Genomic DNA, 57671 nt, shown 5'->3' on the forward strand with positions numbered 1-57671 from the left:
TAATCTTTTTGGCTTTCTGGATTACTCTGGCATTCTTCGCGAAATTCATTACACCATTTGACAACGCTGGATTTAGAAACCCCATATTCTTCTGTGAGGCTCCTCATGGATCGGCCTTCCTCCAGGCGGAGACGGACAATCTTTTTCTTAAATGGTTCGTCGTAAGGTTGTGGCATGATAAAATCCTCCATTTGCTATTATATTTTATCAGCCATTTGTGTTACAACTTCAGTTTATCACTTCAGACTAAGCCCGATTTCCTCCATCACACGATACACGGTACGTTCGCCTGGAATAGCAACACCTTCCGGTTTCCTGAGTTTCAGAGCCTGGTACATGCGTATTCTTCCATACGTATCATTGCACTCATCCTCCGCATTTATATCGAGCACAGCATCTGCGAGAGGCTGATATTTCCACGGGCGATCTTTGGTCGCCAGATATTTATAGAACCCTTGACGGGTTACGTGGAGCATGCGGCAATAGAAACTAATTTCGCCCTTGATGGTGCCGTCTTCCGTTTTGATGGCAATAAACTTCATTCTTTCGTTTTTGCTGACTTCAGACGGCTCGCGGCGAAAAAAGCGCTTGCTTCCTCAAGGAACTCATTTTCTTTCTTTAAGCGGCGGATCTCCTTATCCTGCTCTTTAAGCTGCGCACGGAGTTTGATAAGCTCCTCATTAAGCGTCATAGCGCTTTGTGGTGTCTGTGTGCCGGCACCGAGATCGAGATTTCCCAGACGGTTTGCTTTCATCCAAGTATAGAGTGTATTCTTTGGGATACCGAGCTTCCTGGCAGCCTTAGCTTGACCAATTTCCTTGGCCAGCTTAACCGCCTGCACCTTAAATTCGTTATCGTATTGCCTGTTTTCTGCCATTTATTGACCTCCTTATCGTCTTGATTATATTAGAAATCCTTGAGGATAAGGTGTCAACTTTATTTATACAACATCAGATGGGCTTAACGGGTATTTCTACCACGAATTTTACCCACAGGTATGACCGAAGAGCCTTTCATTTTAGGCTGAATCTTGGGGAAGTATGAAAATGCTTTATTTTTGCCAGATAGTTGCATATAATGATACTAAGAGGTGAGAATATGATAAAGACAACGGCAATGTTTCTGGAAGAATTAAGAGAATACGGTTCTCCGAAGTCCAAGCTCTCCCGTATGGCGAAGCGCAGTGAGTGCTTCCCGATCACAAGGGGGCTTTATGAGACTAATCCGAATGTTCCGGCGCACCTGCTTGCGGGCAGTATTTATGGGCCGTCCTACATTTCTTTTGAATATGCCTTAAGCTGCTATGGCTTGATTCCTGAAGCGGTGTATACCGTTACCTGCGCTACATTTGAAAAGAAAAAGAAAAAGAAGTATGAAACGGCTTTCGGGACATTTACCTATCGCGATGTGCCTTCCAAAGCCTTTCCTCTGGGCATTCGTCTAGTTCAGGAGGGAGATTACTTCTATCGGATCGCCGAACCGGAAAAGGCGCTGTGCGATCAGCTTTATACGATGCCACCAGTACCGAATACGCAGGAACTTTTGCGGCTATTGACAGATGATCTGCGGGTCGAAGAGGCGGAGCTGAGAAAGTTGGATGCAAGTAAGGTCTGCGGGTACAGCGATGCGTTTCATGCAACGAACATCAAAAAGCTGTGTTCGCTTTTAAGAAGGATCTGACATGAGTGCCGTGATAGAACAAATGCTGAAAAGCTACCGTGTGGAAAACATATATGACAGAAAAAATGCTCAGGAGAATTAACTTCTACCCCATCCTTCGGAAGAATTAAAGTTCCACCTTTCAGATTTCCAGGTGGAACTTCGAATAGCAATTAACAGAATAGCAATTAACAAGCATTTCATTTTGACCCACGCGAATCCCCGCTTTGACAGTCCCTGGCTTTGATGATAGAATAAAGGGCCGCCGGATTTTCGGCGGCCTAGGCGGATATGGCGGAATTGGCAGACGCGCCAGATTTAGGTTCTGGTGGGAGACCGTGCAGGTTCAAGTCCTGTTATCCGCATGAAGAATCGGAAGGAAGGAACGTCTGTATATGAGTTCTGTAACCCGAAGGATCAGCGAAATAAAGCAGCCAAGAGGCGGGTTTATCAAGCCGTCTCAGTTTAAGTCCTGCACCTTTAATGATCAATGCACTTTGAATGAAAGCGAAAATATACATGCCTTTATCATTGGCCTTGTCGTTGATTATATGTTTTCTATGGAGCAGTGGGGAGAAATTATTTCATCTCAAACTCCTTCCTATAGTTAATAGATCGCTTTTTAGTCAAGAACCACCGATCCCAGAACATCCCCGATACTTTCCCGGATCACAAGGTCTGCTCGCCCGTCACAGGCGGTCTCGCTTTTATTGATTAAAACAAGTATGTGCGCGGAATCATCAAAATAACGAAGAAGACCCGCGGCGGGGTAGACCACGAGCGAGGTTCCTCCGACGATGAGAAGGTCCGCCTCCCGGATCGCTTCCGCCGCTCCCTGTAAAACCGCCTGATCCAGCCCCTCTTCATAGAGGACGACATCCGGCTTCACGATGCCGCCGCAGCTGCATCTCGGCACTCCGCTTCCGGAGAGAATGAAATCGAGAGGATAGGATTTCCCGCAGCGAAGGCAGTGATTTCTCCAGACTGAGCCGTGAAGCTCATATACCTTTTTGCTCCCTGCTCTTTGGTGAAGTCCGTCAATATTCTGTGTGATAACTGCCCGGAGCTTCCCTTCTTCCTCGAGCCTTGCAAGCGCAAGATGTGCCCGATTCGGCTTTGCCTCCGGAAAAAGCATCTTCTCCCGATAAAAACGGTAGAACTCTTCCGGATTTGCCTCAAAAAAGCTGTGGGAAATGATCTGTTCCGGCGGATAGGCATAGCTTTGCCGGTAAAGTCCGTCCTGGCTCCGAAAATCGGGGATCCCGCTCTCCGTGGAGACTCCGGCTCCCCCAAAAAATACGATATTCCGGGCCTCTTTGATCCATTTCCGAAGCTTCTCTCTCTTCTCCTCCATCTGCACCCTCCTCCCTCTGCCTAAAATATAGTCTTTTTTACTATCTTAGCCCAGATATCCCGGAAAAGCCACTCTATCCTTTCCCTCAATATGGACTCAGAAAAGCTCAGGAAGCAGCTTGCCCGCGGGCAGGCGCTTCCTGAGCTCGCGCGATGCATAGGATTACTTTACTTTTCCTCCGACTTCTCCTTCGGGAGCAAGAGATTCAAGAGAATCGCGCAGATCGTCGTAATGACGACCGGGGACTTTCCGAAGACCATCGTCACAGAGAGCGGAAACTGATTCAAGCTTCCGGCAGCCTGAGCAATGCCGACTCCGAGCGCCACGGAGAGACCCACGACCGTGGAGCTTCTCGCCGTGAGCGGCTTCGAGGTAATGAGCTTCATCCCCGTCATAGCAATCGTGGAAAAAACGGTGATCGTCGCCCCGCCGAGGACACACTGCGGAATCGTCGTGAGAATTGCGGAGAACTTTGGGCAAAGCCCGGACAAAAGGATCAAGGCCGCACAGGTCGCGAAGACCTTCCGATTTACGACCTTGTTATTCGTCACAATGCCGACATTCTGAGAGTAGGTCGCCGTGGGAAGTCCCCCAAAGAAGGCGGAGAGAAAATTCGTCGCGCCATAGGCGATGATCCCGCCCTGGAGCTCCCCGTCCGTCGGTTCCCGATCAAAGCCGCCTACGGTTGTAGCCGTGAAATCACCGATCGCCTGGACGGAATTGATCGCAAAGAGAAGGCCGATAGAGATGCAGGCCGCCGGATCAAAGCTCACGCCAAAGGGAAGGAAGTGCGGGAGAGCAAACCAGGATGCCTTTCCGATCTCCGAGAAGTTCACCATCCCGAAGCAGAGCGCCGCGAGATAGCCGGCCAGCATTCCTAGAAGAATGGATGCGAGCTTAAAAATCCCCTTGCCGAAGTTATTTAAGAGAAGCACGATAAGCAGTGTCACCGCAGCGACCGCCCAGTTCTGCCAGGAGCCGTAGATCAGAGCCTCTGTCAGATGCTTCTTCTCCACAACAAGCTCCCTTGTATTTGCGACGCCGCCGGCCATATAATTGACGGCTGTCGGATAGAGGGATACGCCGATCGTAAAAACCACGGTCCCGGTGATGAGCGGAGGAAAGAGCGGACGGATCTTCTTCACAAAGATACCGACAAAGACCGCGACGATTCCGCCGACGAGAAGAGCCCCCGTGATGGTGTGCACCCCCTCCCCCGCTTCGGCGATTGCCTGAAGGCTGGGAAGATAGGCAAAGCTGATCCCCAGGATGACGGGAAGGCCCGAGCCGAATTTCCCGCCGATCGGAAACAACTGAAAAAAGGTCGCGATCGCGGACATCGTAAGAGATGCCTGAATCAGAATAATTCGCTGCTCGATCGGCAGCTGCGCCACATTCGCGATGATAATCGCCGGCGTCACGCAGCCGATAATCATCGCCACCAGATGCTGGAGCGCGAGGGAAATCACGCTCCAGACCGGCGGATTTCCCTTCCAGCAAAACAACGCCTCCATTCCATCCTTCTTCCCCATCCTTTTCCTCCTGAAACTAAATTTTATTTTGAAACCTAAAAGTTTTTGCTATAGGCAATCATATACGGATGGAAAAAATAGCACAAGTAGAAATGAAAGGCAAATTTTTGTGAATTTAGCACAGGTGCATAAATGCAATGTGCAAAAACCCGCTCTTTTCCCGGGGAATCCGTTAGATTCTATGAAAAAATCTCCGAAGCTTCGATAGGAAGGACCCGGAATTCCCCACCTGCTTATCCTCTTCTGCGGCGGAAAAAGACGGATATACGCCATCTTCACTAAAAACCCGCTCCATCGGGATATCGTGATTATCCACAAAAATTTTATCAAGAAGCAGCTTCTCATAGCATAGACAAAAGCGATGCATCCTCTGTCCTTCCAGGAAGCGATCGTAATAGCCCGCCCCGTGACCGAGTCTCCTTCCGCTCCGATCCGCGGAAATACAGGGAATCAAGGCGAGATCGATCTCCTCCTTCTCCACCAGAGGAAGTCCCGGTTTCGGCTCCGGTATCCCGAGCACTCCGGCTCCGAGATCCTGAAAGGATCGGATCTCCACCGCCTCCATCCACCTCTCCCTTCCCGGAATACAGCGCGGAACGGAAACCCTCTTTCCCATCTGCCAGGCGCTCTCCAAAAGCAGCTTTGTGTCCGGCTCCTTCTCCACGCTGATATAGCAAAAAATCGTGTCCGCCTGCTGAAAATACGGATGCTGAAGGATCCGGGAGCTGATCTCCGCATCCGCGCTCCGGCAGTACTCTTCGCTGAGCCCCCTCCGAAGCTCCGCAACCTCCTCCCTCTCCCTCGCCTTTCTCTCTCTGATCTCGTCCCCCATAATCTCTTCTCTCCTTCCCCTTCCCTGCCTTCTGCTCGCTTTCTCCCTATCGGACAGCTCCCATTCCCGGCTCTGTCCCCATGTTCCATTCTTTCCCCCGCTTTGTCAAGAAAGAAAAAAGAAAACATAGCTCCCCCATTTCGAAACCAGAACTATTTTTGTATAATGATTCCAGCGTCGAAAGTCTCTCCTCCGCGGCGTGCTTGCACGGAAGCGGAGGAAAGACTTTATGACGCGCCCCCACTCATGAGCATGGAGAGGGACCTCGTCCCTCGGGAATGCGAATGAGGGGCGCAGGCCGCAAGACGCGAAGCGGCGGAGGCATGCGGGAATCATGGACTCCGCCCGGGCCGAAAGTCTCTCCTCCGCGGCGTGCTTGCACGGAAGCGGAGGAAGGACTTTATGACGCGCCCCCACTCATGAGCATGAAGAGGGACCTCGTCCCTCGAGAATGCGAATGAGGGGCGCAGGCCGCAAGGCGCGAAGCGGCGGAGGCATGCGGGAATCATGATCTCCACCAAGCCAAAAGTCTCTCCTCCGCGGTGTGCTTGCACGGAAGCGGAGGAAGGACTTTATGACGCGCCCCCACTCATGAGCATGGAGAGGGACCTCGTCCCTCGGGAATGCGAATGAGGGGCGCAGGCCACAAGGCGCGAAGCGGCGGAGGCATGCGGGAATCATGGACTCCGCCCGGACCGAAAGTCTCTCCTCCGCGGCGTGCTTGCACGAAAGCGGAGGTAAGACTTTATGACGCGCCCCCACTCATGAGCATGAAGAGGGACCTCGTCCCTCGGGAATGTGAATGAGGGGCGCAGGCCGCAAGACGCGAAGCGGCGGAGGCATGCGGGAATCATGCGTTTGATTGTGCCTCAGGCCGACGGAAACGCGAATGAAGGGAAGCGTGAAAAGAGACATCATCTCTCGGGAATGCGAGAGGGGGACGCATCGGGAGGGATATCTCCCCTCGGGAAGCAAAGAAAGGAAAAATCATGCCAATCCGGGTTCAAAACGATCTTCCGGCAAAACAAATGCTGGAATCGGAAAATATCTTTGTCATGGATGAGGACAGGGCGAGCGCGCAGGAGATCCGGCCGCTTCGCATCGCAATCCTGAACCTCATGCCGCTGAAGGAGGATACGGAGCTTGACCTTCTCCGGGTCCTGTCCAATTTTCCGATCCAGACGGAGATCAGCCTTATGAAGACGGAGAGCCACGAGGCAAAGCACACCAGCGCCTCTCACCTCAATAAATTCTATGTCGGCTTTAACGCTGTCCGCGAGGAGCGCTTTGACGGCCTCATCATCACCGGGGCGCCCGTCGAAAAGCTTGAGTACTCGGAGGTCGAATACTGGGATGAGCTCTGTGAAATTATGGATTGGTCAAAAACTCATGTTTTCTCAAGCTTTCACATCTGCTGGGGAGCGCAGGCCGCTCTCTACCATCACTACGGAATTCAGAAGCGCCTTCTCCCCAGAAAGCTGAGCGGCGTCTATCTGCACCGGGTACTGCACCGCCGCAAAATGCTTATGCGGGGCATGGATGACTTTTTTTATGTTCCTCAGTCCCGCTATACCGGAATCGATGAGGAGGCCGTGAAGAGAAATCCCGAGCTCTATGTCGTCGCGGAAGGAGAGGAGAGCGGGAGCTATCTGATCCTCGCCTGCTCCTCCAGGCAGATCTTCGTCACCGGACACTCCGAGTACGACCGCTACGACCTGGACAAGGAGTATCGGCGGGACCTCGCAAGGGGGCTCGCCCCCGACATCCCCGTGAACTACTATCCGGATGATGACCCCTCAAAGCCCCCCATCCTCTCCTGGCGTTCCAGCTCCAACTGCACCTATACGAACTGGCTGAACTTCGTATATCAGGAAACTCCCTATCGCCTGGAGGACCTGAAGCCGGTGGAATGCGACAGCTACCTTCGGGCAAGTCATGAAAGAGAGATTGACGATACGGGAAGCTGAGAGCGGAGGAGATACGAGAAGCTAAAAGCGGAAACGAAACGGACCGATGAAAAGCCATGCTCCCTGCGAACGATGTCAAAGGAGAGAGAACTGCCTTCTCACTGAGCAAGGGGAGAACGCTCCCCCTCAGCGAAAGACGAAATGAGAAAAAACAGAAAAACAACCGAAAGAAAACAGAAGGAAAACGGAAGGAGGAAACATGAAGGTATTGGATCGTCTGGTTTCTTATGTCAAAGTGGATACGCAGTCCTCAGAGGAGAGCGGCACGCACCCGTCCACGGAGAAGCAGTTCGTGCTGGCAAGGCAGCTCGAGCGGGAACTCCGGGAGCTCGGCGCGGATGATGTGCGTCTCTCCGAGCACTGCTATGTCTACGCCCGCATCCCCTCAAATCTCTCCGCAGAGGAGAACATGCACACGCCGACTCTAGGCCTGATCGCGCATATGGACACCTCTCCCTCCGCGAGCGGAAAGGATGTAAAGCCCCGGGTGATAAAGAGCTATGACGGCTCTCCGATCCCTCTCGGGCATGGAGCCATCCTCGATCCCGGGATCTTCCCGCAGCTTCTCTCCGCAAAGGGGGATGATCTCCTCGTCACAGACGGAAGCACCCTCCTCGGCGCCGATGATAAGGCGGGTGTCGCGGAAATTATGCAGTGTATCGAAGAGCTGCTCTCTCAGCCGGAGCGGCGCCACGGGGAAATCTGCATCGCATTTACGCCGGACGAAGAGATCGGCTCGGGCGCGGACTTCTTCGATCTCGCGGGCTTTGGCGCGGAGGTCGCCTATACCGTGGACGGCGGAACGCTGGGAGGCATCGAATATGAGAACTTCAATGCCGCCTCCGCCGTCCTCACAATTCACGGCGTCAATGTCCACCCCGGCTCCGCAAAGGATAAGATGCTGAACGCGCTTTTGATCGCGATGGAGTTCAATGCCCTGCTCCCGCCCTGCACTCCGGCAAATACCGAGGGCTACGAGGGCTTCTTTCATCTGATGTCCATGAAGGGAGATGAGAGCCTCGCGGAGCTTCGCTACATCATCCGGGATCATGACAGAGAGAAATTCGAGGAGAAAAAGAGACAGTTTCAGTCCGCGGCAGATCGTCTGAATGAGAAATACCGCTCCGGCGGCGCGGCTCTGGAGGCCAAGCTCACGGACAGCTATTACAATATGAAGGAGAAGCTGGAGCCCTATCCCTATCTCATCGACTGCGCGAAGGAAGCCTTCCGAAGCTGCGGTGTAAAGCCGGAGACCCTTCCGATCCGGGGCGGAACGGACGGCGCAAAGCTCTCCTTCATGGGGCTCCCCTGTCCGAACCTCTCCACCGGCGGGGAGAACTACCACGGCATTTACGAATACCTGAATATCAACTCCATGGAAAAAATGGTCGAGGTCCTGAAAAAGCTGACTGAGGAAATGATCGGAAGGAAATAAAGGATCAGGAGAAGAAGCAGCCGAAAGGAAAGGTACAGGGAAAGAGGGAAAGCGAATGAAACGCTTTCCCTCTCCCGAACCCAATATTCAATTTTCATGAAGAGTACATTGGTCTGATACCGTCACCTTGATATTTCAAAGATATGCGCTTTATCTTTGATTTTCCATATCGTTCCGTGTGCATCGATCGATGAAGCCAATCAGTTTCTCATCCCGTTCGTTTGATACTGAACCCGCGCAGTGCTTTCCGGAAATTTCGAAGAAACACTTCTTTTGTTGAATAACATGAGCGCCCGCTGCGCCGTTATCAAAATAAATTTACTTTCCGAAAGCTCCGGTGGCCGTATCAAATGTCTGTGCTGGAACCATTGCTTTGCACCTCTTGCTTTCTGCGGTATCGTTCGCAGACTCGCGGCCTGCACTTTGCCGGTTCGCTTCGGCCTTTCTCGTCAGCCGAGGCCCATCAGCCACTCTTCTCTCTGTGTCTATAGGATAGCAGAAAATTGTTTCTTTGTAAATACAATTACTCCTGAAATATCTACTAATATTCATTCCGAAAAATATATAATTTTGTCTAAAGAGGCCGGTGAACTCCCGGCACTTCATTTTCAGGCCGAATTAAAGTCTGAGTCTGAGATTCTGAGTCTGAAATGAAAAGCCGATTGGAAAATAAGCGGCGGAAGCCCGATGGATAAGCAGTCGATGAAAAAGTCCTTTTGAAAGCGACGTTTTGAATTTTGAAAGCGGAATCGAAATTTTCCAATCCCCTTGCGCTTCCCCGCCGCAGCGTGTTATACTTTGATTCCACAATTAAATATCTTATTCAGAGACGGTGGAGCTACATAGGAGCGAAGAAGCCGCAGCAACCCCGGAAACGGAAGGTGCTAACCTGAGCGAACAATTTGTTTCGAACAATAAGACGAACGGACAGAGGCTGTCGCTCAGTGCGGCGGCCTCTTTTCTCTGCCGCGGCAGTCCGGGCGGCAGTCTTCTGCGCCAGTCAGCAGGCATAGACAAGGCCGACAGCCCAGACACGAAGAACGGCAGAGCTTCGCATCGTCCGGCGCTTATGTCCGGAGTGCTTCACCATCCGGCGGATTCCATCCGTTTACAGTAATTATCCCGCACAGCGCGGCAGAAAGGAAAGTATATGCTATTTTCATCAGAACAGGTTTCAAACGGCCATCCCGACAAGATCTGCGACCAGATCTCGGATGCCATCGTCACCGACATCCTCGCCCACGATAAGAGGGCCCGGATCGCGGCGGAATGCTGCATCAAGGACTACAGCATCTGCATCCTCGGCGAAATCAGCACGGACTATGAGCCGAACTACCACGGCATCATCGCGGAGGTTCTCCGCCGGATCGGTCTCCCCGATGCCGAAAAATACGAGCTCAACCTTCTGATCTCCCGCCAGTCCCCGGACATCGCGCGCGGCGTCGATGTCGACGGTGCCGGCGATCAGGGCATGATGTTCGGCTATGCCACAAATGAGACGAAGGAGCTCCTCCCGATCCCCTATGTCCTCTCCACGAGGGCGCTCCTCAAGCTCCGGGAGCAAAACCTTGCTGAGGGCTTTTCCAGGCTTCTCCCGGACGCAAAGGCACAGGTGAGCTACGACTACAAGGCGGGGCGCATCGACACCTTCCTCCTCTCCAGCCAGCACAGGGAGTCCACCTCCCTGGAGGAGGTCAGGGAGATCATCAGCAAAATCATGAAGGAGAGCGCGGAGGAGATGAATCTGAACACCGACTTCCGGATCCTCGTGAATCCGACAGGCCGCTTCGTTCTCGGATCCTCCTTTGCGGACTCCGGCCTCACCGGGCGAAAGATCATCGCGGATACCTACGGCGGGGCCGCGCACCACGGCGGCGGAGCCTTCTCCGGAAAGGATCCCTCGAAGGTCGACCGCTCCGCGGCCTATATGGCGCGGAAGATCGCAAGAGATATCGTCCTCTCGGGGCGGGCCGAGCGCTGTGAGGTGCAGCTCGCCTACGCGATCGGCGTCGCGGAGCCGGTGTCCGTCTACCTGGACTGCTTCGGAAGCGCCCATGAGAATGTAGGGAATATCTGGAGCGATGTCGTACAAAACTATGAGCTCACACCAAAGGCGATCATCGAGCGTCTTCAGCTCCAGGAGGTCGACTACAATCTGGTCTCCTCCTACGGTCACTTCGGAAAGCCGGAGCTCCCCTGGGAGCAGTAAGACCTCTCTCCCCTATCCCCAAAAACAAAGGCCCGGAATCGGGATGCTGAGTCAAAGCGCAGAGCCGAGATGACTCTGCTTTATCTCAAAATGGAGACCGCGCGGCTCATAATAGAGCTGCGCGGTCTCCGCCTTATAAAAGGCAGTCTCTAGCGCATTTTTGATTTCTCTAAAATCCTAAGTTCGGACCTTATCCGGTAAAATTCAAATTTGAATCATAAAAACAGTATAAAAAATGACGATTTATTGATTCATATTGTTTTTTCCGCCGTGGATGATATAATCATATTGCGCAAACCCACAAGGAGGCAGCTGACATGAAGAATACCGTTGTTCGATTGGAAAGTCTCTCAATCGAGAATTTCAAGAATATAAAGGCCGGTCAGTTGAGTTTTGCAAACAGCAGAAAGGCCTATAAGACAAGCATTTTAGGATTATACGGTCAGAACGGATCAGGAAAAACGGCGTTGATTGATGCAATTGAGCTGCTGCAGCTTGCGCTGAAGGGGCAGACGGTTCCTGCGAAATTTGCTGACTATATCAATGTGGAATCTGGGAATGCGGTTCTTCGTTATGAGTTCTCCGTCGCTGATGATACGATAAAGTATCGGGCTTTCTATGATTTCAAACTAAGGTCCGAAGTAATCGAAGCTTCTCAAAATCTGGCGCTCAGTGATGGGGAGGAAGCTCACTACCGCCCTGTTATTGCGGAAGAGATTCTTAGCTATTCTTATGAAGGCAAGGAGTCAAAGGAACGTAAAAGTTCTCTGATCGATACCACCTCATCCAAGGTATTTGCTCCGCTCGGAAAATACAATTGCCTTATTGGAAAAGATAAAGATAAGGCAATGGATCTCTTAGTAGAGAAAAAGATGGCCGCCGGAACATCCAGATCGTTCATTTTCTCCAGGGAACTGCTTACGGCTATGAGAAGTAATCCTGCCGGAAAGGATGATTTGGAGTATCAGCGCCATATGCTGCTGATTGAAAGTCTGGTAAGATATGGCAACCTTGAGCTTTTTGTAATCAATACCGCAAATTCGGGTATCATCAGCATGAATATGCTTCCTCTTTCATTTAAATATGAAAGCGAAACTAACGGGGCAGCAGGTAATATCCTGATTCCGCTGGAGGAAGCTGTTCCGATCCCCGAAAAAGCCGTTGCAACGGTGCATCAGGTTATCACGAACATGAATATTGTACTGTCCCAAATCGTACCGGGGCTGACAATTCATATCAAGCATCTTGGCGAAATGGTATTTGCCAATGGAAAAAAAGGCGTCAAGATACAGCTGATGTCTTTAAAGAATAAAAAGGAAATCCCGCTGAAGTACGAATCGGAGGGCATCAAAAAGATTATCTCTATTCTTCAGCTGCTCATTGTTGTTTATAACCGCTCATCTATTACGGTAGCGATTGATGAATTGGATGCCGGAGTATTTGAATATCTGTTAGGTGAATTGCTTCGCGTCATATCCGAAAAAGGAAAAGGCCAGTTGATCTTTACCTCGCACAATCTGCGCCCTCTTGAGACGCTGGATCGTGGTTTTATCGCATTTACTACAACGAACCCGTCTCACAGATATATCCGGATGAGCAATATTAAGGACAGCAACAACCTGCGTGATTTCTACTTCAGGGACATCATTCTCGGTGAACAGAGTGAAGAGGTATACGATCCGACAAATAATGCGGAAATCGCAGTAGCTTTCCGAGAGGCAGGTGAGTTCAGTGGCACGTAAAAAGATCGTATTGGTGCTTGTCGAAGGGCCTTCTGACGATACAGCATTGGGCGTCATACTGAACAGACTCTTCGATAAGAACAAGGTCCACATTGAGATCCTGCACGGTGATATCAGCGCAGATTATTCCATTGACCCGAATGATATCGTCAGCGCGATTGGAGATATTGTTAAGAAATATGCAGGTTCGATGCATTTTTCTCAGATTCATTTCCAGCAGGTCATTCATATCGTTGACATGGATGGAGCTTATGTGCCTGAGTCCTCTGTCGTAGAAAACGCTTCTGTTCTGAAACCGCTGTATTCCCTGACAGAGATTCAGACAGCAAGACCGGATCAATTGATTCTCAGAAATAAGCATAAGCAGGATAAATTGAACCGTATCAGCAAGTTAAGCAAAGTCTGGGTATCCATTCCTTATCGGGCATACTATATGTCGAGCAATCTTGACCATGTTCTGCATGGCAAGATCAACAGTACGGATGAGGAAAAAGAGAATGATGCCTATGCATTTGCGAAAAAGTACAGAGATGATATAGACGGATTTTTAAGTTTTATTTCTGACTCGGACTTTTCAAAAATCGAGGATTACAAAGAATCCTGGGAATTCATTAAAAAAGATCTCCATTCTCTGGAAAGGTACTCCAACTTAGGAATTTGTTTCGCAGATATCCGGAAAAAACGCATCGAACAGCAAAACAATAAAGAACCAAAAGACTGATTAAAGCGATTCCCGATAATTGACTCAAAGTCCCCGTAGTAAAAATGAGCTTTGCACCCTGAAACCGCAGTGAATGTTGTCCCGTCAATAGCCAAATGCTTGTGCAGACGTGCCGGCCTCGTATTTGGCTTATTGACGGGAATTTACACAGCAAATCACTTACCGGCCGCTGTTTGCGATTTCTCCAAATTCTGCCTTCAGGGAGGCTCCCCCGATGAGGCCTCCGTCGATATTCGGCTTTCCGAGAAGCTCCCTGCAATTTCCGGCATTTATGGAGCCGCCGTACTGGATGCGGATGCGCTCCGCGGTCTTTGCTCCATAGAGCTCGGAGATCAGCTCCCGGATGGCGGCGCAGACCTCCTCCGCCTGATCGGCGCTCGCGGTCTTTCCGGTCCCGATCGCCCAGATCGGCTCATAGGCGATGACGACCTTCTCGGCGTCCTCCCTTGAGATACCGTCAAAGGCGATCTTCAGCTGCATCCGGATCCAGTCAAAGCAGATGCCCTGCTCTCTTTGCTCCAGGGATTCCCCGCAGCAGACGATCGGATTTAAGCCCTTCTCCAGCGCCTTTTTGAGCTTTCTGTTGATATCCGCATCGCTCTCGGCAAAATATCCTCTCCGCTCGGAATGACCGATGATGACATATTCCGCTCCGGCATCCTTCAGCATATCCGCGGAGATCTCTCCGGTATAGGCTCCCTTATCCTCAAAGTAGAGATTCTCTCCGCCGACTCGGATATTCGTGCCTCTCACGGCCTCTACCACAGGAACGATGTCGATCGCGGGCACGCAGAAAACGATATCCGCGGGGCTTCCCGCGACAAGGGGCTTGAGTGTCTCGCAGAGTGCCTTCGCCTCCGATGGCGTCATGTTCATCTTCCAGTTTCCGGCGATAATCTTTTTTCTCATTTTATTCTCTGTATTCCTTTCCATTTCGGGATATCCCCGATCGGGACGGACAAGAGCCCGCCCCTCCCCTTTATCGGCTTCGCCTCCTCGCTCTTCTTAACGGTCATCTGCCGCCGCGACACCCGGAAGCTCTTTCCCCTCCAGGAACTCGAGGGAGGCGCCGCCGCCCGTGGAGATATGAGTCATCTTCTTGCCGTATCCCAGGATATTTACCGCCGCCGCACTGTCGCCTCCGCCGATGATGGTCGTCGCTTCCGTCTCCGCCAGAGCCTTGGCCACCGCCTTTGTGCCCTCCGCGAGGATCGGATTCTCAAAGACCCCCATCGGGCCGTTCCAGACCGCGGTCTTCGCGGACTTCACAGCCTCCGCATAGAGCTCCCTCGTCTTCGGACCGATGTCCAGTCCCAGCTGATCGGCCGGGATGGCATTGATATCCACGGTGCTGACCGAAAGCTTCGGATCATCGATCGGGTCCGGGAAGGAGGGGGCGACGACCGCATCGAGCGGGAGCAGCAGCCTGCATCCGATCTTCTTCGCCTTTTCGATCATCTCCCGGCAGTAGTCGAGCTTGCTGTCGTCCACGAGGGATTTTCCGATTTCGTGTCCCTGCGCTTTGATAAAGGTAAAGGCCATGCCTCCGCCGATAATCAGGGTATCGCACTTTTCGAGCAGATTCGAGATGACATTCAGCTTATCGGAAATCTTCGCTCCGCCCAGGATCGCGACAAAGGGCCGGACCGGATTTTCCACGGCCTGACCGAGGAAGCGGATCTCCTTTTCCATGAGGTAGCCCACGACATGCGGCCCCTTCACAAATTTCGTCACGCCGACATTGGAGCAGTGCGCGCGGTGCGCCGTGCCGAAGGCGTCATCCACGAAGACATCCGCGAGCTCCGCGAGCTCCTTCGAGAAGGCATCCCCGTTCTTCGTCTCCTCCGGGCGGTAACGAGTATTCTCCAAAAGTACAATATCCCCGTCCTTCATCGCGGCGACCGCCTTCCGCGCATTCTCTCCGACCACATTCTCGTCCCTTGCAAATACGATCTCTTTGTGGAGGAGCTCGGAGAGGCGCTTTGCGACCGGAGCGAGACTAAGCTCCGGCTTCGGCTCCCCCTTCGGCTTTCCGAGGTGAGAGCAAAGGATCACTCTTCCTCCGTCCTTAAGCAGCTTTTCGATGGTGGGAAGCGCCGCGGTCAGGCGGCTCTCGTCCGTGATCCTCCCGTCCTTCAGGGGGACATTGAAGTCACAGCGGCAGAGCACTCCCTTCCCCTTCACATTGATATCATCCACCGTCTTTTTATTTAATGCAGCCATCCTTTTTCCTTTCCGCGATTTTCCGCAAATTGACGCAGCTTTCTTCCAGGGCTTCCTGTGCTTCCCGGTATAGGCTGTGCAGGGATTCCGCAGCCGTAGAAAAAGCCGCCGGTGCTTCTCGCTCCCGACGGCTTCCCCGCTGATCCCATGGATGCCGGGCGAACGCACTCGCAGGGCATGGAGAATTATTTCACGAATTTCTCGAAGTACTTGATGGTGCGGACCATCTGTGAGGTATAGGAATTCTCATTGTCATACCAAGACACAACCTGGACCTCATAGAGGCCGTCCGCGACCTTCGAAACCATGGTCTGTGTCGCATCAAAGAGAGAGCCGTAGCTCATCCCGATCACATCGGAGGACACGATCTCGTCCTCGTTGTAGCCGAAGGTCTCCGGATCGGAGGCCGCCTTCATCGCGGCATTCACAGACTCCGCCGTCAGCTCGCGGTCGCTCTTTACGACAGCGAAAAGGAGGGTGGTGGAGCCGGTCGGAACCGGAACTCTCTGTGCAGAGCCGATGAGCTTTCCGTTGAGCTCGGGGATGACGAGGCCGATCGCCTTCGCCGCGCCGGTGGAGTTCGGGACGATATTGATCGCCGCCGCTCTCGCTCTTCTCAGATCACCCTTTCTGTGCGGTCCGTCCAGGATCATCTGATCTCCGGTATAGGCGTGGATCGTCGCCATGATGCCGGACTGGATCGGTGCGAAATCATTCAGCGCCTTTGCCATCGGAGCCAGGCAGTTTGTGGTGCAGGAGGCTGCGGAGATGATATTGTCTTCGGCGGTCAGCTTCTCGTGATTGACATTGTAGACGATGGTCGGGATATCATTTCCGGCCGGAGCGGAGATCACGACCTTCTTCGCGCCCGCATTGATATGCGCCTGTGCCTTCTCCTTCTTCGTGTAGAATCCGGTGCACTCCAACACGACATCCACACCGAGCTTCCCCCAGGGAAGGTTCGCGGCATCCGGTTCCTTGTAGATCCGGATCGTCTTCCCCTTCACCGTGATGGAATCCTCGCCCGCCTTTACCGTATCCCCATACTTATACCTTCCCTGAGAGGAATCGTACTTCAGAAGCTGAGCCAGCATCTTGGGATCCGTCAGATCGTTGATCGCGACGATTTCCGTGCCTTCATGATCGAACATCTGGCGAAAAGCAAGACGACCGATCCGCCCAAATCCATTGATCGCAACCTTCACTGCCATACTTATACCCTCCTCTATAGCGTTCTGTCATCCGACATTTCTCTGCAACGCCTTTATTCTATGCCAAAGATTGTGCCTTTGCAAGTGCAAAAAACACATTTCCGCTCCGTATCCCTAGAGCATGCTCTTCACATAGCCCGCAATATTGTCCGCGTGATCGGAGATCCTCTCGAGGTCGGAGATCGCATCCAGGAAAATGACCCCCGCCGGAGGAGCGCACTCCCCCTTTGTGAGGCGCTGTATATGGCGCTCCCGCATCTCCTCCTCCAGATCGTCAACCTCATCCTCCAGATGCGCGGTCCTCACCACCGCATCCAGGGAGCTCTCCTCAAAAGCCTCGATGGAGGACTCAAAGCTCGCCATCGACTTCTCAGAGAGGCGGCGGAAATCACTCCGCCCGACCTCGGAGAACACGATCTCGTGCTCCCAGGCGTACTGGGCCGCCTCCGCGATATTTTCCGCGTGATCTCCCGCTCTCTCCATATCCGTCATGGTATTGAACATGTTCGTGACAAGGAGCTTCTGCGTCTCGTTCAGGGAGAGATTATCCACCTGGATCAGGTAGTCCGTGAGGATCTTCTGCATATTGTCGATAACCTTCTCCCTCGCAAAAACCTCCTCCAGCTTCTCCCGGTCCCGGTCCAGCATGACCATGACCGACTCCGCGACATTGAGCTCGACGATACGCCCCATATTGATGACCTCGCTGCGGGAGGCCTGGATCGCCATGGCCGGGGACTCCAGGAGACGGAGGTCGAGGTGCTGGATCAGATTCCTCTCGATCTCTGTATAGCCGTCCCTTGCGAGAAGCTCCTCTCTGTCCTTCTGGCTCTCCCGCACGAGCTTCCCGGAGAGACTCACCAGAAGATCCCCGAAGGGATAGAGGAGCAGGGTAGAGCTCACATTGAAGATCGTATGAAAGATCGAGATCTCCACCGGACTCAGGGCCCCGGAGAAGAAGCTCCGGAGCGGGATGGCACAAAGGGAGATAATGATGCAGAAGATCACCGCGCCAACGACGTTAAAAAGCAGGTGGATCACGGCCGCTCTCTTCGCTGTCCGGGAGGTCCCCGCGGAGGAAATGAGGGCTGTCACGCAGGTTCCGATGTTCTGACCGAGAGTAATGTAGAAGCCGGCGACTCTCGGAACAGCGCCGGAGAGGGAGAGGGTCTGAAGGATGGAGACGGAAGCCGCGGAGGACTGGATGAGTCCGGTCACGACCGCGCCGGCCAGGATGCCGAGCACCGGATTCCCCCCCATATAGGAAAAGGCCTCAGAAAAGATCGGGGAGTCCGCATAGGGCTTGACCGCATCCGCCATGAATTCCAGCCCGATGAAGATGAGCCCGACGCCGATGCAGAAGTCCGCGGCGAGATCGTCCGCCCCCTTCTTCCGAAAGAGAAGGCGGAAGGCGCCGATGCCGACGAGGAGCGGAGAGAAGAATTCGGGCTTGAATACTGTGAGAAGATCCCCGGAGACCTGTGTGAGGGAGACCATCCAGGCGGTGATCGTCGTTCCGATATTCGCGCCCATGATGATGCCGACCGCCTGAGAGAGATTCAGAAGTCCCGCGTTGACGAAGCCGACGACCATGACCGTCGTCGCAGAGGAGGACTGGACAAGAGCGGTGATGCCGGCCCCGAGGAGGACCGCCATATAGCGCTTTTCCGTGACGATGTTCAGAAAGCCGGACATTTTTGAGCTCGCCGCCTTCTGCATCCCGTCGCTCATGACCGTCATGCCGTACAAAAACATTCCCAGCCCGCCGAAAAGGCTGAAAAGATTGGAAATCAGCTGGATCGACATATCTCCTCCTCATAATGGCAGTCCTGCTGCCTCCCCCATAAAATGCCGGACCATGGCGAGTATAGCAGAGGGAAATTTCTATGTAAAGGAAATAAAAAAACCGGGCCCTAAGGCCCGGTGAGTTTTCCCGCGGAATGCTCTCCCTTATGAGAAGCCGTAATATTTATTGACGCCGTCCGTCAGTGCCTTCGCAAGCGTCTGAATACAGGCATCGGAGTGGTCAGAGATCCTATCCCCAAGCTCTATGTCCACAGAGGGGATGGTGGAGTAGGCTGTCTGCGTCAGATCCATCGGCATGGAGCCAGAGGAGTAGATCTTCACCCCGGATTTCCTGAGTCCGTAGAGCAGGCTCTCGCCCAGGTTCTCATGCTTCTTCCAGATCGAGGCCACCGGCTCCATCCCCTTAAGGCCGTCCGGAGTCGACATGTAGAAGGCGCCCTTGTTCTGACTGGTGGAGTCCCAGTGGAGCGCGATATGGCAGTTCGCCCGATTGTTCGCGATGACGGTCCGCGCGACATTATCCAGCTGCACGTCCTCCCCGTCCCGGAGCATCAGCACATCATAGCCCTCCGCGAGAAGCTGCTTCATAAAGGCGTGGGCGAGCTGTCTCGTGACGACGTGCTCCGGCGTCCCGTCCGAAAAGGTCATGCCGGAGGAGACCGCAAAGGACGTCACAGAGCCCGCGGCCGTTGTGCCGCCGCTCAGCTTCTTCGAGCCGTCGGGATGGCAGAGCGTCTGCACCGACTCCCCTCCCTTGGTGCCGTGCCCCGCATTGACCGCAATCGTGATGCCCTTCTTATGCGAAGCGTCCGTCGTATAGAGAACCGCCTTTCCCGTGTTGATCCTGGAGTTTGCAGCATAGCGCCAGTCCAGATTCAGTCCGATCTCCGTGGACGCAAAGGCCCTTAGCGCCATCAGCACACTCAGAATCACGCTCAATAAAAGTACGCGGAACTTCTTCATCCTGTCTCCCTCTGTTCTTTCCCGTCCCGATCTCCCGGACTGCGGAGGAAATCCCCCGCGCTCCGGGAGGGAAAGTTCGCTTCTTAGGAAGAGTCTAGCGCGAAATCACTCAAGATGCAATTCAGTTTTAATTACGTCCTCTTACGTTTCCTTTACTCTCTTTGCGCTTTTTGAAAGAGATGAGAGCCCCCCCTCGCCCCTCCTACAGAATCCTCGCGAGAAAGGTGAATACCGTTCCAAGGAGAACCAAAATTCCAAGGAGAATGCGATACCAGCCAAAGACCGCAAAGCTGTGCTTTCGGATGAATTCGAGAAGGAAGTTGATGCAGTAGAGGCTGACGACAAAGGCGACCAGCATGGCGAGGATCAGGTAAAAGCTCTGACTCCCCGTGAAGCTCCCTCCCTTTACGAAATATTTGATGAGCTTCACAGCGCTCGCGCCGAACATGATCGGTACACTCAGAAAGAAGGAGAATTCCGCTGCGCAGACTCTCGATACGCCGATCAGCATCGCCCCGAGTATCGTCACTCCGGAGCGGGAGGTCCCGGGAATCAGGGCGAGGCACTGGAAGAGACCGATCAAAAGAGCCGTGGAGAGCTCGATCTGATCGACCGAGCGAATCGGAAATTCGGCCTTTGCGTTCCGTCTCTCGATCCAGATGAAGAGGACGCCGTAGAGGATCAGAACGATCGCTATGACCGGGGCGTTGTTCAGATGCGCGTCCAGAAAATCGTCAAAGAGAATTCCGAGGACAGCCGCCGGAAGGCAGGCGATGATGATCTTCAGCCAAAGGTTGATCTTTGCGGGGCGGACCGCAAGCTTCCCGCTGTGCTGTGCTCTGGCAAAGGGCCAGAGCTCATGGAAAAAACGAAAGCAGACCGCGAAAATCGCGCCGAGCTGAATCACGACTTTAAAGACCTCGTAGTAGGACTCCGGCTGATGGAGCGGAATCAGCGCGTTCACAAGCATCAGATGTCCGGTGGAGGAGATCGGAAGCCACTCCGTGAAGCCCTCCACGAGTCCCTGCACAATCACCTTTAAAATCTCAACAAAATTCATCCTTTTCCTCCAAGATTCTCGATCTGCCAGTCGATGGGGCTCAGGCCCTGCTCCTCCAGAAAGCGGTTCGCCCGCGAAAAGACCTTCGAGCCGAAGAAGCCGCGGTAGGCGCTCAGCGGGCTCGGGTGAGGCGCCTTCAGGATGCAGTGCTTCTCATTCCGGAGCATCCCCTCCTTCTGCTGCGCGGGGCGCCCGAAGAGAAGGAAGACCATGGGCCTGTCCTGACGGTCCAGGGCTCGGATCGCGGCATCCGTGAATTCCTCCCAGCCGATCCCGCGGTGAGAGTTCGCCTCGTGCGCCCGGACCGTAAGGACCGTATTCAGAAGGAGCACCCCCTGCTCCGTCCACTTCTTCAGGTAGCCGTTGTCCGGGATATAGAGTCCCAGATCGTCGTGAAGCTCCTGGTAGATGTTCTGAAGTGAGGGAGGGGCCGGGACACCGGGCTTCACAGAGAAGCTGAGCCCGTGCGCCTGCCCCGGCTCATGGTAGGGATCCTGACCCAAAATCACGGCCTTTACCCGGGACAGGGGTGTGAAATCAAAGGCGTTGAAGATGTCCCTTGCCTCCGGAAATATTCTCCTCGTCTCGTACTCCCGCTTCACCGTCTCATAAAGCTTTCGGTAGTAGGGCTTCGAAAACTCCGGCTTCATCGGCTCCAGCCAATCATTTGTGATCATTCTCCCTCCCTTCTTCTGTGGGAAAAGCGCCGGTCCCGGGAGGATGCCACCTGCTTATAGAGATCATAGAGGAAGGAGCCGGTCTTTCCCTCCGCCGGATGCTCGTCTTCTCCTACATCGAGGAGATATTTCTCGTAGGCATTGATGATTCTGGTTCCGCTGGGGTGCTTGAGCTCCCTCCGGAAGTTCCCGTAGCTCTTATGGACATGGCCGTGCACCATATACTTCGGATGATACTTCTCGAGGAGCTCTGAAAAGCAGGTGAAGCCCTGGTGCGGGAGATCCGGGAGGTCCCCGTAGCCCTTCACCGGTGCGTGAGTCACCAGGATATCAAAGCCGTTTTTCAGGGCGATATCCCTCTTCACTCTCTGCACCCTCTTCCTCATCTCCTGCTCCGTGTACATATGGCTTCCCTTCCGATAGCGGTAGGAGCCGCCGAGTCCAAGAATCCTGAGCCCACGGAAGTCATAGACCCTGTCTTCGATGCACTCGCAGCCGAGCGGGGGACGGAAATCATAGGACTCGTCATGGTTTCCGTAGACATAGAGGAGCGGAGCCCTGCCCATCGTGACCAGAAACTGGAGGTAATCCGGCGAGAGATCTCCGCAGGAAATGATGAGGTCCACGCCCTCCAGCTTGGATCTGTCGAAATAATCCCAGAGAGATTTCGACTCTTCGTCCGCGATAAAGAGGATCCTCATGACAGGAAGCCCCCCCTCCGGATGAGCTCCTGCGAGGCCTCTGTGAATTCGGAGAGCGGCGGGATGGAGCCCATGACGTTCTCATTGAGCCAGCGCATGTCGACGATCTCCTCCGGGCTCATCCTCCCGGCTTCCTCTCCTCTGATCTTCTTTTCCTGGCTGTGGAGCTCCCCCTCGAAGGGACTCAGATGATCCGAAAGAAGCTCTCTCCTTAAGAAGCGAATCAGCTTTCGGGAGGGGTATTTCAGCTCGCCCGAGAGAATGATGTCGATGACCTTCTCGCTCATTCCGAACCAGTAATTCAGCGCCTGATGGGATTTTGCGAGCCGATTCTCCCCATAGGAGCCCTCCAGGACAGAGCGGATGATAATCTCATAATACTTCCCCCAGTCAAAGACCGGCGCCGCCACATTGGAAAGCACATCCCCATCCATAGAGACATAGAGGCCGAATTCCCTCGGATTGCCGCCGGGCCGCGCATACTCCGGTCCGGAGATCGTCGTGATCCGCCTCTCCCGGAATACCTCCCTCCAGTCCTCCTTCTTTAAACCGCTCCAGCGAAGGCAGATCCTCACCCAGGGATTTACGAGCTGCGCGCCGATCGCAAAGGCGTTAATATTCGCCATCGTCCCGTAGAGCGGGCAGCGCTCTACATAGCCGATCTCCTGCCCCTCGCTGATAGATGCCGCGAGGGCGCCCATCAGGAATTTCGCCTCGTACATCCTCCCATAGTAGCTTCGGATCGAATTATGGGTCTGATTTACAGAGCAGTTCATGAAGTGGACCGTGGGATAGCGGATCGCCGCCTTCAGGGACTCCTCTATCATCATCCCCCCCGTCGTAAAGATCAGGCCGCAGCCCTCTCCGACCGCCTTATCGATCGCCGCCGCCGTCTTTTCATCCGTATCACAGTCCTCATAGCGGCTGCTCCGGATCGCCGGCCCGAACTTCTCCTCGACATAGAGACGCCCCAGCTCGTGCCCGTAGGCCCAGCTTGAGTTCTCCACCCGCCTTTCATAGAGAAAGGCGATGCGAAGCTCCTCCCGGCGATCCCGGGAAAAAAGGCTCCGAAGATCCGCGCTTCTCTTCAGCTCATCCGGTGTCTCGATCAGAGTGATCTCGCCTGCGGATTTCAGGTATTCTCTCCAGAGGCGGTCCAGGTTCAGGCGGATCTCCGGACCGGAGAGATCGAGAATTCCCGAAAGACCATAGATATTCAGATAGGTCAGGAAGGCATCTCCGACCGTAATGCTGAGCTTTCCGCCGCCCCGTGCGAGGTAGAGCTCGGAGAAGCGGTCGTAGGCCGCCTTTACATCCCGGGAGAGCTCCTCGCTCCAGATCTCCCCGGGCTTTTTCCCGAGAAGCTCCGTGAGCTTTTCGTAGGAGCCGCACTCCGAGAAGCTGATCCGGTAGATTCGGGCGCAGCGGAAGAAATCCACAAATTCATAGTAGAGGCGGTTCTGCTCATCCTCCGTTCGAACCGGCATGACGCGGATCACCGAGGCGGGGATGGAGACTGCGCCATTGTATTTCATGACGGAAACTCGTTTATTTCCCTCCTGCACATAGAACTTTTTCAGGTACTCATAGACCAAAATCGGATCTCGGATCCCATCCTTCACAGCAGAATCGTAGAGCGCGGACCACTTCGTGGCAAACTCCGTCTTCTGCCCGAGGATAGGCATGAAGTTCATCGCAAAGGCCTGCTGGCGCCCCGGGCTCTTCGTCCCGACAATGTCAGAAAGCGGGATCTCCAGTGTGCCGATCGGATTCTCCCCCTGCACATTTTCCGGTTTCAGCATATCGTCGAGAGCCGGAAGATAGGGATAATTTCCGAAAAGCAGTGCCCTCCGATAGGCCCAGTCCCCGAGCCGCTTCGCCTCGATATAGTCTTCCAGCATCGATTCCCCCCCCACAAAAATGTCCTAAGTCCGGCGCCCGACAAAGACTGATACAATTATACAGCAAAGGCGAAGCCTTTTGGCTCCACCTCTTTTCCGCTCCTTTCGGAGCGGATCGCCCTCCTTAATCCGGTCCGGCGGTACCTCCTTCAACAAGTTCAGAGGATTTTGTTGCCGCCGTTTTATTCTTGCCTCCATTATTCTTTGCCGAGTTCGGCACGGCCTCTTCCCCTCCCGAAGAAGATGACGATGATGAAGCTGACGAAGAGGAAGCTGCAGCAGAGGAGCTCTCGTTCTCAGATTTTTTTTCGGCGGAGGAGCTTCCGTCAGCCTGTGTGCCCTTTGCGCCGCTGCCTACCGCGGCACCCGGTCCGTCCGATGAGCCGGTATTTTTGCTCTGCTTGTTTTCCTTCAGCTCCTTTGCCGTCGCCTGAGCCGCGCTGACAGAGCTCACATCCGAGGTACAGACACCGGAGCCGTCGAAGCGATAGCTCTTTCCGTCGATGCTGAGCTCCTGGTTCACGATCATCTTCCCTTCGCTGAGGTAGTAATAGCGATTCCCGTCCTGCAGCCAGCCCTTGACCATCTTGCCGTTCTGCGCAAAGTAATACCAGACATTGTCGATCTTGTACCAGGCGACCGCCATCTTCCCGCTCTCCGGCCTGAGGTAATATTTATTTCCCTCCGTATCGGTCTTCCATCCGGTCTCCATGACGCCCGTAGTGGAATTCAGATAATAATAAGGCCCCTCGTTGATCTGGATCCAGCCGGTCTGCATCGCGCCGTCGGAGCCGAAGTGATACCACTTGTCCTTCAGCTTCTCCCACTTGTCCATGGCCATCACGCCCTCTTCTTCACCGGTCTCGAAATAATACCACTTATTATTGAGGGGACGCCAGCCGGTCGCCATCACGCCGCTCGATTTCAGGTAATACCAGCTCACCTTGCCGTCCTTCGTCGTCTTCAGCCAGCCGGTCTGCATGACGCCGTCGGACTTCAGGTAATACCAGCTGTTCTCCACCTTCCTCCAGCCTGTGACCATGAGGCCCGACTTATTAAAGAAATGCCAATTATTGTTAATCCGCTTCCAGCCGGTCACCATATAGCCGTCCGAGCCGATATAATAATATCCGGAATTGGTGTGGATCCACTTGCCGGTGATTCTCGTATTGGTCTTTTCATCGATATAATAATATTTTCCGTTTTTCTGATTCCAACCGGCAAGGGATGCCTGGGTCAGTCCCGCTGCCCCTAAGCTGAATGCAATCAGCGCGATTCCGAGCTTTTTCCCTGCTTTCATTTCTGTCTCCCTCTCAAGATCCTGATCCCAACTCCTGCAGTTTTCTGCGTGATGTCTCTATGTCCGCATAATACCAAAATTCCCACTCATCTCCTGCCGCATGGCCGCAGCACGGTGCAGAACGAGAGCGCCCCGATGGCGGAGCGGCAATACGGCGGCGGAAAGAAGAACGTCTCCACTCCCGTGCAAGCACCGGCTTCCGCATGGCTCTTTCTCGTGATTCCGCATGGCTTCCGCCACGCTGCCCTTTATTCGCACTTCGCGGGCTGCTCCCGCTTCCTGCTCATAAAGGGGCGTGCCATAAAGTCCTCCCTCCACTCCCGTGCAAGCACCGGCTTCCGCATGGCTCTTTTTCGTGATTCCGCATGGCTTTCGCCATGCTGCACTTTATTCGCAGTCCGCGGGCTGCTCCCGCTTCCTGCTCATAAAGGGGCGTGCCATAAAGTCCTCCCTCCACTCCCGTGCAAGCACGTCGTGGAGGCGGACTTTCGGCACTGGAATCACTATATCACTCCCGTTTCATTCTGTCGCCCTGTATCGCCTTAAAATTTCCCTAAGTTTTGTAAGATCCTCAGGCTGTCCTTAAAGTATCTGTACATTTTCAGACTGTAATCGCCGAATTTTTCGCCCAGCGAGATTTTGTAGCAGCACCAGAGGGCCCAGAGGAGGCCGCCAAGCCCCATATAGGCCGCGACGAGCGGATAGAGTTCTTCTTCTCTGTCCGGCTGGTCCGGGGAGCTTTTTGCCCCTTCCGGATCGACGTGAAGGTATTCCCGGAGAAGATTCCGCGCCTCCTCGAAGTCCATGTAGGAGTAGATTGCCGCCATTGCGATATCGATCATGGGGTCCGCCATGCCGGCGTATTCCCAGTCGATCATCTTTAAGCCCTCCTCTGTGAAGAGGAAGTTATCACAGACCGAGTCGATATGGCAGATCGTCTTCTCCCGTTTCCGCTCCTCTAAAAAGCGGAGGAGCAGGAAGGATTCCCGACGGATCTTTGGATAATCCTCAAAGGGAATATCACCCCCGGAGGAGAGACAGAGGCTCTCATAGCTTTTCAGCCGCTCTCCGATATCGAAGTCGTGATCCAGGCGTATCCCTGAAGCATGCAGCTCCCGGAGCTTCCTCATGCACGCTCTTCTCTCCTCCTCTTTCGAGAAGTCCGCATTCCTCGCCCCCCGGTAGTAGACGGAGATCTTGTATCCGTTCTCGGGGTCAAAGTGGAGAAGCTCCTCCGTGATATGGAGTGCCCTGATCTTCTCGTAGGTCCTCCCCTCCGCCCGGCGGTCGATGAGCTTCTCCGTCCCGGGCCCGGGGATTCGGCAGATGAAGGATTTTCCTCGGTATTTCTCTGTCTCTGAGCTCTCCCGGACGGAAAAGAGCCAGGACTTATTCGTCATTCCGGCCTTCAGACAGCGAATATCCACGATATCGGACTCCGGGACGCCCAGGACCTCCGCCGTTATTCGCATCGCCCGGGAGCCGGAGCTGTGAAGGTATCGTTCATCGAAGCTCCGGAGCTCCTCCAGGTTCTCGAATTCATAGATAATGTTCTCCCTTTGGGGATTCGCATAGATCGGAGGCAGAGATTTCAGGTTCCGGATCAGGACATCCTCCCAGTAGAACTGTTCCGTGCCCGGCATCCTGTAGTAGCTTTCCAGGAGCGGAAGGAAGTCCGCGGAGAAATCCCTCGAGAGAAATACCGGTCCGTACATACAGAAGGCATTCCTCCCCCCGACCTCCGCCTCCCGGATCCGCCTGTCCTTTCCGAAATGGAGAACCCACTCCTCGGTCTCCCCCTCCATAAAGCTTGCGGCGTACCAGCTCGCGGGCTCATATTCATGATAGAGATTCTCCCGGATCCAGTTGTCGGAGGAGAGGATATAGCAGTTTTTCCCGCGGAGAAGCTCTCTCGCATGGTAGAGCGTCGCGAGTGTATTTTTCTCCGCGTATTCCGGATTATAGAGAAGCTTCACGCCATAGCGGTCGATCAGATAATCGAACTTCTCCTTGAGATAGCCGACCAGAATTGTGATATCGCTTATGCCGGCCTCCCTGAGCTGGCGGATCTGCCGCTCGATCATGCGCTCTCCGAAGACCTCCCACAGTCCCTTCGGGAGCTCATAGCTCAAGGGCACAAAGCGGGAGCCGAAGCCGGCGGCAAGGATCAGGGCCGCATCCACCTGATACGGCTTAAGGAAGTCAAGAGCCGCTCTTTCCAGGCGAAAGCTCACATTTCTCCCCCTCCCCTCCCCTCTCTCACGGAGAAGATATCCCTGCTCCTCGCAGGAGGAGAGAAGGTGATTTACCTTTCCCAGAGAGATCCCGCAATACTCCGAAAGCTCCCTCTGTGTCATACTCGGCTTTTCATGAAGTCCTCTCAGGATAAGCACTCTCTCGTCCATCTCAGCGTCCGCCTTTCTCCGCATTTTTCTCTCGTTCATTTTCTTTAATAAATATATATACATGAACATAATAACACGGATCTTTCGATCCCGCAAGAAGGAGGGATGCGCAGGGATGCGGATTTCAAGCTGCAGCGCGGGACTTTAGGCGAAGAACAGGGCTTTTTTGCCATTTTACGCCAGGGAACCGGGAAAACGCGGTCTTTTGAGAATGGGAGCGCCCCCTTCGCTACGGCTCTGAGACCTCGAAGAGGAGATCCCCATAGGAGGGGAAGGGCCAGAGATCCTTGTCGATGATTTTCTCCAGCTGATCCGCGGGTCCCCTGAGGGCCTGCATATCCGGAAATACCAGCTCGCGGTAGACTCTGGCCCTCTTTTCCGGGTCTGAAATCCGGATGGAGTCCTCCACATCGGAGAGAAGCTTCTGCCGGGCGGCCTGCATCTTCGCGAGGAGCTTCGAGGAGCGGAGGAGAAGCTCCGTCTGGGTCGACACATCCGCATCCGGGCAGGCCGATCTCACCTTGTTCACAGAGTCCGCAAGGCGCGTATTGTAGTGGATCACCGCGGGGATAATCTGCTTTCCCGTGATATTGATCATGGCCCTGGCCTCGATATTGATCACCTTTGCGTAGTGCTCATATTCCACCTGGCGCCTGCTCTGAAGCTCCGTCTCCGTGTAGATCTCGAAGTCCCCGAAGAGCTTCACGGCCTTTTCCGTAGTGAGCGCGGCGATGGAATCCACCATGGAGGGGTAATTCGGCAGTCCTCTCCGCTTCGCCTCCAAAACCCATTCTCCGGAGTAGCCGTTTCCGTTGAAGATGATCCTCTGATGCTCTGTGAGAAGCTCCTTTATGAGGTCGTGGACCTCGAGATCAAACTTGGCCGCCTTCTCCAGGCGCTCCGCCGCCGCGCGGAACTGCTCCGCGGCTATCGTATTTAAAACGATGTTCGCGTTCGCGATGGAGTCCGAGGAGCCGACCATGCGGAACTCAAATTTATTTCCGGTGAAGGCGAAGGGCGAGGTGCGGTTTCGGTCGGTCCCGTCCGCGCAGAGCTCCGGCAAGGTGTTCACGCGGGTCTTTAAATTTTTCCCCCGGGGGGAGTTCGTCGCGTAGCCCGTCCCGATCAGCTGCTTCACAACCTCCTGAAGCTGGGTCCCGATGAAGCAGGAGATGATGGCCGGGGGCGCTTCGTCCGCTCCGAGCCGATGATCGTTTCCCACATCGGCCGCGGAGAGGCGGAGAAGATCCGCGTGGATGTCCACCGCCGCGAGAATGCAGGAGAGAAGGAGGAGAAACTGGAGATTCTCGTGGGGCGTATCCCCCGGATTCATGAGATTGATCCCGTCGTCTGTCATCAGAGACCAGTTATTGTGCTTCCCGGAGCCGTTCACCCCCTCGAAGGGCTTTTCATGGAGCAGGCACTCGAGTCCGTGTCGGCTCGCGGCCTTTTTCAGAATCTCCATGACGAGCTGATTGTGGTCCGCGGCCAGGTTCGCCTCATCGTAGATGCAGGCCAGCTCATGCTGCGCCGGCGCGGCCTCATTGTGCTCTGTCTTCGCCGTCACGCCAAGCCTCCACAGCTCGATGTCCACATCCCTCATAAAGGCGGCCACCCGGCTCCTTAAGACACCGAAGTAATGGTCATCCAGCTCCTGTCCCTTCGCCGGCATCGAGCCAAAGAGCGTCCTCCCGGTATAGACCAGGTCCTTCCTCCGAAGGTATTTTTCCCGGTCGATAAGGAAGTACTCCTGCTCTGCGCCGACCGTGGGCTTTACGGAGCGGGAGCTCGTATTGCCGAAGAGGCGGAGCAGGCGGAGCGCCTCCCGGCTGAGCGCCTGCATGGAGCGAAGGAGAGGTGTCTTTTTGTCAAGCGCCTCTCCGGTAAAGGAGCAAAACGCCGTCGGAATGCAGAGAGTCACATTCTCCCCCTCCCTCCGGAGGAAGGCGGGGCTTGTGCAGTCCCAGACCGTATAGCCCCTGGCCTCAAAGGTGGCCCGGAGCCCGCCGGAGGGGAAGGAGGAGGCATCCGTCTCGCTCCTGACAAGCTCCCCTCCGGAAAATTCCAGGATCGCCTTCCCCTCGGAATCCACGGCGGAGAGGAAGCTGTCGTGCTTCTCCGCCGTAATGCCGTTCAAGGGCTGGAACCAGTGGGTATAATGGCTCGCTCCATTCTCTATGGCCCATTCCCTCATCGCCTGTGCCACGGAATCCGCGATCGTCGGGTCCAGCTCATAGCCCTCCTTCACGGTCTTTCTGAGCCTCTGATAGACTGACTTCGGGAGACGCTCCCGCATAACCCTGTCGCTGAAGACATCCCTCCCGAAGATATCGGAAATGTTAAGGCTTCCCTCCATCCGCTCCTCCTCGCTGCCGCCCGGGCGGAGACCCCTGCTTTAGGCGGCTCTGAAGCACGAAGGCGCCTCCCCGCCGGAGGCGCCCCCTTTGCCGTGCCCATCTTCTTTTTCTGTACTTCTTTTCTGCTCTTCTCTTCCCGTGCTGTTCTCTTCGAAAAAAACCTGCACCGAATCCGGATGCGCTTATGGCCGTGGACAATGATCTCAGAGTTCTATTCTCCTTGAAAACGCTCTATATCGAATCCCGGCACCGGCTTTCTCTTTTTTTCGGATCAGGAAATCCCCCTGGGTCTTCGCGGCTTGAGAGAGCGGCGGTCTGCGTATCCTAGGCCTTATTCTTGGAGCCGAAGACGGCGATCCGATTTTTGCACTCCTCGACGATAGCCTCCGCGCCCGGCTTCAAAAGCTTTCTGGGATCATAGCCCTTCCCCTTCTTGTCGAGACCCTCCTCGATATATTTTCTGGTCGCGGCCGCAAAGACAAGCTGGAGCTCCGTATTGACATTGATCTTGGAGACACCGAGCCGGATCGCTTTTTCGATCTGCTCATCGGGGATGCCGGAGCCTCCGTGAAGGACCAGCGGGAGCTCCCCGATCCTTTCCTTAATCGCGGCCAGAGTCTCAAAGGACAGCCCCTTCCAGTCCGGGGGATAAATGCCATGGATATTCCCGATACCGGCTGCGAGGAAGTCCACGCCGAGATCCGCGATCCTTTTGCACTCCTCCGGGTCCGCGCACTCTCCCATGCCTATAACTCCGTCCTCCTCACCGCCGATCGCGCCCACCTCGGCCTCGATGGAAAGTCCGGCCTCGTGCGCTGCCTTCACAAGCTCCCTGGTCTTTTCAACATTTTCCTCGATGGGATAGTGGGAGCCGTCAAACATAATGGAGGTGAAGCCCGCCCGGATGCAGCGGTAGCAGCCGTCATAGGTCCCGTGATCGAGATGAAGCGCCACCGGAACCGTGATCCCCAGCGCCTTGTCCATCGCCCGGACCATCGCGCTGACCGTCTCAAAGCCGCACATATACTTTCCGGCGCCCTCGGAAACTCCGAGAATCACCGGGGACTTCTCCTCCTCACAGGCACTCAGGACGGATTTCGTCCACTCGAGATTATTGATATTGAACTGCGGAATCCCGTAGTGGCCGGAAAGCGCCTTATTAAGCATTTCCTTCGCATCTACCAGCATGTAAATACCTCCTCTGAAAAATCCGTACTTCTGAGTACTTCCGGAGCATTCTTCCCGCGGAAGTACCAGTGAAATCCCTCTGTGCCGCTTAACCTTAGCACATAACCCCATTGACCTGCAAGCGCAGAAGTCTGCCATCAGGCAGACTCGGAGCGTCCTTGACCACTTCTCGAAGAGAAGTGCCTCCCGAAGGGAGGTCGGCTGATGCCTCCCGGGCAAAGCCGAGTCCTTCGCTTCGAAGAAGCGAAGAAAAAGCGTAGAAGTCTGCCATCAGGCAGACTCGGAGCGTTCTTGAGTCTTCTCGAAGAGAAGTGCCTCCCGAAGGGAGATCGGCTGATGCCTCCCGGGCGAAGCCGAGTCCTTCGCTTCGAAGAAGCGAAGAAAAAGCGCAGAAGTCTGCCATCAGGCAGCCTTGAGGGGCAGACCTCTCAGGCCTCCCCGAAGAGGAAGCGCTCTGCGCAGTCCCGCATCCCTCCGATCTCCGTCTCCGTGCTGTGCTTTATCTCCCCGTCCCGGGCCTCCCGGATCGCCTCCGGCTCCGCCAGGCCGCTGATCGAGGAGAGAAGATCAATCTTCGAAAAGAGCTCTCCTCCCTCCTCCCTCCCCAGAGCCCTGAGGACCGCCGGAGCGAACTTAAAGGGGCTCGCCGTCCCGACGATCAGCGCTCTGGTATCGTCTCCGCTCTTCCTTCGATAGCTTCGGAGAACCGACGCCGCCACCGCCGTATGCGGGTCCAGAAAGCAGTGCTCCTTTTCCGCGTAGTGCCGGATCTCTGAGAAGCAGTCCTCCTCTTTGGCAAAGCCGCCATAGAAGTCCGAAAGAAAGCTTCTCTCTTCCCCGGTAAGCCGGTAGCTTCCCTCTTCGGAGAGAGACGCCATATCACTGCGGCAGCGCTCTCCGTCTCTCCCCAGAGCGAGATAGAGGAGACGCTCCAGATTGGAGGAGATCAGGATATCCATGGAAGGGGAAGAGGTCCTCAGGAAGCTTCTCCTCCGATCATAGACTCCGCTCTCAAAGAAGTCCGTCAGGACCCTGTTTTCATTGGAAGCGCAGAGCAGCTTTCGGATGGGAAGTCCCATCCGCTTTGCGAAATAGGCGGCGAGGATATTGCCGAAATTCCCGGTCGGAACCGATACATTGATCTCCTCCCCCTCCCTGATCTCTCCCAGGGAGAGGAGACGGCCGTAGCTGTAGATATAGTAGACAAGCTGCGGGAGAAGGCGGCCGATATTGATGGAGTTTGCGGAGGAGAGGACAATTCCCCTCTCCCGAAGCTTCTTCCTCCATGCCAAATCGGAGAAGAGCCTCTTCACACCGCTCTGCGCGTCGTCGAAGTTCCCGAAAAGCGCGGCGACATGGGTATTCCTTCCCCGCTGCACCCGCATCTGGAGCTCCTGAAAGGCGGATACGCCGTCCTTTGGGTAGAAGACGATGATCTCTGTCCCCTCCACATCCGAAAAGCCCTCCATCGCGGCCTTCCCGGTGTCCCCGGAGGTCGCGGTCAGGATCACAAGCTTTTCCCTGAGACCCGTCTTCTCCGCGCTTTTTCTCATAAGATAGGGGAGGATGCTGAGTGCCATATCCTTAAAGGCGAGGGTCCTTCCGTGAAAAAGCTCCAAAAGAAAGTCCCCCTCAAGCTTTCGAAGAGGCGCGATCTTTGGATCATCAAAATTTCTCTCGTTATAGGCCGAGTCGGCGCAGTCCCGAAGCTCCTCCTCGGTAAAATCCGTGAGATAGCAGGAGAGAATCCGCCGGGCAAGCTCCCGGTAATCAAGCTCCGACAGCTCCTTAAGGCTCCCCGGAAGACGCGGAAAGTCCTCCGGGACGTAGAGTCCCCCGTCCTCCGCGAGTCCCTTGAGAATCGCCTCCGACGCCGTCACACTCCCCTTAGCTCCTCTTGTGGACCGGTAATACATAGCTCCCTCCCCTTCCTGCTTTCCGCGCCTTCAGCCGTAAGGCTCCCTGCCGGAATCTCCTGCTTTGCTCAGTCCTTCTCTAAAAGGCTCTGAATCTTTGTCTTCATGAGATCAAAGGCCACATCGTTTCTGCCGCTGTTGATGACGATATCCGCCATGGCCTTCGTGGGCTCTACGTAGAGGTAGTGCATCGGCTTCACCGTCGTCAGGTACTGCTCGGAGATATCCTCTACATGTCTCCCCCTCTCGCTGACATCCCGGATGATGCGGCGGATAATGCGTTCGTCCGCGTCCGCCTCCACATAGATCTTGATATCGAAAAGAGAGCGAAGCTCCGGGTTCTCCAGAACGAGAATCCCCTCTACAAGGATAATGCGGGAGGCCCTCAGCTCGATGCTGTTCTCCGTTCTGTTGTGAAGAGAGAAGTCATAGACCGGACAGGAGACGCTCTCTCCCCTTCTTAAGGCTTTCAGATGGCGGATCAGGAGATCCGTCTCGAAGGCATCCGGATGGTCATAGTTTTCCTTCTGGCGTATCTCAAGGGGGACGCCGTCATTGGATCGGTAGTAGTTATCGTGGTAGATCAGGGTGACCTGATCTCCGAAGGCCCGCTTGATCCGGTTGGTGAAGGTGGATTTTCCGGAGCCGGAGCCCCCGGCGATCCCGATCATAGTACAAGCATTCATTCCTTTTCCTCCGAGATATCCTTTGCTCTGCTGTATTCTAACACGCTTTCAGAAAGAATGCTCCCCCCTTTTTCCAGCTCCCGCCCGCGGCGCTTCAAGGGGGGGAGAGGCGGAGACAGGCCAGAGTCAGAAAGAGAATGGAGAGAAGCGGGAGTATGAGGCAGAGAAGGATATAGTAGAGAAGCGGCGTGAGGGAGAGCTCGGGGAGAAAGAAAAAGAGGAGGAGCATGAGGCCGAAGCTCAGGAATTCCGCGATATAGGTGGACGCGATCGCCCCTGTGCTGCTCCTCTGTGCGGAGGAGAAGAAGAGCCCCAAAGAGGAGGAAAAGAGGGCGGAGAGGAAGGAAAAGAGCAAAAAGAGAAAAAGCTCCGGGAAGCGGATGCCTCCGTAGAGAAGGGTACAGGCGAGGATCGGCGCGGTGCTCAGGAGGAGGAGAAAGATGCTGCTCAGGACGGAGAAAAGCTTTCCCAGGATGATGTCCACAGGGCGGAGAGCAGTGCTTAAGAGAAGGGAGAGCGTCTTTCTCTCCCGCTCTCCGCTGATCGCCGGAGCGCTCAGAGCGGGGGCGAGCAGGAGAATCAGAAGAAAGAGGAGCAGAAGGAGAATATAATAAAGCTCCAAAAAGGCGGAGTAGCGGATCTCCCCGGTCTGCGCCGCGTTCCCGGAAACCGAGTAGATGTTGATCAGCACAAGGAAGGCGAGCACCGCATTGGTAGAGAGCATGAGCACCGGAAGGATCGGGCTCCGGTTCGAGAGCAGCTCATCCTTTTGATAGATCGGATTCCGCTTCATGTCCTGTAATTCTCCTTTCTCTGAGTTCTCCCGTGAGCTGCAGGAAGAGAAGCTCCAGATTTCCCCTCTCCCGGTGAAAGCTTCGGACCATAATCCCCGAGCTGACCAGTCTTCGCAGGAGCTCTGCCTCCTCCCCCTCACTGCCCTCGTAGAGAATCATGAGCTCCTGCTCCCGAATGCCGATGGATTTTACATTGGGGTCCTGCTTCAGGATCTGCATGGTTTTTGTGATCGATCCCTCGACCAGGATGAGGATCGGATTGGAGGCGTCGATCTTTCTAAGTACCTCGGAGAGCTTCCCCTCGAGCGCCATTCTCCCGCGCTCTATGATCCCGATATCCGTGCAGATCTCCGAGATGCTTGTGAGCATCTCAGAGGAGAGGAGGATGGTCTTTCCCTCGGAGGAGAGCTCCGAGAGAATCTGGCGGAGCTCATAGCGGTTTCCCGGATCAAGATCCTTCAGCGGCTCGTCGAGCACCAGGATCTTGGGATCGTGGAGGAGAGCCCTTGCGAGAGAGAGCTTCTGTCTCATGCCCCGGGAGAGACCGTCCAATCTCTGAAATTCCTTCCCCCGGAGGCCGACCTGATCCAAAAGAATGCCGATTCTCTGCCGGGCGCGGGCCCTTGGGATATCGTAGCAGGCGGAAAAAAATTCCAGATACTCCGAGAGGCGCATCTCCGGATAGAGGCCGGAAAAGTCCGGCATATAGCCGATCCTGCGTTTCCACCTCCTCCTTTCGCTCCCTTCTCTGAGCCCGTCGACGAGGATCTCCCCCTCATCCGGCCCGGAGAGGCCCGCGAGAAGCTCCATGACGCTGCTCTTCCCGGATCCGGCCGGCCCCACAAGTCCATAGACCGCCTTCTCCGGGACATGCATGGAGAGGCCGTCCAGGGCGATCGCACTGCCGTAGCTCTTTCTGACTGCCCTAAGCTCTATCATGCTCCGCCCTCCTCTCCTCCCGGGGATGAGGCGAGGCTTCCCTCAAAGAATAGCTCCGCTTCTTCGCTCTCTGCCCCTTCGGAAAGGCTTCCGCTCTCTCCTTCTTCTCCCCCGGCGTGCTCCGTACTCTCTCCCTCTTCGGAAGCTGCGCTCTCTCCTCCGCCGCCCTCTCCTCTCTCTTCGTTCTCCGATGCCGAGGAGCTCTCGGCGCTCTCCCCTTCCGGAAGGGAAGTGCTCTCTTCCGACACGCTCTCCGCCGAATAAGAGGCTTCCGCTCCGGACTCCTTCTCTCCTTCGCTCTTTCCCTTACTGCTCTTCTCCTTTGCCACGACGGTGATCATGGGAAGGTACTGCCTCATCAATAGGGAGCCGTTCTCCTCCTTTGGGCTGTAGAGGACTACCAGGACATTCTCCTCGCTGAGATACGGCGAGAGCTCCTCCCCCTGCAGCTTCAGACTGCCGGAGCGGAGCGGATCATAGCCTCCCGTCCGATAATTATAGAGGCTGATCGAGCCCCGGAAGGGTTTTTCATTCAACCTTTCCTCTCCCTTCTCGCTGACGCTCAGGGCTTCGAAGCTGATGCCCCACACCTGCTCCTCCTCTCCCAGGTGATAGGCGAGCTTTGCGGGCTGTATCGCACTGATCGTATTGCTCGCCCTCTCGTAGTCTCCGCTTTTCACCTCCGGATCCCGGCTCAGAGCGCTGTAGTGATCATAGTTCCCGAAGCTTGTGTTCAGAGGGAGCGCGGCCGTCACCATGCTGCTCCCAAAGCTCTCCAGCTTCTGTCTCTCCAGAAAGCTCACCTCTTCCTCCCGGACAAAGCCGATCAGACGGGCATTGGAGAAAAAGCCGCTCAGACTGTTTGAAAGATAATAGCTTAAGAGCGCACGGCGGCTTCCCCCCGTGATCCGGGAGGCGATCCATTCATAATCCCCGACGGGAACGGTTTCCGTCTCTCTGCCGCGGAGAGAGATCTTCTCCCCCTTCTCCAGCTTTCCGATGAGGATGAGCTTCCCGTAGAGAAGAACCGCCGCATCATAGAGCGTATAGTCGGTCCCGTTTGTGATGCTTCCCCCCAGGGAGCCGTCGAAGAGATTCACCTCTCCTCCGAAAAAGCCTCCGCTGTTTGGGAACTTATTGTCGAGCTCAAAGTACTTCGGACTGAAGGGCGCCTCATTTCGGATGCTGATCTCCGTGCGGTCCCTCCCGTAGCGGATCGCCGTGCGGGCGAGCTCCGTCTCATCCCTGAGCTCCGTGATATCCCCCGTGTAGTCGGAGCCCTTCAGGATCGGATAGACAAAGTACTCTGTCTTTACCCGAAGCTCCCGCATCTTTTCGTAGGGAGAGCGGAGATTGATATAATCCGTTTCATCGACAGAGCTCCGGGAGATGTCGCGGATTCTGGCATAGCTTAGAAAGCTTCCGTTAAAGCGGGTGCCGACGCCGACGGCCCAGATCACAAAGCTGAAGAAGACCGCCGTGATCGAGATCAGGGGACGGTAGAGACGTATCGCATCCCGAAGCTTTACATAATAATAGATCAGCGGCCCCAGGATGAGGAGATATGTGAGAAGAAGCAGAAGGTAGAGCCCCGCATTCGGACGCTTGGAGAGATCCGACTGGTTCATGAGGGCCTCCATGCTCCAATAACGGTTCAGACTCCTCTCGGACGCGGAGACCGAGAGCGCGTTCAGGCGGCTCTCTCCGAGGATTTTCGTGAAGAGCTGATTCACATAGCCGCTCTCCTCCGTCGCAAAGCGCTGGAGATCGCAAAAATCGTAGCCGCTCACCGCGATGAGCCCCGCCCCCCTGGAGACGACCGAGAGGTAGGACACACCGCCGTATAATATCCCCTCTCTTCCCGAGCGGAGGGAAACCGGAGAGGCAACGAGACGGAGCGGCTCCTCCTGCGCGGAGGATCTCTCCAGCCCCTCCTGCATGTCGATGCTCCGCTCCCTGGGACTGAGCGGCTCTCTGAGAAGCTCCCGATAATAGGGAGAGACGGCGTCCTCCCCCCTCGCTCCGGTTCCCAGAATCAAAACACCGCCCCGCTCCACCCAGCGGTTTATGACCTCCACCTCGGTCTCATTCATCCTGGAGAGCGGAAAGTCCGAGAGCAGGAGCACATCCAGCTGATCGAGCTCCGTCTCACTGGAGGGGAGCTTTTCCTGGTCGAGAGCCACCTCCCGCGTCCGGAGAAGACCATCGTTGATGGAGACCGAGTTCAAATAGCTGAGCTTATCCTCCTGCTCGGAGAGCACGCCGATGATGAGCTCCGCGTCGGAGCTTGCGACATCGAGCCCGACTCTGCGGCTTCCGACCAGCCTCCCCTCCTGATTCGTCGCAGTGACCAGGAGCTGATTGACCCCGGAGCTCAGTGCCACTGCCATGCTGAGCTCCGTATCGGATTCCGCCTCCACGGCGCTCGGATACTGGTACTCGCAGATACTTCTGCCGGATTCCGCCATATAAATGTGGATCATCCCGGAGAAGGTCTCCGAGCCGGAGTTTCGAATCCCGATCTTCAGGGGAAGGAAACGCCCCGCCTTCGCGGTGTTCTGATAGCCATAGGTGACATTCAGCTCGATCTCATCCGCAAACGAAAGGAAAGAGGGCAGAAAAAGGAAAAGAAAAAGGAGGGAGAGAAAAGGGAGCGGTGAAGGCAGTCCCTTCCCCCGTACTCTTCTTTTCCCCTCTGTCCTTTTCTCCCGCATAAATCTCCTCCCCACTTTCCATATATCGGATGGGCGGCGCATGAAAGCACGGCTCAGCCCCTCATTCCTCCGCCGTATAGCGGATCGGAAGGCGCACAGTGAAGCAGGTCCCGGAGAGGTCCGAGCTCACCTCTACACTGCCGTGGTGCATCTCCGCGACATTCTTCACGATAGCGAGGCCCAGACCCGTCCCGCCTGTCGAGCTGGAACGGGAGCGCTCCACCCGGTAAAACTTATCGAAGATCATCGGAAGCTCCTTCTTCGGAATCACATAGCCGTAGTTGATCACCCGGACCTCCACCGCATTCTTCTCCGAACGAAGGCGCACCAGAATCCTCTTCCCCTCCGCGCCGTACTTGATCGCATTCGTGATCAGATTGTCGAAAAGCCTGGCGAGAAGGTCCCCGTCCGCCTGTATCATGCGGGAGGGCACATTGGAGCTGAACTCATAGCTGAGACCATGCTTTTCGAAGTTCGGGTAGCTCTCCTCCACAAGCTGCGAGAGGAGCTTCACGATATCGAGTTCGCCGATCTTCAGATTCTGCTTCCCGTAGGAGAGCTTCGTAAAGCCAAAGAGCTCCTCGATCAGCTTCTGGAGCCGCACCGCCTTATTGTACACGATCTCGATATAATGCTCCTCCGTCTCCCTCGGAAGGGAGGAGCCGCCTCTCAGGAGCTCGAGATAGCCGAGGATGGAGGTCAGAGGGGTCCGAAGATCGTGCGCGACATTGGTGATGAGATCCGTCTTCGACTGCTCCGCGCTCCGCTCCCGCTCCATAAGATCCATGAGATCTCTCTCCATCCGGTTGATGGATTCCGCGATGTGCGCGATCTCCCCCTCCCCTTCGATCTCCAGCTGGACGCTGAGATCTCCCTCGGAGATCCGCTCCACCGCCTGGGCGATCCTCCCGATATCCCTCGCCGTCCTCTGCTGAAGGAGGAGAAAGATGAAGGAGAAGATGGCGATGCCGCTCAGCACATAGAGAAGGATGCTCACCGTGCTCACAAAGCCAAAGCGCTGCACGGCCGGGGAGCTGTCCCCCCTCTGGTAAAGATAGGAGGCAAAGGCGCTGACATTACTCACCAGGAAAATCTCCAGGATCGCGGTGATGATCGTGGAGATTCCCACATTGATCAGAAGCTGCATCATGTAGCCCTGCCTGGAATGGGAGCGCCGCCCCTTTTTCGCCTTTTCTCTCATGCTTTCCGATCCCGCTGTCAAAATCCGCCAAAAGCCGGGCGGGAAAGTACTGAGCTCTCCCTTCCCCGCCTCCTTTGTCAAAGCCCCGCTCCTTGTCCCGGAAAAAGAGAAGATCCCGGAACGGATACGCCTCTTTCCTATTACTTCTCGATCTTATAGCCCACACCCCAGACCGTCGTGATGATCTTATTCTCCCTCTGGTCCTCCTTCATCTTCCCGCGGAGTCTCCGGATATGCACCATGACGGTGTTATTCGCCTCATAGACCTTCTCATTCCAGACCTTCTCGAAGATCTCGTCCGTGGAAAAGACCTTGCCCGGATGGGAGGCCAGAAGATAGAGAATCTCAAACTCAATGGGGGTCAGGCGCACATCCTCTCCTTCGATCACGACCTTGTGGTTGTCCCGGTTGATCGTCATATTCCGGATATTGATCTCGCTCCCGGCAAACTCATTGGTGGAATTCGGATTGAGCTGCGTGTAGCGGCGAAGCTGAGACTTCACCCTGGCGGTGAGCTCCAGGGGATTAAAGGGCTTCGTCACATAGTCGTCCGCTCCGCCGGTCAGTCCCACGATCTTATCGAGATCCGCGGACTTTGCGGAGAGCATGATGATCGGAATGTTGGAGCTCTCGCGGATCTTCCGGCAGAGCTCCAGGCCGTTCATCCCGGGCATCATGACATCCAAAAGCACAAGATGAATCTCCTCCTGCTTCATAATGAGCAGCGCCTCATCCGCATTATAGGCCTTAAATACCTTGTAGCCGTCGCTCACAAGGTAGATCTCCACGAGCTCCGCGATTTCCTTTTCATCATCCACCACCAAGACATTGATCTGCGGCATGTTGTTGTCGTCTCTCACGGCTAAATTCCTCCTTTTATCCTCTCCGCCGGGAAGGCGGAGTCTCGGGGAAACGCATCCGAGAAATCCGAATAATTCCCGAGGATCCGAAAGCCCGGAAGCTCACTCAGCGCGTTTCTCACATCGGGATCGGATAGATTTCCCATAACATCCACAAAAAAGCGGTATTCAAAGGGCCTGTCCGGCACCGGCCGGGATTGGATCATGCTGAGATTCAGATCATTGAAGAGAAAGCTCCCCAGCACATGATAGAGGGCCCCGGGCCTGTGGCTCAGCTCGAAGCTCAGGCTCAGCCGCTCCGCCCCCCTCTCGTAGATTTTCTCTTTCCCGACGATGAGGAAGCGCGTCGTATTGCTTTTCTGCTGGTTCACGGCCCTTTGCAGGATCGAAAGACCGTAGATCTCCGCCGCATTCTCGCTGGCAAGGGCCGCGAGCTCCCTATCCCCGCTCTCCCTCACTCTCCTGGCCGCCTCCGCCGTGTTTCTCGCCGGTACGGCCTCGATCCTCGGATGCTCCCGGAAGAAGCTCTCGCACTGGGCGAGGGCCTGCGGATGGGAAAAGACCCTGCGGATCCCGGAGAGAGCCCCTCCGGGAAGGGCCATCAGGACATGCTCCACCGGGAGGAAGCACTCCCCCAGGATCACCGCCTCCGGAAACTGGAGAAGGAGGTCGAAATTATCCGCCACTGCCCCATAGGAGGAGTTCTCGATCGGGAGGACAGCGAAGTCCGCCTCCCCGGAGAGAACGCTCTCCACCGTGCTCCGAAAGCTCTCCGAAGGGAGAAAGCGGCAGTCATCGGGAAAGCTCTTCCTCGCCGCAAGCTCCGCATAGGCACCGGGCAGGCCCTGGTAGGCGACGCGCTTTTTTTTGCGGGGGATCTCAGAAACCTCCCGGAAGCCCGATGCGGGGCTTGGCTCTCTCCCGAGGAGGCGCTGCTGCCATCTCCGGGAGAGTGACATCAGCTGCCGGAAGAGCTCACGGACCGCCCTTTCGTGAAATTCTATCTCCACCCCGGCCTGCCGGGAATCCTCCTCACTCTCTCCGCTCAGAGGCATTTCCCTGCCGGATTCTTCCCCCTGCACTGCCGCTCCTTTTGGCTCTTTTTCCGTCCCTTCCTCTCTTTGTATCCCTTCGCCCGGCAGCTTTTCCCGCAGCTCTGTCTTCAGAAAGGCGGAAACGCTGTCCAGCTTTTCCTCCTCCCGGGCCGGGTCAAGAACCGCTCTCCCGCTCCTTCTCTTCTCTTTCGCGACCTCCGAGACCAAAGACACCCTCTCCCGATAGAGCTTCACAAGCTCTCTGTCCACCCGGTCCAGCTCCTCACGGAGCTCAGCGAGTCCCATAGCGAGCCTCCATTTCCCGGAGATATCCGACGATCTTCTCCCTCGTGTACTCCCCGATCCTTCTCCTCTTCTCCTCCGGAAGCTCCGAAAGGAGGATCGGCTCCCCCACCTTCACAAGCACATGGGTCGGAATGATGCGGGGGAAGTGCTCCTCCAGGATCCTCCTCGTCGGATACATCGCGATCGGGACGATCCTGCATCCGCTCTTCTCCGCGATTTTGAAGGATCCCTCCTTAAAGGGCAGAAGCTCCTTCACATCGCTCCCCGTGCTCCTCTTTCCCTCCGGATAGATCCAGATGGAGACCCCGCCCTTCACAAGCTTGATCGCCTCGAGGATCACCTTCAGATTCTGCCGGATATTGTCCCTGTCCATGAAGAGGCAGTGCAGCTCCTCCATCCAGCGCTTTAAGGGCGGGACCTTTCCCACCTCCTGCTTTGAGATAAAGCCGGTCGGCCCCTTTACCAGAGTATAGCCGATCACGATATCGAAGAAGGAGCGGTGATTCCCCACAAACATCACGGCCTCATTTTCCGGGATATTTTCGGCCCCCTCGATCTCGTAGCTCACGCCGGAGGCCGCGAGTATCCGTCTCAGCCTCCTCTGCACAAGGTGAAGCGTGTAGAGATCCTTCTCCCTGCCCTCCTCCATCCTGTCAAGCTTCAGGAAATAAACGCAGCCGAATGTCAGAAAAAGAAATATAACGGACAGCGCCGCTATCATATGAAGCATCCTGGGTCCTCCTTCGGAAAATGCGGACGGGCTTTCGCCCTCAGCAGACAAATCTGACGAATAAGAAAAGCCGTGGCTCTCAGAGCACGTCTGAAAAATGCGGGCGCAGTTTTCCGAAGAAGCGAAGCCCTGCGAAAAAGATCACGATCGTAAGTCCCCAAAAGTAAATGCCCAGCTTCGGCCGCATCCAAAACGGGCTCCCGGTGATCATGGAATCCCGGTATCCCGCCACAATATAATAAAAGGGGTTCAGTTTCAATATAACAGAAACCCAGGGTGCCTTCGAGAAAAAGAGCTTCTCATCGTACATGATCGGACACATCCAGATGCCAAACTGGAGCAGGATGCCGACGATCTGCTGCATATCCTTGAAAAAGACATTGACCGCGCTCGTGAGATAGCCCAGTCCCAGCGCAAACATCGCCGCCGCAAAGCTGTAGTAGAAGCACTGGATCCAGGAGAGCATCGGCATCCTGCCGTTCACGAGATAGAAAACCAGCATGACCGCGAAAAAGAAGAGGTGGACAAAGCTGCAGCTGATCAGCTTGATGATCGGGAGGAGCTCTACCGGGAAGACGACCTTCTTCACAAGATAACTGTATTCCTGAAGGATGCCGGTGATCATATTCATCGCTTCCGAGAAGAAAAACCAGGGCACGATGCCGGGGACCAGCCAGGCTGTATAGCTCACATTCGGCACCGGAGGAGCGGACTTAAAGCCATAGGGGCCGAAGATAAAGGCATAGATCGCGATCGTAACAAGGGGCTGGATGAACATCCATACCATGCCGAAGTAGGACCCGACGAAGCGCTTCCGAAAATCCGCCGCCGCAAGCTCTAAAATCATGCGCCTCCGCGCTTTAATATCCTTCAATAATTGCAGTACCGTTCTCATAACCTTCCCTGTATCCATCCGGGGTTCCGAGGCATCCTCCCCGTTCCCTCTCCATGCCGCTGTCAGTATTTGCGGGCCGCCTCAGCGTTTTCCTGTGATTTTCTCCGCCCAAAGCAGAACGCTCCCGCTTCCGCTGCCCTCTCCCGCGGCAAATATAAGCGATGGAAGCCGGTAAAGCGCCGGATAGAGGATCAGGCAGAAAGAAACGAAAAGGGCGTCGGCAATGCCACCATGATATCACACAATTGCAGGACCTTCCCGCGGCATCCATTAAAAAACAATGAATTTTTCAGAATATTTTCGACATTATTACATTTTTTGTCTCTTTATCCCGCCTTTTATCTCCTTATCCCGCGTTTTATTTCTTTATCTTGTGTTTTATCTCTTCCCCCCGCTGTGATCGAAAGAAGAGCGCGTTCCCGTCTCGATGGATGCCCTAGCTCCGCCCCGCTATGATCGAAAGGAGAGCAAGCAGGAGCCCCGCATTTAAAAGAAATTCGAGAAAGAGAAGGATCGGCGCCGGGGCACTGAGTCCCCACCCTGCCTTTCTTTTCCGGCTCTTCCTCTCCCTCCTCCGAAAGATTCCGGAAAAGGCTCTGCTTTGTCCCGGGAGAGGCGCCGCTCTCTCCTTCTCTTTGAGATCCTTCGTCCCCTTCTCTCCTCCTTCCGGGCCCTTTCGCATCTTTCCGAAGCTCTCTTCCTTCTCCTCCTTCTCCTTCTCCTCATTAGAGGCGAGTGCCTTCCCCTTATCCGAGACAGGTTCCTTCCCCTTCCTCTCATCGGAAGCGGGCAAGCTCTCTCCGGTTTCAGTCTCTGTCAGAGCGGGAGCGGCTTCCGCCTTTTTCTCCCCTGCCTCCCGCGTGGGGAAGAGCGCAGCTTCCGCAGGCTTTGGGCCTTCCCCGCTTCCCCGCTCTATCTTTTCTATCTTTTCTGCCTTTTCTATCTTTTCGTTTCCGGAAAGCCGGGAGGGTGCAGAGGATCCCGCGGAAGTCTTGCTCTCCTTCCCGGAGAATGCGGCCGGGGCTGCCGCGGCCTTCCCTCCCGCTCTCCATAGACTCCGCCCTCCAAAGAAGGAGAGGAGGAGCATCGGAAGCGCCGGAAGGAAATACCTGCCCTGCACACCGAGGACATAGTCTGTCCCCTTCGGAGTGTAAGCACTCAGCATGCTCGCGAGGATCGTCACGACGAGAAGTACCGGAGTGAGGAGGAAGCAAAGCCTTTGCAGGAGCGAAAGCCCCCTCTCTCCCCTCCGGGTAAAAATCCCCTGCAATAGGACAATGAGGTAGAAGAGCCCCACCAGGAAGATCGGAGCACCGAGCCCCTGATCGAAGTGGCCCAGCGGATGCCCCACCATGGTGAAGAGATACTCCTCCCCCTTGATCTGAAAGCTGTTTCTCAGGATCTTCAGAAAGATCACAGGCGTTTTCAGGGTCCCGATGAGATTATAGGTCTCGGCGGCGCTCCCCGTCGCGGCGGCATCCGCATAATTCACCGCTCCTCCCGATGGGTGAAGATAGCGGGAGAGCTCCTGAAAATTCATAAGGAGCAGGGAGAGCGCAATGAGAGAGGCGATCCCGAAAATCATGAGGAAGTAGCTTCCGATATTCTTCCACTTCCGAACCGGCACCGAGAAGCAGCCCAGGAAGAGGAGGGAATAGACCATCTTGCAGGGGGAGAGCAGGAAGGCCAGGATGCCGATCTCCAGGAAATCACTCAGCCCGGGCCCCTGCTCCCGGGTCGCGAGGTCCGTGAGCGCCGCTGTGAGATAGAAGCTAAGCCCCAGGATGAAGGCATCGTAGGAAAGGGAGCCCGCGAGCTCCAGCACCATGGGAAAAAGCGCGACTGAGAGGAGGACCTCCTTCCCAAACGGCAGCTGCCGCACGGCGAGCGTCGTGAGGATGGAGAAGAGGAGGAGGTTAAAGAGCCTCCCGAAAAAGACCAGTCCGAAGCCGCCCAGTCTCAGCACCCTCGCAAGGGAAAAGCCAAGAGCGGGGAAGAGATAGGCGAAAAAGCTCGTGTGCACCGGCTCCTGCAGGGTAAAATGATAGCCCTTCTCTCCCGTCGAGAAGATCCCCCTCCGGAAGAGCTCCTCATAGCTTCTCCCCGTAAGATGCATGCCGATCACGGTCGCATTGTCCGGGTCCCCGTCCTCCGGCCAGTCATCCAAAAAGACATCCTCCGTCCGGATCAAAAGTCTCCCCTCCTCGTCCCGCATGGGCTCCGGCTTTCCGATCAGCACATTGGAGAGCTCATAGACACCGACATAATGCGCGACCTCATCCGGAGCGGAGAGCGGCATCAGCACAAGGGAATATAAAAAGCCAAGGCCAAAGAGCAGGGAAAAGGAGAGGAGGCAGAGCCTCTCCCTCCGAAGGAAGAGGAGAAGGAGAGCCGCGAGCAGCAAAAGCAGGATAAAAATGAAGAAAAACCAGGGGAAGGGAAAAGAAGACAGCTCCGGATTCATCGCGTCTCCTCTCCGGGGAGGCCCCTGAAGCTCTCCTCTTCCCTCTCCCTGTTCTGAAAAAGCGCAAATTCCTGCGCCAGGGTCCGAAGCTTCTCCTCCAGCCTCCCAAGCTGCATATTGACATGGAAGAGCCGGAGAAGGAGCAGGAAGATGATAAAGAGGAAGAGGAAGTTCGGCGTGGAGTAGATGCCGAGCGCCGCTGCCGCCCGGTCCGCGAGTGCCGGAAAGAGCGCAAAAAGCACAAAAAGCAGCGAGAGCAGGATCCAAAACACCGTCTCCTCGATCCGGATCCTGGATTTTCGGATCTTTCGGTTCAATACCCAGAAGGTCGCCCCTGAGACAAGGATCAGGATCATTCGAAAGAACGTCGTCATCATTTTCCTCCTCTTCTTCTCCAATAGCCCTTGTTCATACTGAGGGCGGAGCGCAGTCTCCCGGGGAGTCTCCGATAATTTTTCCCGAGAAGGTAGCCGAGATACTTGCAGCCGGACTTCCATAGGAGGGCGGGGATTTTCCAGGCTCTTCCCTCTCTCAGAAGCTCCCTGAGGTTTCCCTTTATCAGCCGTTTTCCCTCTCCCTCCGGCCGAAGATCGGAAAAAATCTCCGGGTGCTCCGCCTGTGATACGCCGAGATCGAAGTTCCGCCGAAGCTGCTGGAGACCCGAGTAGCAGTGCGCATGATAGACCTCCGCCTCCGCCTCATAGGCGATCCGATAACCGAGCCGAAGGAGGCGGGCCGCATAGACCATGTCTTCATTGAAGATCATCGGACTGGGAAAGCCCCCCAGCCTGTCGAAAAGATCTCTCCGGTAAGCGCAGCAGACATTGGACATGAAGTAGGTCTTGATCGAAAGGCGCGGCAGATCCTCGATGGACTTCACAAAGGACTGCTCCGGATAATTAAAGCGCCTCGCATAGCTCTCATCAAAGGAGCTCTCCTTCGTCGCAAGCTGTCTCCCATAGACAGCTCCGATCCTCTCCCCGCGAAGGAAGGCCGCAGAGAGCCTCTCCGTGAGCTCCGTACTCCGGGGCACCGCATCGTCTGTCAGCATGAGAAAGAGCTCGGAATCCGAGAAGGAGACGCCGAGATTTCTGCTTCCGCCGTGGTCGAAGTCCCGCTTCTCAATGTGGTGGAGCTCCAGGCGCTCCCCGGCCGCTTCCCTCGCCCTCTCCTCATCGAAAAAGCGTCTCTCCGTATTCACCACAATGATCTTTCCGAGGGGAAGGCGCTGCTTTTTCAGCATGGCGAGGAGCTGGTAGAATTTCTCCCCCGGGCGGTAGCTCGGTATGATGGCATCCATCGTCTGATTCATTTCTCTCTTCCCTTCCTCTTTCCTGCCTTCCCTTTCCGCTTTACTGCCCCTCTCCCTGCCATGTCCTGCTCTCCTCCTCGCTTTCCGTCCTCCGGCACGCCTTCCCTTTCCCTCTCTCTGTCCGTCCTCTCTCCCAGCGATGCTCTCTCTTCTCTTTCTCCGCTTCTTCCCGTCCTCTCCCCGTCATCCGGCCGTTTCTCTCCCGCTTACTCCGCCTGCCCTTCCCGCGTTCCGTTTTTCCCGCCGTCCTGCATCCTCCAAAGCCCCCGGAGCACGGAAAGGCTGAAGAAAAGGAAGAGGATGGCCATCAGGAAAAGGTAGCAAATTGCCCCTCCCAGGATCCCGGCGCACTGCACCGCGCGGTCCGCGGAAACGAGAGCAAGCAAGGATACGAGGACATAGGAGAAAAAGATCGTCCCCTGGCGCCGCATCGTCACAAGGATATAGTACTGCACATTCGCGAGCGCGTAAAAGCCTCCCCCCGCAATCAGGATCAGGAAGGCCAGGATCTCCCGGAGCAGTGCCCCGCGATAGCGCATTCCGAGAAGGAGCTCGAAGATCTGAAGCCCGAATTCGCCGAGGATCAGACTCGTGAGAGAGATGCCGAGCGCCATGAGGAAGACCGCGAGGATCAGAAAGCGGCAGCTTCGCGAAAAGTCCTCATACCTTCCCTCCCTCCGCTCTGTCGCAAGGCGCGTGAGCATCGGGCGGATCAGGAAATTCGCGACAAGATAGATGAAGGAGGTCGGCATGAAGAGGACATTGAAAATGCCGGAGCTCTCCGAACCGAGCCTGAGATCCAGAGCATACTTCGAGGCGGAAAAGATGTAGAAGTCCAAAAAGGCGGAGAGAAAGAGAAAGGAAGTGCTCCGCAAAAGCCGGAGGCTCCTTCCCCTCCTTTTCTCTCCCGAAAAGACCTCGCTTCCGGGAAGCTCTCCCAGGGACCTGAGAGGGAGAAGCGCAAAAAGATAAAGGCCAAGAAGCTGTGTGAGATCCATGAGGATGCAGGAGAAAAGCATATTCCCCGTGACAAGAAGGCTCAGCATCAGGCTCAGCATGGAAAGCCCCGTCCGGAAAAAAAGCGACTGCCCGGCGAGGTAGAGCCTGCCGCGGCGCTGGAGCTCCGATTCATAGACATCGGAAAAGCCGTCCAGAAGCTTATAAAAGGAAAGCAGAAAAAGAAGCTCCGCCTTGATCCCGTCATAGCTTCCGATCGAAACCATCAGCCAGAGGAAGAGGAGGGAGGAAAGAAGCGCGAAAAGGGAAGAGAGTCTCCTCGCAAAGTGATACTCCGAAAAGCGGTACTCCCCCGCCATATCCGTGATCTGGAACGGGCGGATCCCAAAATAGGCGATGATGAAAATTTGCTGTCCGAAGGTGGAGAAGCCGAAGCCGAAGATCCCTCCGTCCCGCGGCCCCATGAGGCGAAGCACGAAAAAAGAAAGCACCATGGAAGCGAGCGCATACAGCAGGCTCCCCGCCGCATTCCAAAAAACATCATTTCTCCAAAGCTTCCTCATCCCTTCCCCGTTCTCCCATCCTCTCTTCCCCCGCGAAAATACTGGATCAGAAGGATGGAGATCAGCATCCGCGCCATGTATTTTGCCGCGTTCAAGGGCCTGAGATAGGACTCCCCCGCCCGTCTCTCCCGGACCTCTACCGCCACCTCCGCGATCCGGCATCCCCGCCGGATCAGATAGGATATGGTATCCGGCTCCGGACCATAGTTTAAGCGAAGCGCGAAATCCTCGATCACCGTTTTCCGGTAGAGCCGAAGCCCGCAGGTCGGGTCCGTCAATTTCTTCCCCGTGCTCAGGAAAATCGCGAGGGAGATGAGCCGGGAGCCGAGCTCTCTCATGCTGCCCCCCCGCTTCTTTTGGAGGAAGCGGGAGCCGAGCACGATGTCATACTCTCCTTCCTTCATCTTCTCCAGGAGAAGACGAACATCCTCCGCCCTGTGCTGCCCGTCCCCGTCGAACTGGGCCGCATAGGAGTAGCCCTCCCGGAGCGCATACTTCATTCCCGTCTGGAAGCAGCCTGCGAGCCCCAGATTCACCGGGAGCTCGATATAGTTCCATCCCCTCTCCCGGCAAAGCTCCGCCGTCCCGTCCGTGGAGCCGTCGGAGACGACGATGTAGTCGATCCCCTCCCCCGAGAGCAGAATGTCCGAGATCACAGCGGGGAGATTCTCCCTCTCATTATAGGCCGGGATCACGAGGAGCAGCTCTCCTCTCCTCCTCTTCTCCGCTCTCCCGCTCATCGCTTCATTCTGCATTCTGTATATTTCCTCGTGAAATAGCCATAGCGGAGCGGGTAATCCGTCCGGAGCCTCTCCCCGTCAAAGATCCGGAGGCTCTCCTCCACCGCCGGAAAGCCGGAGAGCTCCGTGAAGGCCACGCCCCCGGAAAAGCGGGGATTGCACTCCACGAAATAATAGACGCCGGAGCCCTCGCCCCGGATGAACTCAAAATTCACGCAGCCTAGGATATTGAGCCTCTCTGCCAGATATTCACAGACCCTCTGGAAATTCCGGTCCTGAAAAACACGCACGGACAGCCCTGCGCCGTTGGGAGTCCGGAGAAGCTCCTCCCGGGGGATGGATGCCGTATTTCCGAAGCGGTCCCGGAGGATATCCACCGTCACGACTCTTCCCCGGATGAGGGGCTGGGCGATATAGGAGGAAAGCCTCTCCTCCCCGCCCTCCCGAAGGATCACAGAGAGCGAAAAGCCGAGCTCATCCTCATTATGAATCCGGTAGAGCCCGCCGGAGGATCTCCCGTTGACCGGCTTTAAAATGAGCGGAAAGCTGAGAGCTTCGAAGTCGAGCTCCGACGCATACTCTGTCCGGATCGCCCGCACATTGGCCCGGCAGGAGCTGTCCTCCAGCTCATTCAAGGATCCGGCGACCTTCCGGGCGAGGAGGTATTTGTCCCTCAGAAGCTCGATCTCCTCCTTCCCGCAGATGCAGAAAATGCCGTTTTCTGTCTCAAGCTCCTCCCGGTGCAGATTCAGAAGGTCTACCTCGAGATCTATGAGCGGGAGGATTTTCTCCGGCCTCTCCCTCTCCAAAAGCTTCCGGAATGAGAAAAGATAGTCCTCTTCTTCCGCGGCGGGGGGAAGGCGGCAGAAGGCGTCGAGCTTCAGGCTTGCGGGAAGCCACTCCTCCGGGTAGATATCCGTCCCAACGACGCGGTAATTGAGCCTCCTGAGAGTCTCCAGTACGCAGTCCGCCGAAAAGGAACCGATCGCCGTCACAAGCGCTGTCTTTTCCTTCATCCTTTCCTCCCTCCCCGTCCTTCTCCTATATTATATAAAGAGGCACATAAAGAGGCACAGAATTTTCCGCTTCCGCGCCCTGATCCTGACTCCCGAAGGCCGGTCTCCTCTCTCAGCGCTCCTCCAAAACGATGCGGCAGATCCGGTCCACCTCCTCGAGCGGGAGCCCGGGATAGATCGGAAGCGTCAGAATCTCCCGGGAAATTCGTCCCGCGACCGGGGTCTCCCTCTCATCGTACTGCTCCCGGTAACAGCGGTAGGCGTTGACGCAGGGGTAGAAATACTTTCTCGCGTGGATTCCATTTTTCCCAAGCCTTTCAAAGATTGCATCCCTCGAATAAGGGGCTCCGAAAAAGCGGACCGGCAGATAGGCATAATTGCTTTTTGTGTCGGGATCGGGCTCCGGGAACAGGATCCCCCTTCTCCCGCTCAGAATCTCCCGGTAGCGCTCAAATACCCGCTTCCTCCCCTCGATATACTCCGAAATGTGATTCAGATTGCAAAGCCCCATCGCCGCCGAAAATTCATTCATCTTCCCATTCGCCCCGACGGATGCGACCTCCTCTTGCCCGAGGATTCCGAAATTTTTCAGCTCATAGAGCCTCTCCATAAGCTCCGGATCTTTTCTCCCCAGGCTCACTGCGCCGCCCTCAATCGTATGAAAGACCTTCGTGGCGTGGAAGGAAAACATCGAAGCATCACCATAGCTCCCCACTCCCCTTCCCTCATAGCTCTCTCCGAAGGCGTGGGCCGCATCATAGATCACCGGAATATGATATTTTCTTCCCATCTCCGAGAGCTTATGGACAGCGCAGATATTTCCATAGACATGGACCGGAAGAATCGCGCAGGTATTCTCCGTGATCTTCTCCGGAAGCTTCTCTACATCTATCGTATAGTTCTTCTCCGTGATGTCGCAAAAGACCGGCTTCAGGCCGTTTCGCACGATCGCATGGGTCGTAGAGGCGAAGGTAAAGGGCGTCGTGATCACCTCGCCCTTCAGGGAAAAGGCCTGCAGCAGGAGCTCCAGCGCGCTGTGTCCGTTCACGAAAAGCTCCAGCTCCTCGACCCTAAGATAGCGCCGGAGTCTTTCGCGGAGCTCCTCGTGATACCTTCCCATATTGGTGAGCTGCGCGCTTTCCCAGATCTCTCTGAGCATCGCCTGATATTCCTCAATCGGCGGAAGGCTTGCTCTCGTCACATTGATGACAGCTTCCTCCGGCTTTCTCTGTCCCGCAGACACAGTTCTCCTTCCCGGACCGCCCCTTGCGGCGCCTCCCTCGATATTCCCGCGGTATTTCTACATAATCAACTCAATCCACTCAACATTTCTTCGATTTCACCTGTCTTCGCCGACAATCGCGGCGGGTATTTTGTGACGCCCCGAGACATTCTTACATTTTCTGCGATTCCGCGTGTCTTAAGCTCACTCCTCCTCTCTTATGCGAGCATAAGTCGGAGGAGCGGAAGGCCTATGATTCCGCATGCCTTCTTGACGATCTCGGTGAGCATTTGTGACACCCGAGACATTCTTATGATTCCGCATGCCTTCGCTGCTTCGCAGCTTTCGCCATGCGCCCCGCCATTCGCACTCCCGCGGCGCTTCGCTCCGCTTCCTGCTCATGTCGGGGCGTGTCTTAAGCTCACTCCTCCTCTCTTATGCGAGCATAAGTCGGAGGAGCGAGCTTATACACTGGAATCATATTCTATATGATCCCCGTCAAATTGTAAACTCCTGCGGGGGCGCTGTATTTCCGCGCTAGCCAATTTTGAGATTTCGTTGTATGATAGGAGGGCATATGGGTCAAAAGGGATAAATATTCAAAAAACTAATCAGGAGGTCATAAAGGATATGATAAGGTTCCAAAAGGCGGGAGTCTTTGCCGCGATTTTTGCTCTTTCGCAGACAGCGGCTCTTCCCGCTCTTGCGAAGTCAAATGTCATCAGCGGGATGAGGCCTGTGCAGGTAGAGAGCAGTGCCTCTTCTCAGGGCAGCGAATCCGCGGCTTCCTCCGGGAATGCCGCGTCCTCGCAGAGCGCGGGAAACACGCAGGCGGAGAGCCAGGGACAGACGCAGGAGCAGGGGCAGAATCAGCAGGGACAGGGGGGACAAAATCAGGCACAGAATCAGGCACAAAGTCAGCAGCCGAATTCCAGTGTAAACGGAGTCCTTCCGAAGGTGAGCGTCGATGTGGATACTCTCCGCGCCAGGTTTACGACCGGACACGCGGGGGATATGACGGAAGACCCCGTGCTTCAGCTCATCCCGCTCGCAACCTACTATGTCTATAATGGAAACGGCGACCGCATCGACTACGGTTATACCCAGAAAAATGATTCCTTCGTCTTCGCGGAGGGCGGATTCCAGCGTATGATGCTGGAGCACCAGAACGTAGGCCGCTGGTATTACAGAACCTATGCGAGCAGCACCGGCTGGGGACCCTGGGCGGCCTCCAAGGAAAAGACGCCGGACCGGGGCACCGTACAGGCGGTCCAGTTCCGGATCAAAGGCTATACGCATAAGCTGGGAACCCTCTACTACCGCGCTGTCCTGAACGACGGCACGATGACAGACTGGGCAAAGGAAGGGCAGGCCTGCGGTGTGATCGGCGGAGACCGCTACATCGTCGGACTGAAGCTCGCCCTCTGGAAGAATGAGGTCCCCTTCGAAAATCCGGGCTCCAAGTTCCTGGACAACGAGCACAACGAGGGCTTCACCCGCACAGAAAGCGGTGCTCCTGTCTACGCCACTGCGGACGGTCACGCCTATACCGGCTGGGCCTTCGACGAGGACTCCAACCAGCTCTACTTCGAAAACGGCTCTCCCGTGACCGGCTGGAAGGCGATCGACGGCTATAACTGCTATTTCAGCGAGCACGGCATCGCGGTCAAGGATCTGGAACCCGTCATGGGCGCACAGAAGAAGGGCTATGCCGTCCGGATCAACAAGGCGACCCGCACCGCCACCATCCTCGCCAGGGACTCCGCGGGAAAGTTCACGATCCCCTTCAAGACCTTTATGATCAGCTGCGGGACGGACACTCCCCTCGGGGATTTCAAGATCTATGAGAAATACCGCTGGCACTTCATGCATCAGGACTGCTATACGCAGTTCCTCTCCCGTTTCTATCAGGGCTTCCTGATCCACTCCCTCCTCTATACGAGGGCGGATCTGCATACCTTTGATGCGATCAATTATAACTATATGGATCAGGCAATCTCCGGGGGATGCATCCGCATGAAGGCGGGGGACGCCGCCTGGGTCTACCATAACTGCGGAAACGGAACCCCGGTGACGATCTACTCGGATCCCTGGGACAAGGGCCCGCTGGAGAAGGATGCCATCGATCAGGCAATCCCGAGGAGCCAGGACTACGATCCGACGGATCCCGTCATCGTAGGACAGCAGTCTGAAGCGGATAAACAGGCCGTCGCAAAGGCGCAGGCAGACGCCGCAAGGGAGAAGGCTGCCGGTGCGATCGAGCCGCACGATTAAGAAAAGCAAGGAGTAAAAAGGAAGGGGCCTCCGACTCAGATCCGGGTCGGAGGTCTCTTCTTTGATGCTGATCCTATTTCCCACTTATTTTGCGATAAGGCCAAGATCTGGCATAGCCGTTCCTTCTTCGAAATCCTCACTTCCTCCGTTCTTCAGCTCCACGGACGTTTTTTATCCAGCCATCCTCTTTCCCGCCAGTACTCCAGATCTGCCTTGTTCCAGCCCTTCCTTTGCAAAAGACGGATGGCATGAAATACCAGCTTTGTCTTTATCCCCGTTTTCGCTTTGCCGTAATTCCTGCGGATCTTTTTTGCGAGAGAGGACAGCTCTTTATCAATGGTTTTTTTATTTTTCTCACTTACATCCTGCCACTTCACTGCAAAAACGGCTTTCCCGTATCGATAAATCTCAGAAATCCCCCAGAAAAATAAGCTGTCCGCCATATCCTTCATCGCAGATTTCATCCCTGCACCCGCCGCAGTAGAGATGCATATCCCCTGCTTTGAAAACATTGCCTTTTCCGGTCTGTGCACCATCCAGCGGTATCCATAGTGATCTAAAAACGCCTTCATTGCGCCTGTCGCATGCATTACATATACCGGACTTGCAAGAATAATCAGATCCGCCCTATCCATCGCCTCTGTGAGGGGCTTAAGCTTATCATAATGCGGACATTTCTTTTCCGATTCCAAAAAGCACTTTGTGCAGCCGATGCAGAACTCTCCGAAATCCCTCGGCAGGAAAAACTCCTTTATATCGCCGCCGATTTTTAAAGCCAGATTCCTCGCAATGTGATACGTCGAGCCCTTATGGCTCTGTCCATGTATCATGACAATCTCCATTGAACAGCTCCTCTTCGGCAATTCAAAAATGAAAGGAAAAATGCGGTGAAAAAGATACGGCCCCAATACGGATCGGGGCCGCGTCCTTTCCAGCCGCTGCATTTACTCTGTATCCGGCTGCTCTGCCTTCTCTTCCTTCTTCTCCTCGCTTTTCTCCCTCTTTTCCGGGCCGGAGATCACATTTTCCAGCCCCGTCACATGGATGTTCCGGTTCACCTTCGCATCATAGCTTCCGGCCTTCATGATCTCCCCGAGATCAATCCCGGTCGTCTCCTTCATGGACTCAAAGAGCTTTGCCATCACGGCGGGGACATTGGAGGCCATCTGGGAGACTCCTCCGTCCCTCCCCTCTCCGCCGATAATCGTGATCTTATCGATCTGGGCGAGCGGCTTTGCGATCTCCTCCGCGATATCCGGGAGCACCTTGATCAGCATCTCCGCCATGGCCGCGTTATTGTACTTCTGGTAGGCCTCCGCCTTCTTCTCCATGGCCTCCGCCTCCGCAAGGCCCACTGCCTTCTTCGCCTCGGCCTCCGCCTTTCCCTTTAAGGCGATTCCGGCGGCCTCCGCCTCATACTTCGCCCTAATCCCGGCGGCCTCCTGCTCTGCGGAATACTTCGCCGCATCCGCGACAGCCTTCTTCGCCTCCGCCTCCTTCTCCTGCTCGTACTTTTTCGCTTCCGCCTCTCTCTGGCGCTTTGCGAGTCCAGCGGCGGCCTCCTGCTCCACGCGGTACTTCTCGGCATCCGCCTTCTTATTGATCTCGGCGTCCAGAGCCTGCTGCATGACGCCGACCTCCTGCTTCTTGAGCTCGGAGTCGCGCTCTGCCTTCGCGATCTGTGCGTTCACTGTCGCGATCTGAATATTCTTCTGCTGCGCCTGCTTCTGAATCTCGTAGGCCGCGTCCGCCTCTGCCTTCTTTGTATCGGAGATCACCTTCAGCTCGGACTGCCGGATCGCAAGCTCATTGTTCTTCTGCGCGATCTCCGTATCCGCGAGCACTCTCGCGTCATTCGCCGCCTTATTGGCCTCCGCCTGCGCGATCGCGACATCCCTGTCCGCCTGCGCCTTTGCGATCGCGGCATCCTTCTTGATCTTTGAGGTATTATCCGCCCCCAGATCGTTGATCAGACCCTTCTCGTCCGTCACATTCTGGATATTGCAGGACAGGATCTCGATGCCGAGCTTATCCATGTCCGTGGCCGCCTTCATCATCACCTGATCGGAGAAGGAATCGCGGTTGGTATTGATATCCTTCAGTGTCAAAGTTCCGATGATTTCACGCATATTTCCCTGGAGGGAATCCTGCAGATCCAGAGCGATCTGCTCCGGCTTTTTATTGAGGAAGTTCCGAGAGGCTTTCTCGATCCCGGCGCCGTCCGGGGCGATCCGGACCTTCGCGACGGCATCGACATTGACATTGATGAAATCCGTCGTCGGGACGGACTGCTCCGTCTTGATATCCACCGTCATCTGCCCGAGATAGAGGACATCCAGCCTTTCCAGGAGAGGGAGCTTTACTCCGGCGCGCCCCACAAGAATCTTCGGCTTCTTCCGAAGACCGGAGATGATGAAGGCCTTATCGGGCGGTGCCTTGACATAGCCTCTCAAAAGCAAAAACAAAACAAGCAGGACGATGAGCAAGGGGATCAAAGCCGTCAGCGGAAAAGAAAATGAAGTCATGAAATGTCCCTCCCTGAAAATAAATATCTATACCAAAATCGTAATTTCTTAAATTATAACATAAATTTCCCATATCCAGCAGGGAATTGATTAAATAATATGATGCGCTTATAATGATCCCAGCGTCAAAAGTCTCTCCTCCGCATCGCGCCGGCGCGAAGGCGGAGGGAGGACTTTATGACGCGCCCCTTTATGAGCATGGAGTGGAGCGAAGCTCCACGGGAATGCGAATAAAGAAAGCACGGCGGGAGCTGCAACGCAGCAAAGCCGTGCGGGATCCTGCGAAAAATCCGGCCGCCGCACTCTCTCCTCCGCATCGCGAAGGCGGAGGGAAGACCTTATGAGCTTAAGGCAATGATATCGTCCGGGAAGGCACAAGAAGCAGAAGGAGAATCCTCATGAAAACTGCCGTCATTATACCAAATTACAATGGCTCCCGTTTTCTCCCGCCCTGTATGGCGGCTCTGGACCGGGAGACGACGGATCAGTTTTCGACCATCGTCGTGGACAACGGCTCCACGGACGGAAGCCTCCGCTGGCTCTCCCACTGGGCCGCCGAGGACAGGGATCGCCATATCCTCCTGCAAAATCCTGAGAATCTCGGCTTCTCCTCCGCGGTAAACCGGGGGATCCGCTTTGCCGTTCAAAAAGGCTTCTCCTATGCCATACTCCTGAATAATGATACCGAGGTCTTTCCGGACTTTGTAGAGAACCTGGTCCGCGCCATGGATAAAGACCGCAGGGGAAGGCTCTTTGCTCTTTCCTCCCGGATGCTGCAAAAGTCCGATCCGGATACAATCGATGACGCGGGGGATCAGTATACCCTTCTCGGCTGGCAGTTCCAGCGCGGACACGGGGAGCCCGAAGGACGCTTTCAAAAACCGGCAGCGGTCTTCTCCGCCTGTGCGGGAGCGGCGATCTACCGCCTCTCCCTCCTCTCCGAGACCGGCCTCTTCGATGAAGCCCACTTCGCCTATCTTGAAGATATCGACCTCTCCTTTCGGGCCCGGCTCTATGGCTTTGAGATCCGCTATGAGCCCTCCGCCGGGGTACTCCATGTCGGTTCCGGGACGAGCGGCAGCCGCTATAATTCCTTTAAGGTGCGGCTCTCCGCGAGAAATTCGATCTATCTCCTCTATAAGAATATGCCGCCTGCCCTTCTCGTTCTGAATGCCGTCCCGCTTCTTCTCGGCTTTTTCATAAAGCTCCTTTTCTTTTGGAAAAAGGGCTTTGGAAGGGAGTACCTCTCCGGGCTCCACGAGGGGCTTCGGACGAGGAGA

At 55.4% G+C, this 57671-nt stretch carries 46 protein-coding genes, 1 tRNA gene, 1 pseudogene and 1 riboswitch (1 of these 49 running past the window's edge); of the genes and pseudogenes, 9 read left to right on the plus strand and 39 right to left on the minus strand.

What is annotated here, in order from left to right; all coding sequences use genetic code 11:
• From GCWU000341_RS13165 to GCWU000341_RS07835, 3 genes and pseudogenes are all read right to left on the minus strand, one after another.
• Positions 1-176, minus strand: a 176-nt coding sequence (locus GCWU000341_RS13165) for a transposase (protein ID WP_242651669.1), incomplete at its 3' end; no start/stop codon positions are given.
• Positions 177-245: 69 nt separating this feature from the next.
• Positions 246-542, minus strand: a pseudogene (locus GCWU000341_RS07830) (IS3 family transposase); the annotation flags it as partial.
• Positions 539-877 carry a transposase gene (locus GCWU000341_RS07835; RefSeq protein WP_009215349.1) on the minus strand — a complete coding sequence of 113 codons (339 nt, stop codon included), beginning with the start codon at positions 875-877 and terminating at the stop codon, positions 539-541. The pseudogene GCWU000341_RS07830 and the gene GCWU000341_RS07835, both read right to left, overlap by 4 nt.
• 221 nt (positions 878-1098) lie before the next feature.
• Here GCWU000341_RS07835 and GCWU000341_RS07840 point away from each other — a divergent pair, with 221 nt between their 5' ends.
• Complete coding sequence (locus GCWU000341_RS07840) at positions 1099-1680, plus strand: type IV toxin-antitoxin system AbiEi family antitoxin domain-containing protein (RefSeq protein ID WP_040653903.1); 582 nt, start codon at positions 1099-1101, stop codon at positions 1678-1680.
• Positions 1681-1944: 264 nt separating this feature from the next.
• Positions 1945-2024: transfer RNA gene (locus GCWU000341_RS07845), tRNA-Leu, on the plus strand.
• 257 nt (positions 2025-2281) lie between these two features.
• On the opposite strand, the gene GCWU000341_RS07855 is transcribed toward GCWU000341_RS07845, so the two are convergent.
• The 3 genes from GCWU000341_RS07855 to GCWU000341_RS07865 form a co-directional block, all read right to left on the minus strand.
• Positions 2282-3013, minus strand: a complete 732-nt coding sequence (locus GCWU000341_RS07855) for an NAD-dependent protein deacylase (protein WP_009215352.1) — start codon at positions 3011-3013, stop codon at positions 2282-2284.
• A gap of 167 nt (positions 3014-3180) precedes the next feature.
• Positions 3181-4545 (minus strand): uracil-xanthine permease family protein, encoded by a 1365-nt coding sequence (locus GCWU000341_RS07860; protein ID WP_009215354.1) that lies wholly within the window; start codon positions 4543-4545, stop codon positions 3181-3183.
• A 172-nt stretch (positions 4546-4717) separates the two neighbouring features.
• Positions 4718-5377 (minus strand): 5-formyltetrahydrofolate cyclo-ligase, encoded by a 660-nt coding sequence (locus GCWU000341_RS07865; RefSeq protein WP_009215355.1) that lies wholly within the window; start codon positions 5375-5377, stop codon positions 4718-4720.
• Positions 5378-6366: 989 nt separating this feature from the next.
• Here GCWU000341_RS07865 and GCWU000341_RS07875 point away from each other — a divergent pair.
• The 5 genes from GCWU000341_RS07875 (at position 6367) to GCWU000341_RS07895 (ending at position 13451) form a co-directional block, all read left to right on the plus strand.
• Positions 6367-7344: a homoserine O-succinyltransferase gene (locus GCWU000341_RS07875; RefSeq protein ID WP_009215358.1), complete on the plus strand. Its 978-nt coding sequence runs from the start codon at positions 6367-6369 to the stop codon at positions 7342-7344.
• A 199-nt stretch (positions 7345-7543) separates the two neighbouring features.
• A complete protein-coding gene (pepT, locus tag GCWU000341_RS07880) occupies positions 7544-8779 on the plus strand; it encodes a peptidase T (protein ID WP_009215360.1) in 1236 nt (411 codons plus the stop codon).
• A gap of 816 nt (positions 8780-9595) precedes the next feature.
• Positions 9596-9700, plus strand: a riboswitch (SAM riboswitch).
• A 229-nt stretch (positions 9701-9929) separates the two neighbouring features.
• Positions 9930-10988 (plus strand): methionine adenosyltransferase, encoded by a 1059-nt coding sequence (metK, locus tag GCWU000341_RS07885; protein ID WP_009215364.1) that lies wholly within the window; start codon positions 9930-9932, stop codon positions 10986-10988.
• Positions 10989-11305: 317 nt separating this feature from the next.
• Positions 11306-12730, plus strand: a complete 1425-nt coding sequence (locus GCWU000341_RS07890) for an AAA family ATPase (RefSeq protein WP_009215365.1) — start codon at positions 11306-11308, stop codon at positions 12728-12730.
• Complete coding sequence (locus tag GCWU000341_RS07895) at positions 12720-13451, plus strand: hypothetical protein (protein ID WP_009215366.1); 732 nt, start codon at positions 12720-12722, stop codon at positions 13449-13451. Before GCWU000341_RS07890 ends, GCWU000341_RS07895 begins: the two co-directional genes overlap by 11 nt.
• 159 nt (positions 13452-13610) lie before the next feature.
• Here GCWU000341_RS07895 and tpiA read toward each other — a convergent pair whose 3' ends face one another.
• From tpiA to GCWU000341_RS08050, 31 genes are all read right to left on the minus strand, one after another.
• Positions 13611-14360, minus strand: a complete 750-nt coding sequence (gene tpiA / locus GCWU000341_RS07900; protein ID WP_009215367.1) for a triose-phosphate isomerase — start codon at positions 14358-14360, stop codon at positions 13611-13613.
• 96 nt (positions 14361-14456) lie between these two features.
• Positions 14457-15674 (minus strand): phosphoglycerate kinase, encoded by a 1218-nt coding sequence (locus tag GCWU000341_RS07905; RefSeq protein ID WP_009215368.1) that lies wholly within the window; start codon positions 15672-15674, stop codon positions 14457-14459.
• Positions 15675-15859: 185 nt separating this feature from the next.
• Positions 15860-16885, minus strand: coding sequence for a type I glyceraldehyde-3-phosphate dehydrogenase (gene gap, locus GCWU000341_RS07910; protein ID WP_009215369.1), 1026 nt, complete (start codon positions 16883-16885; stop codon positions 15860-15862).
• 114 nt (positions 16886-16999) lie between these two features.
• Positions 17000-18691: a Na/Pi cotransporter family protein gene (locus GCWU000341_RS07915; RefSeq protein ID WP_009215370.1), complete on the minus strand. Its 1692-nt coding sequence runs from the start codon at positions 18689-18691 to the stop codon at positions 17000-17002.
• A 144-nt stretch (positions 18692-18835) separates the two neighbouring features.
• Positions 18836-19654 carry an N-acetylmuramoyl-L-alanine amidase family protein gene (locus GCWU000341_RS07920; RefSeq protein ID WP_009215371.1) on the minus strand — a complete coding sequence of 273 codons (819 nt, stop codon included), beginning with the start codon at positions 19652-19654 and terminating at the stop codon, positions 18836-18838.
• 202 nt (positions 19655-19856) lie between these two features.
• Positions 19857-20714 (minus strand): undecaprenyl-diphosphate phosphatase, encoded by an 858-nt coding sequence (locus GCWU000341_RS07925; RefSeq protein WP_009215372.1) that lies wholly within the window; start codon positions 20712-20714, stop codon positions 19857-19859.
• Positions 20711-21391: a uracil-DNA glycosylase gene (locus GCWU000341_RS07930; RefSeq protein WP_009215373.1), complete on the minus strand. Its 681-nt coding sequence runs from the start codon at positions 21389-21391 to the stop codon at positions 20711-20713. The genes GCWU000341_RS07925 and GCWU000341_RS07930 overlap by 4 nt, the downstream gene beginning before the upstream one ends.
• Positions 21388-22092: a metallophosphoesterase family protein gene (locus tag GCWU000341_RS07935; RefSeq protein ID WP_009215374.1), complete on the minus strand. Its 705-nt coding sequence runs from the start codon at positions 22090-22092 to the stop codon at positions 21388-21390. The genes GCWU000341_RS07930 and GCWU000341_RS07935 overlap by 4 nt, the downstream gene beginning before the upstream one ends.
• Entirely contained in the window at positions 22089-23993 is a 1905-nt protein-coding gene (locus GCWU000341_RS07940) for a BMP family ABC transporter substrate-binding protein (protein ID WP_009215375.1), read from the minus strand. Before GCWU000341_RS07940 ends, GCWU000341_RS07935 begins: the two co-directional genes overlap by 4 nt.
• A 124-nt stretch (positions 23994-24117) precedes the next feature.
• A complete protein-coding gene (locus GCWU000341_RS07945) occupies positions 24118-25293 on the minus strand; it encodes an N-acetylmuramoyl-L-alanine amidase family protein (protein ID WP_009215377.1) in 1176 nt (391 codons plus the stop codon).
• A 542-nt stretch (positions 25294-25835) separates the two neighbouring features.
• On the minus strand, positions 25836-27698 hold the full coding sequence (locus GCWU000341_RS07955) for a sugar phosphate nucleotidyltransferase (RefSeq protein ID WP_040654015.1): 1863 nt from the start codon (positions 27696-27698) through the stop codon (positions 25836-25838).
• A 229-nt stretch (positions 27699-27927) separates the two neighbouring features.
• Positions 27928-30054 (minus strand): glutamine synthetase III family protein, encoded by a 2127-nt coding sequence (locus GCWU000341_RS07960; protein WP_009215381.1) that lies wholly within the window; start codon positions 30052-30054, stop codon positions 27928-27930.
• A gap of 325 nt (positions 30055-30379) precedes the next feature.
• A complete protein-coding gene (gene fba, locus GCWU000341_RS07965) occupies positions 30380-31243 on the minus strand; it encodes a class II fructose-1,6-bisphosphate aldolase (protein WP_009215384.1) in 864 nt (287 codons plus the stop codon).
• A 428-nt stretch (positions 31244-31671) separates the two neighbouring features.
• Positions 31672-33159, minus strand: coding sequence for a threonine synthase (gene thrC, locus GCWU000341_RS07970; RefSeq protein ID WP_009215386.1), 1488 nt, complete (start codon positions 33157-33159; stop codon positions 31672-31674).
• Positions 33160-33227: 68 nt separating this feature from the next.
• Complete coding sequence (gene udk, locus GCWU000341_RS07975; RefSeq protein WP_155812735.1) at positions 33228-33845, minus strand: uridine kinase; 618 nt, start codon at positions 33843-33845, stop codon at positions 33228-33230.
• A 94-nt stretch (positions 33846-33939) separates the two neighbouring features.
• Positions 33940-34638, minus strand: a complete 699-nt coding sequence (locus tag GCWU000341_RS07980; protein WP_009215388.1) for an ABC transporter permease subunit — start codon at positions 34636-34638, stop codon at positions 33940-33942.
• Positions 34607-35578, minus strand: coding sequence for an ABC transporter ATP-binding protein (locus GCWU000341_RS07985; RefSeq protein WP_009215389.1), 972 nt, complete (start codon positions 35576-35578; stop codon positions 34607-34609). Before GCWU000341_RS07985 ends, GCWU000341_RS07980 begins: the two co-directional genes overlap by 32 nt.
• Positions 35575-38292: a hypothetical protein gene (locus GCWU000341_RS07990; protein WP_009215390.1), complete on the minus strand. Its 2718-nt coding sequence runs from the start codon at positions 38290-38292 to the stop codon at positions 35575-35577. The genes GCWU000341_RS07985 and GCWU000341_RS07990 overlap by 4 nt, the downstream gene beginning before the upstream one ends.
• A gap of 61 nt (positions 38293-38353) precedes the next feature.
• Positions 38354-39574 (minus strand): sensor histidine kinase, encoded by a 1221-nt coding sequence (locus GCWU000341_RS07995; protein WP_009215391.1) that lies wholly within the window; start codon positions 39572-39574, stop codon positions 38354-38356.
• A gap of 59 nt (positions 39575-39633) precedes the next feature.
• Positions 39634-40335 (minus strand): response regulator transcription factor, encoded by a 702-nt coding sequence (locus GCWU000341_RS08000; RefSeq protein WP_009215392.1) that lies wholly within the window; start codon positions 40333-40335, stop codon positions 39634-39636.
• Between the two features lie 20 nt (positions 40336-40355).
• Positions 40356-41693 carry a prephenate dehydratase gene (gene pheA / locus GCWU000341_RS08005; protein ID WP_009215393.1) on the minus strand — a complete coding sequence of 446 codons (1338 nt, stop codon included), beginning with the start codon at positions 41691-41693 and terminating at the stop codon, positions 40356-40358.
• A complete protein-coding gene (locus tag GCWU000341_RS08010) occupies positions 41680-42423 on the minus strand; it encodes a lysophospholipid acyltransferase family protein (RefSeq protein WP_009215394.1) in 744 nt (247 codons plus the stop codon). The genes pheA and GCWU000341_RS08010 overlap by 14 nt, the downstream gene beginning before the upstream one ends.
• 79 nt (positions 42424-42502) lie before the next feature.
• Positions 42503-43318, minus strand: a complete 816-nt coding sequence (locus GCWU000341_RS08015; protein ID WP_036599369.1) for an ABC transporter permease — start codon at positions 43316-43318, stop codon at positions 42503-42505.
• A gap of 436 nt (positions 43319-43754) precedes the next feature.
• On the minus strand, positions 43755-45782 hold the full coding sequence (locus GCWU000341_RS08020; RefSeq protein WP_009215398.1) for a DUF2142 domain-containing protein: 2028 nt from the start codon (positions 45780-45782) through the stop codon (positions 43755-43757).
• Entirely contained in the window at positions 45779-46159 is a 381-nt protein-coding gene (locus tag GCWU000341_RS08025; RefSeq protein WP_009215399.1) for a DUF2304 domain-containing protein, read from the minus strand. The genes GCWU000341_RS08020 and GCWU000341_RS08025 overlap by 4 nt, the downstream gene beginning before the upstream one ends.
• The gene (locus GCWU000341_RS08030; protein WP_009215400.1) at positions 46156-47094 is read right to left on the minus strand and encodes a glycosyltransferase family 2 protein; all 939 of its coding nucleotides are present in this window, start codon (positions 47092-47094) and stop codon (positions 46156-46158) included. The genes GCWU000341_RS08025 and GCWU000341_RS08030 overlap by 4 nt, the downstream gene beginning before the upstream one ends.
• Before the next feature lie 40 nt (positions 47095-47134).
• On the minus strand, positions 47135-47281 hold the full coding sequence (locus tag GCWU000341_RS13545) for a hypothetical protein (protein ID WP_009215401.1): 147 nt from the start codon (positions 47279-47281) through the stop codon (positions 47135-47137).
• A 19-nt stretch (positions 47282-47300) separates the two neighbouring features.
• On the minus strand, positions 47301-48614 hold the full coding sequence (locus GCWU000341_RS08035) for a lipopolysaccharide biosynthesis protein (protein WP_009215402.1): 1314 nt from the start codon (positions 48612-48614) through the stop codon (positions 47301-47303).
• Positions 48611-49369: a glycosyltransferase family 2 protein gene (locus GCWU000341_RS08040; protein WP_009215403.1), complete on the minus strand. Its 759-nt coding sequence runs from the start codon at positions 49367-49369 to the stop codon at positions 48611-48613. The genes GCWU000341_RS08035 and GCWU000341_RS08040 overlap by 4 nt, the downstream gene beginning before the upstream one ends.
• The gene (locus GCWU000341_RS08045; protein WP_009215404.1) at positions 49351-50370 is read right to left on the minus strand and encodes an ATP-grasp domain-containing protein; all 1020 of its coding nucleotides are present in this window, start codon (positions 50368-50370) and stop codon (positions 49351-49353) included. The genes GCWU000341_RS08040 and GCWU000341_RS08045 overlap by 19 nt, the downstream gene beginning before the upstream one ends.
• A gap of 112 nt (positions 50371-50482) precedes the next feature.
• Entirely contained in the window at positions 50483-51613 is a 1131-nt protein-coding gene (locus GCWU000341_RS08050) for a DegT/DnrJ/EryC1/StrS family aminotransferase (protein ID WP_009215405.1), read from the minus strand.
• Between the two features lie 609 nt (positions 51614-52222).
• Here GCWU000341_RS08050 and GCWU000341_RS08055 point away from each other — a divergent pair.
• Positions 52223-53866, plus strand: a complete 1644-nt coding sequence (locus GCWU000341_RS08055) for a L,D-transpeptidase (RefSeq protein WP_040653909.1) — start codon at positions 52223-52225, stop codon at positions 53864-53866.
• 152 nt (positions 53867-54018) lie between these two features.
• On the opposite strand, the gene GCWU000341_RS08060 is transcribed toward GCWU000341_RS08055, so the two are convergent.
• Together GCWU000341_RS08060 and GCWU000341_RS08065 are read right to left on the minus strand one after the other, a co-directional pair.
• Positions 54019-54696, minus strand: coding sequence for a flavodoxin family protein (locus GCWU000341_RS08060; protein WP_330360391.1), 678 nt, complete (start codon positions 54694-54696; stop codon positions 54019-54021).
• A 114-nt stretch (positions 54697-54810) separates the two neighbouring features.
• On the minus strand, positions 54811-56391 hold the full coding sequence (locus GCWU000341_RS08065) for a flotillin family protein (protein ID WP_009215409.1): 1581 nt from the start codon (positions 56389-56391) through the stop codon (positions 54811-54813).
• A 398-nt stretch (positions 56392-56789) separates the two neighbouring features.
• On the opposite strand from GCWU000341_RS08065, the gene GCWU000341_RS08075 reads away from it, so the two are divergent.
• A protein-coding gene (locus GCWU000341_RS08075) for a glycosyltransferase family 2 protein (protein ID WP_009215411.1) crosses the window boundary here: on the plus strand, positions 56790-57671 show its 5' portion. Its footprint extends 135 nt past the window's final position; only the first 882 of its 1017 coding nucleotides appear in the window; it begins with the start codon at positions 56790-56792; its stop codon lies beyond the right edge, outside the window.

The sequence above is a fragment of the Oribacterium sp. oral taxon 078 str. F0262 genome (genome assembly GCF_000160135.1).
Lineage (GTDB): Bacteria > Bacillota > Clostridia > Lachnospirales > Lachnospiraceae > Oribacterium.

What these genes read in the sequence shown, in the direction of transcription:
- GCWU000341_RS07835 (WP_009215349.1), bottom strand. Translation starts at nt 877, where the DNA reads ATGGCAGAAAACAGGCAATACGATAACGAATTTAAGGTGCAGGCGGTT.
- GCWU000341_RS07840 (WP_040653903.1), top strand. Translation starts at nt 1,099, where the DNA reads ATGATAAAGACAACGGCAATGTTTCTGGAAGAATTAAGAGAATACGGT.
- GCWU000341_RS07855 (WP_009215352.1), bottom strand. Translation starts at nt 3,013, where the DNA reads ATGGAGGAGAAGAGAGAGAAGCTTCGGAAATGGATCAAAGAGGCCCGG.
- GCWU000341_RS07860 (WP_009215354.1), bottom strand. Translation starts at nt 4,545, where the DNA reads ATGGGGAAGAAGGATGGAATGGAGGCGTTGTTTTGCTGGAAGGGAAAT.
- GCWU000341_RS07865 (WP_009215355.1), bottom strand. Translation starts at nt 5,377, where the DNA reads ATGGGGGACGAGATCAGAGAGAGAAAGGCGAGGGAGAGGGAGGAGGTT.
- GCWU000341_RS07875 (WP_009215358.1), top strand. Translation starts at nt 6,367, where the DNA reads ATGCCAATCCGGGTTCAAAACGATCTTCCGGCAAAACAAATGCTGGAA.
- pepT (WP_009215360.1), top strand. Translation starts at nt 7,544, where the DNA reads ATGAAGGTATTGGATCGTCTGGTTTCTTATGTCAAAGTGGATACGCAG.
- metK (WP_009215364.1), top strand. Translation starts at nt 9,930, where the DNA reads ATGCTATTTTCATCAGAACAGGTTTCAAACGGCCATCCCGACAAGATC.
- GCWU000341_RS07890 (WP_009215365.1), top strand. Translation starts at nt 11,306, where the DNA reads ATGAAGAATACCGTTGTTCGATTGGAAAGTCTCTCAATCGAGAATTTC.
- tpiA (WP_009215367.1), bottom strand. Translation starts at nt 14,360, where the DNA reads ATGAGAAAAAAGATTATCGCCGGAAACTGGAAGATGAACATGACGCCA.
- GCWU000341_RS07905 (WP_009215368.1), bottom strand. Translation starts at nt 15,674, where the DNA reads ATGGCTGCATTAAATAAAAAGACGGTGGATGATATCAATGTGAAGGGG.
- gap (WP_009215369.1), bottom strand. Translation starts at nt 16,885, where the DNA reads ATGGCAGTGAAGGTTGCGATCAATGGATTTGGGCGGATCGGTCGTCTT.
- GCWU000341_RS07915 (WP_009215370.1), bottom strand. Translation starts at nt 18,691, where the DNA reads ATGTCGATCCAGCTGATTTCCAATCTTTTCAGCCTTTTCGGCGGGCTG.
- GCWU000341_RS07920 (WP_009215371.1), bottom strand. Translation starts at nt 19,654, where the DNA reads ATGAAGAAGTTCCGCGTACTTTTATTGAGCGTGATTCTGAGTGTGCTG.
- GCWU000341_RS07925 (WP_009215372.1), bottom strand. Translation starts at nt 20,714, where the DNA reads ATGAATTTTGTTGAGATTTTAAAGGTGATTGTGCAGGGACTCGTGGAG.
- GCWU000341_RS07930 (WP_009215373.1), bottom strand. Translation starts at nt 21,391, where the DNA reads ATGATCACAAATGATTGGCTGGAGCCGATGAAGCCGGAGTTTTCGAAG.
- GCWU000341_RS07935 (WP_009215374.1), bottom strand. Translation starts at nt 22,092, where the DNA reads ATGAGGATCCTCTTTATCGCGGACGAAGAGTCGAAATCTCTCTGGGAT.
- GCWU000341_RS07940 (WP_009215375.1), bottom strand. Translation starts at nt 23,993, where the DNA reads ATGCTGGAAGACTATATCGAGGCGAAGCGGCTCGGGGACTGGGCCTAT.
- GCWU000341_RS07945 (WP_009215377.1), bottom strand. Translation starts at nt 25,293, where the DNA reads ATGAAAGCAGGGAAAAAGCTCGGAATCGCGCTGATTGCATTCAGCTTA.
- GCWU000341_RS07955 (WP_040654015.1), bottom strand. Translation starts at nt 27,698, where the DNA reads ATGGACGAGAGAGTGCTTATCCTGAGAGGACTTCATGAAAAGCCGAGT.
- GCWU000341_RS07960 (WP_009215381.1), bottom strand. Translation starts at nt 30,054, where the DNA reads ATGGAGGGAAGCCTTAACATTTCCGATATCTTCGGGAGGGATGTCTTC.
- fba (WP_009215384.1), bottom strand. Translation starts at nt 31,243, where the DNA reads ATGCTGGTAGATGCGAAGGAAATGCTTAATAAGGCGCTTTCCGGCCAC.
- thrC (WP_009215386.1), bottom strand. Translation starts at nt 33,159, where the DNA reads ATGTATTACCGGTCCACAAGAGGAGCTAAGGGGAGTGTGACGGCGTCG.
- udk (WP_155812735.1), bottom strand. Translation starts at nt 33,845, where the DNA reads ATGAATGCTTGTACTATGATCGGGATCGCCGGGGGCTCCGGCTCCGGA.
- GCWU000341_RS07980 (WP_009215388.1), bottom strand. Translation starts at nt 34,638, where the DNA reads ATGAAGCGGAATCCGATCTATCAAAAGGATGAGCTGCTCTCGAACCGG.
- GCWU000341_RS07985 (WP_009215389.1), bottom strand. Translation starts at nt 35,578, where the DNA reads ATGATAGAGCTTAGGGCAGTCAGAAAGAGCTACGGCAGTGCGATCGCC.
- GCWU000341_RS07990 (WP_009215390.1), bottom strand. Translation starts at nt 38,292, where the DNA reads ATGCGGGAGAAAAGGACAGAGGGGAAAAGAAGAGTACGGGGGAAGGGA.
- GCWU000341_RS08000 (WP_009215392.1), bottom strand. Translation starts at nt 40,335, where the DNA reads ATGCCGCAGATCAATGTCTTGGTGGTGGATGATGAAAAGGAAATCGCG.
- pheA (WP_009215393.1), bottom strand. Translation starts at nt 41,693, where the DNA reads ATGGGACTCGCTGAGCTCCGTGAGGAGCTGGACCGGGTGGACAGAGAG.
- GCWU000341_RS08010 (WP_009215394.1), bottom strand. Translation starts at nt 42,423, where the DNA reads ATGCTTCATATGATAGCGGCGCTGTCCGTTATATTTCTTTTTCTGACA.
- GCWU000341_RS08015 (WP_036599369.1), bottom strand. Translation starts at nt 43,318, where the DNA reads ATGAGAACGGTACTGCAATTATTGAAGGATATTAAAGCGCGGAGGCGC.
- GCWU000341_RS08020 (WP_009215398.1), bottom strand. Translation starts at nt 45,782, where the DNA reads ATGAATCCGGAGCTGTCTTCTTTTCCCTTCCCCTGGTTTTTCTTCATT.
- GCWU000341_RS08025 (WP_009215399.1), bottom strand. Translation starts at nt 46,159, where the DNA reads ATGATGACGACGTTCTTTCGAATGATCCTGATCCTTGTCTCAGGGGCG.
- GCWU000341_RS08030 (WP_009215400.1), bottom strand. Translation starts at nt 47,094, where the DNA reads ATGAATCAGACGATGGATGCCATCATACCGAGCTACCGCCCGGGGGAG.
- GCWU000341_RS13545 (WP_009215401.1), bottom strand. Translation starts at nt 47,281, where the DNA reads ATGACGGGGAGAGGACGGGAAGAAGCGGAGAAAGAGAAGAGAGAGCAT.
- GCWU000341_RS08035 (WP_009215402.1), bottom strand. Translation starts at nt 48,614, where the DNA reads ATGAGGAAGCTTTGGAGAAATGATGTTTTTTGGAATGCGGCGGGGAGC.
- GCWU000341_RS08040 (WP_009215403.1), bottom strand. Translation starts at nt 49,369, where the DNA reads ATGCAGAATGAAGCGATGAGCGGGAGAGCGGAGAAGAGGAGGAGAGGA.
- GCWU000341_RS08045 (WP_009215404.1), bottom strand. Translation starts at nt 50,370, where the DNA reads ATGAAGGAAAAGACAGCGCTTGTGACGGCGATCGGTTCCTTTTCGGCG.
- GCWU000341_RS08055 (WP_040653909.1), top strand. Translation starts at nt 52,223, where the DNA reads ATGATAAGGTTCCAAAAGGCGGGAGTCTTTGCCGCGATTTTTGCTCTT.
- GCWU000341_RS08060 (WP_330360391.1), bottom strand. Translation starts at nt 54,696, where the DNA reads ATGATACATGGACAGAGCCATAAGGGCTCGACGTATCACATTGCGAGG.
- GCWU000341_RS08065 (WP_009215409.1), bottom strand. Translation starts at nt 56,391, where the DNA reads ATGACTTCATTTTCTTTTCCGCTGACGGCTTTGATCCCCTTGCTCATC.